The 55,849-nt window shown below is 71.9% G+C and carries 56 protein-coding genes and 1 tRNA gene (2 of these 57 cut by a window edge); 29 read left to right on the forward strand and 28 right to left on the reverse strand.

Annotated elements, in window-relative coordinates; translation table 11 throughout:
• Positions 1-863: the 5' portion of an APC family permease gene (locus QIS96_RS14620; RefSeq protein WP_282542986.1), read on the reverse strand. The gene continues 643 nt to the left of window position 1, outside the view; the window shows 863 of its 1,506 coding nt (coding positions 1-863); its start codon is at positions 861-863; its stop codon lies beyond the left edge, outside the window.
• A 146-nt stretch (positions 864-1,009) separates the two neighbouring features.
• Complete coding sequence (locus tag QIS96_RS14625; protein WP_282542987.1) at positions 1,010-1,699, reverse strand: Clp protease N-terminal domain-containing protein; 690 nt, start codon at positions 1,697-1,699, stop codon at positions 1,010-1,012.
• 69 nt (positions 1,700-1,768) lie between these two features.
• Between QIS96_RS14625 and QIS96_RS14630 the strand changes: the two genes are divergently transcribed.
• Positions 1,769-2,845, forward strand: coding sequence for a DUF6183 family protein (locus tag QIS96_RS14630; RefSeq protein WP_282542988.1), 1,077 nt, complete (start codon positions 1,769-1,771; stop codon positions 2,843-2,845).
• 187 nt (positions 2,846-3,032) lie between these two features.
• On the opposite strand, the gene QIS96_RS14635 is transcribed toward QIS96_RS14630, so the two are convergent.
• Together QIS96_RS14635 and QIS96_RS14640 are read right to left on the reverse strand one after the other, a co-directional pair.
• A complete protein-coding gene (locus tag QIS96_RS14635; RefSeq protein ID WP_282542989.1) occupies positions 3,033-3,575 on the reverse strand; it encodes a DUF6368 family protein in 543 nt (180 codons plus the stop codon).
• Between the two features lie 39 nt (positions 3,576-3,614).
• Positions 3,615-4,142 carry a hypothetical protein gene (locus QIS96_RS14640; protein WP_282542990.1) on the reverse strand — a complete coding sequence of 176 codons (528 nt, stop codon included), beginning with the start codon at positions 4,140-4,142 and terminating at the stop codon, positions 3,615-3,617.
• A gap of 68 nt (positions 4,143-4,210) precedes the next feature.
• On the opposite strand from QIS96_RS14640, the gene QIS96_RS14645 reads away from it, so the two are divergent.
• A tRNA-Ala gene (locus QIS96_RS14645) sits at positions 4,211-4,284 on the forward strand.
• Positions 4,285-4,368: 84 nt separating this feature from the next.
• Positions 4,369-5,415 carry a LacI family DNA-binding transcriptional regulator gene (locus QIS96_RS14650; protein ID WP_282542991.1) on the forward strand — a complete coding sequence of 349 codons (1,047 nt, stop codon included), beginning with the start codon at positions 4,369-4,371 and terminating at the stop codon, positions 5,413-5,415.
• 23 nt (positions 5,416-5,438) lie between these two features.
• Here QIS96_RS14650 and QIS96_RS14655 read toward each other — a convergent pair whose 3' ends face one another.
• The 5 genes from QIS96_RS14655 to QIS96_RS14675 form a co-directional block, all read right to left on the reverse strand.
• Complete coding sequence (locus QIS96_RS14655; protein ID WP_282542992.1) at positions 5,439-6,149, reverse strand: sulfite exporter TauE/SafE family protein; 711 nt, start codon at positions 6,147-6,149, stop codon at positions 5,439-5,441.
• Complete coding sequence (locus tag QIS96_RS14660; protein ID WP_282542993.1) at positions 6,146-7,588, reverse strand: amidohydrolase family protein; 1,443 nt, start codon at positions 7,586-7,588, stop codon at positions 6,146-6,148. The genes QIS96_RS14655 and QIS96_RS14660 overlap by 4 nt, the downstream gene beginning before the upstream one ends.
• On the reverse strand, positions 7,585-9,075 hold the full coding sequence (locus tag QIS96_RS14665) for a uracil-xanthine permease family protein (protein WP_282542994.1): 1,491 nt from the start codon (positions 9,073-9,075) through the stop codon (positions 7,585-7,587). Before QIS96_RS14665 ends, QIS96_RS14660 begins: the two co-directional genes overlap by 4 nt.
• 165 nt (positions 9,076-9,240) lie before the next feature.
• Complete coding sequence (locus QIS96_RS14670) at positions 9,241-9,648, reverse strand: SMI1/KNR4 family protein (protein WP_282542995.1); 408 nt, start codon at positions 9,646-9,648, stop codon at positions 9,241-9,243.
• Between the two features lie 114 nt (positions 9,649-9,762).
• Positions 9,763-10,173 carry a VOC family protein gene (locus QIS96_RS14675; RefSeq protein WP_282542996.1) on the reverse strand — a complete coding sequence of 137 codons (411 nt, stop codon included), beginning with the start codon at positions 10,171-10,173 and terminating at the stop codon, positions 9,763-9,765.
• Positions 10,174-10,443: 270 nt separating this feature from the next.
• Between QIS96_RS14675 and QIS96_RS14680 the strand changes: the two genes are divergently transcribed.
• From QIS96_RS14680 to QIS96_RS14695, 4 genes are all read left to right on the forward strand, one after another.
• Complete coding sequence (locus tag QIS96_RS14680) at positions 10,444-11,001, forward strand: DUF1062 domain-containing protein (protein WP_282542997.1); 558 nt, start codon at positions 10,444-10,446, stop codon at positions 10,999-11,001.
• A 162-nt stretch (positions 11,002-11,163) separates the two neighbouring features.
• Complete coding sequence (locus tag QIS96_RS14685) at positions 11,164-11,841, forward strand: GntR family transcriptional regulator (protein WP_282542998.1); 678 nt, start codon at positions 11,164-11,166, stop codon at positions 11,839-11,841.
• A gap of 88 nt (positions 11,842-11,929) precedes the next feature.
• Positions 11,930-12,556 (forward strand): dihydrofolate reductase family protein, encoded by a 627-nt coding sequence (locus tag QIS96_RS14690; RefSeq protein WP_282542999.1) that lies wholly within the window; start codon positions 11,930-11,932, stop codon positions 12,554-12,556.
• A gap of 208 nt (positions 12,557-12,764) precedes the next feature.
• Complete coding sequence (locus QIS96_RS14695; protein WP_282543049.1) at positions 12,765-13,244, forward strand: hypothetical protein; 480 nt, start codon at positions 12,765-12,767, stop codon at positions 13,242-13,244.
• A gap of 155 nt (positions 13,245-13,399) precedes the next feature.
• Here the strand turns inward: QIS96_RS14695 and QIS96_RS14700 are convergent, their stop codons facing one another.
• A complete protein-coding gene (locus QIS96_RS14700; RefSeq protein ID WP_282543000.1) occupies positions 13,400-14,146 on the reverse strand; it encodes a class I SAM-dependent methyltransferase in 747 nt (248 codons plus the stop codon).
• A gap of 216 nt (positions 14,147-14,362) precedes the next feature.
• Between QIS96_RS14700 and QIS96_RS14705 the strand changes: the two genes are divergently transcribed.
• Positions 14,363-14,956, forward strand: a complete 594-nt coding sequence (locus QIS96_RS14705) for an SUKH-4 family immunity protein (RefSeq protein ID WP_282543001.1) — start codon at positions 14,363-14,365, stop codon at positions 14,954-14,956.
• An 87-nt stretch (positions 14,957-15,043) separates the two neighbouring features.
• Here QIS96_RS14705 and QIS96_RS14710 read toward each other — a convergent pair whose 3' ends face one another.
• Together QIS96_RS14710 and QIS96_RS14715 are read right to left on the reverse strand one after the other, a co-directional pair.
• Positions 15,044-15,808 (reverse strand): SDR family oxidoreductase, encoded by a 765-nt coding sequence (locus tag QIS96_RS14710; RefSeq protein WP_282543002.1) that lies wholly within the window; start codon positions 15,806-15,808, stop codon positions 15,044-15,046.
• Entirely contained in the window at positions 15,805-16,458 is a 654-nt protein-coding gene (locus QIS96_RS14715) for a TetR/AcrR family transcriptional regulator (RefSeq protein ID WP_282543003.1), read from the reverse strand. Before QIS96_RS14715 ends, QIS96_RS14710 begins: the two co-directional genes overlap by 4 nt.
• Before the next feature lie 173 nt (positions 16,459-16,631).
• Between QIS96_RS14715 and QIS96_RS14720 the strand changes: the two genes are divergently transcribed.
• The 9 genes from QIS96_RS14720 (at position 16,632) to QIS96_RS14760 (ending at position 25,370) form a co-directional block, all read left to right on the forward strand.
• Positions 16,632-17,909, forward strand: coding sequence for an ABC transporter substrate-binding protein (locus QIS96_RS14720; protein WP_282543004.1), 1,278 nt, complete (start codon positions 16,632-16,634; stop codon positions 17,907-17,909).
• Positions 17,910-18,161: 252 nt separating this feature from the next.
• Positions 18,162-18,737 (forward strand): dihydrofolate reductase family protein, encoded by a 576-nt coding sequence (locus QIS96_RS14725; RefSeq protein WP_282543005.1) that lies wholly within the window; start codon positions 18,162-18,164, stop codon positions 18,735-18,737.
• An 88-nt stretch (positions 18,738-18,825) separates the two neighbouring features.
• Positions 18,826-19,254 (forward strand): SUKH-3 domain-containing protein, encoded by a 429-nt coding sequence (locus tag QIS96_RS14730; protein ID WP_282543006.1) that lies wholly within the window; start codon positions 18,826-18,828, stop codon positions 19,252-19,254.
• A gap of 284 nt (positions 19,255-19,538) precedes the next feature.
• Positions 19,539-21,200 carry an AMP-binding protein gene (locus tag QIS96_RS14735; RefSeq protein WP_282543007.1) on the forward strand — a complete coding sequence of 554 codons (1,662 nt, stop codon included), beginning with the start codon at positions 19,539-19,541 and terminating at the stop codon, positions 21,198-21,200.
• Positions 21,201-21,341: 141 nt separating this feature from the next.
• Positions 21,342-21,863, forward strand: a complete 522-nt coding sequence (locus QIS96_RS14740; protein WP_282543008.1) for a hypothetical protein — start codon at positions 21,342-21,344, stop codon at positions 21,861-21,863.
• Positions 21,864-22,001: 138 nt separating this feature from the next.
• Complete coding sequence (locus QIS96_RS14745) at positions 22,002-23,057, forward strand: energy-coupling factor ABC transporter permease (RefSeq protein ID WP_282543009.1); 1,056 nt, start codon at positions 22,002-22,004, stop codon at positions 23,055-23,057.
• A 1-nt stretch (position 23,058) separates the two neighbouring features.
• Positions 23,059-23,820 carry a cobalt ECF transporter T component CbiQ gene (cbiQ, locus tag QIS96_RS14750; RefSeq protein ID WP_282543010.1) on the forward strand — a complete coding sequence of 254 codons (762 nt, stop codon included), beginning with the start codon at positions 23,059-23,061 and terminating at the stop codon, positions 23,818-23,820.
• Positions 23,808-24,605, forward strand: coding sequence for an energy-coupling factor ABC transporter ATP-binding protein (locus tag QIS96_RS14755; protein ID WP_408907187.1), 798 nt, complete (start codon positions 23,808-23,810; stop codon positions 24,603-24,605). Before cbiQ ends, QIS96_RS14755 begins: the two co-directional genes overlap by 13 nt.
• A gap of 498 nt (positions 24,606-25,103) precedes the next feature.
• Entirely contained in the window at positions 25,104-25,370 is a 267-nt protein-coding gene (locus QIS96_RS14760; RefSeq protein ID WP_282543012.1) for an ACT domain-containing protein, read from the forward strand.
• Positions 25,371-25,463: 93 nt separating this feature from the next.
• Here the strand turns inward: QIS96_RS14760 and QIS96_RS14765 are convergent, their stop codons facing one another.
• Positions 25,464-26,561 (reverse strand): peptidoglycan-binding domain-containing protein, encoded by a 1,098-nt coding sequence (locus QIS96_RS14765; RefSeq protein ID WP_282543013.1) that lies wholly within the window; start codon positions 26,559-26,561, stop codon positions 25,464-25,466.
• 362 nt (positions 26,562-26,923) lie between these two features.
• Here QIS96_RS14765 and QIS96_RS14770 point away from each other — a divergent pair, with 362 nt between their 5' ends.
• On the forward strand, positions 26,924-27,937 hold the full coding sequence (locus QIS96_RS14770) for a LuxR C-terminal-related transcriptional regulator (RefSeq protein WP_282543014.1): 1,014 nt from the start codon (positions 26,924-26,926) through the stop codon (positions 27,935-27,937).
• Positions 27,938-27,971: 34 nt separating this feature from the next.
• Here QIS96_RS14770 and QIS96_RS14775 read toward each other — a convergent pair whose 3' ends face one another.
• The 5 genes from QIS96_RS14775 to QIS96_RS14795 all read right to left on the reverse strand — a co-directional run bounded on the left by QIS96_RS14775 (position 27,972) and on the right by QIS96_RS14795 (position 33,473).
• Positions 27,972-28,991: an alpha/beta hydrolase gene (locus QIS96_RS14775; protein ID WP_408907188.1), complete on the reverse strand. Its 1,020-nt coding sequence runs from the start codon at positions 28,989-28,991 to the stop codon at positions 27,972-27,974.
• 54 nt (positions 28,992-29,045) lie between these two features.
• Positions 29,046-30,659: a phosphodiester glycosidase family protein gene (locus tag QIS96_RS14780; RefSeq protein ID WP_282543015.1), complete on the reverse strand. Its 1,614-nt coding sequence runs from the start codon at positions 30,657-30,659 to the stop codon at positions 29,046-29,048.
• Between the two features lie 41 nt (positions 30,660-30,700).
• Positions 30,701-31,861, reverse strand: coding sequence for an SGNH/GDSL hydrolase family protein (locus QIS96_RS14785; protein WP_282543016.1), 1,161 nt, complete (start codon positions 31,859-31,861; stop codon positions 30,701-30,703).
• 270 nt (positions 31,862-32,131) lie between these two features.
• Positions 32,132-33,040 carry an immunity 49 family protein gene (locus tag QIS96_RS14790; protein ID WP_282543017.1) on the reverse strand — a complete coding sequence of 303 codons (909 nt, stop codon included), beginning with the start codon at positions 33,038-33,040 and terminating at the stop codon, positions 32,132-32,134.
• Positions 33,041-33,185: 145 nt separating this feature from the next.
• A complete protein-coding gene (locus QIS96_RS14795) occupies positions 33,186-33,473 on the reverse strand; it encodes a DUF4333 domain-containing protein (RefSeq protein ID WP_282543018.1) in 288 nt (95 codons plus the stop codon).
• Between the two features lie 226 nt (positions 33,474-33,699).
• Here QIS96_RS14795 and QIS96_RS14800 point away from each other — a divergent pair, with 226 nt between their 5' ends.
• The 5 genes from QIS96_RS14800 to QIS96_RS14820 all read left to right on the forward strand — a co-directional run bounded on the left by QIS96_RS14800 (position 33,700) and on the right by QIS96_RS14820 (position 40,403).
• Positions 33,700-34,614 carry a LysR family transcriptional regulator gene (locus QIS96_RS14800; protein WP_282543019.1) on the forward strand — a complete coding sequence of 305 codons (915 nt, stop codon included), beginning with the start codon at positions 33,700-33,702 and terminating at the stop codon, positions 34,612-34,614.
• Between the two features lie 175 nt (positions 34,615-34,789).
• Positions 34,790-36,238, forward strand: a complete 1,449-nt coding sequence (locus QIS96_RS14805; RefSeq protein WP_282543020.1) for an MFS transporter — start codon at positions 34,790-34,792, stop codon at positions 36,236-36,238.
• A gap of 10 nt (positions 36,239-36,248) precedes the next feature.
• Positions 36,249-37,964 (forward strand): acyl-CoA dehydrogenase family protein, encoded by a 1,716-nt coding sequence (locus QIS96_RS14810; RefSeq protein WP_282543021.1) that lies wholly within the window; start codon positions 36,249-36,251, stop codon positions 37,962-37,964.
• On the forward strand, positions 37,957-39,180 hold the full coding sequence (locus QIS96_RS14815) for a CaiB/BaiF CoA transferase family protein (RefSeq protein ID WP_282543022.1): 1,224 nt from the start codon (positions 37,957-37,959) through the stop codon (positions 39,178-39,180). Before QIS96_RS14810 ends, QIS96_RS14815 begins: the two co-directional genes overlap by 8 nt.
• A gap of 5 nt (positions 39,181-39,185) precedes the next feature.
• The gene (locus QIS96_RS14820) at positions 39,186-40,403 is read left to right on the forward strand and encodes an acyl-CoA dehydrogenase family protein (protein WP_282543023.1); all 1,218 of its coding nucleotides are present in this window, start codon (positions 39,186-39,188) and stop codon (positions 40,401-40,403) included.
• A gap of 74 nt (positions 40,404-40,477) precedes the next feature.
• On the opposite strand, the gene QIS96_RS14825 is transcribed toward QIS96_RS14820, so the two are convergent.
• The 7 genes from QIS96_RS14825 to QIS96_RS14855 all read right to left on the reverse strand — a co-directional run bounded on the left by QIS96_RS14825 (position 40,478) and on the right by QIS96_RS14855 (position 47,337).
• Entirely contained in the window at positions 40,478-41,794 is a 1,317-nt protein-coding gene (locus QIS96_RS14825; RefSeq protein ID WP_282543024.1) for an MFS transporter, read from the reverse strand.
• 61 nt (positions 41,795-41,855) lie between these two features.
• Positions 41,856-43,043, reverse strand: coding sequence for an acetylornithine deacetylase (gene argE, locus QIS96_RS14830; protein WP_282543025.1), 1,188 nt, complete (start codon positions 43,041-43,043; stop codon positions 41,856-41,858).
• 186 nt (positions 43,044-43,229) lie between these two features.
• Positions 43,230-44,240, reverse strand: coding sequence for a TIGR03571 family LLM class oxidoreductase (locus QIS96_RS14835; protein ID WP_282543026.1), 1,011 nt, complete (start codon positions 44,238-44,240; stop codon positions 43,230-43,232).
• Between the two features lie 154 nt (positions 44,241-44,394).
• Complete coding sequence (locus QIS96_RS14840; RefSeq protein WP_282543027.1) at positions 44,395-45,228, reverse strand: aldo/keto reductase; 834 nt, start codon at positions 45,226-45,228, stop codon at positions 44,395-44,397.
• 14 nt (positions 45,229-45,242) lie between these two features.
• Complete coding sequence (locus tag QIS96_RS14845) at positions 45,243-45,623, reverse strand: nuclear transport factor 2 family protein (protein WP_282543028.1); 381 nt, start codon at positions 45,621-45,623, stop codon at positions 45,243-45,245.
• Complete coding sequence (locus tag QIS96_RS14850) at positions 45,620-46,060, reverse strand: GlcG/HbpS family heme-binding protein (protein ID WP_282543029.1); 441 nt, start codon at positions 46,058-46,060, stop codon at positions 45,620-45,622. Before QIS96_RS14850 ends, QIS96_RS14845 begins: the two co-directional genes overlap by 4 nt.
• A gap of 71 nt (positions 46,061-46,131) precedes the next feature.
• Positions 46,132-47,337: an MFS transporter gene (locus tag QIS96_RS14855; RefSeq protein WP_282543030.1), complete on the reverse strand. Its 1,206-nt coding sequence runs from the start codon at positions 47,335-47,337 to the stop codon at positions 46,132-46,134.
• A gap of 148 nt (positions 47,338-47,485) precedes the next feature.
• Between QIS96_RS14855 and QIS96_RS14860 the strand changes: the two genes are divergently transcribed.
• Together QIS96_RS14860 and QIS96_RS14865 are read left to right on the forward strand one after the other, a co-directional pair.
• Complete coding sequence (locus QIS96_RS14860) at positions 47,486-47,959, forward strand: MarR family winged helix-turn-helix transcriptional regulator (RefSeq protein ID WP_282543031.1); 474 nt, start codon at positions 47,486-47,488, stop codon at positions 47,957-47,959.
• Positions 47,956-48,885: an NADP-dependent oxidoreductase gene (locus QIS96_RS14865; protein WP_282543032.1), complete on the forward strand. Its 930-nt coding sequence runs from the start codon at positions 47,956-47,958 to the stop codon at positions 48,883-48,885. Before QIS96_RS14860 ends, QIS96_RS14865 begins: the two co-directional genes overlap by 4 nt.
• Before the next feature lie 26 nt (positions 48,886-48,911).
• On the opposite strand, the gene QIS96_RS14870 is transcribed toward QIS96_RS14865, so the two are convergent.
• Entirely contained in the window at positions 48,912-49,400 is a 489-nt protein-coding gene (locus QIS96_RS14870; protein ID WP_282543033.1) for a VOC family protein, read from the reverse strand.
• Positions 49,401-49,565: 165 nt separating this feature from the next.
• On the opposite strand from QIS96_RS14870, the gene QIS96_RS14875 reads away from it, so the two are divergent.
• The gene (locus tag QIS96_RS14875) at positions 49,566-50,705 is read left to right on the forward strand and encodes a hypothetical protein (protein ID WP_282543034.1); all 1,140 of its coding nucleotides are present in this window, start codon (positions 49,566-49,568) and stop codon (positions 50,703-50,705) included.
• 136 nt (positions 50,706-50,841) lie between these two features.
• On the opposite strand, the gene QIS96_RS14880 is transcribed toward QIS96_RS14875, so the two are convergent.
• Entirely contained in the window at positions 50,842-52,377 is a 1,536-nt protein-coding gene (locus QIS96_RS14880) for an aminotransferase class I/II-fold pyridoxal phosphate-dependent enzyme (protein WP_282543035.1), read from the reverse strand.
• 169 nt (positions 52,378-52,546) lie between these two features.
• On the opposite strand from QIS96_RS14880, the gene QIS96_RS14885 reads away from it, so the two are divergent.
• The 3 genes from QIS96_RS14885 (at position 52,547) to QIS96_RS14895 (ending at position 55,781) form a co-directional block, all read left to right on the forward strand.
• A complete protein-coding gene (locus QIS96_RS14885; RefSeq protein ID WP_282543036.1) occupies positions 52,547-53,479 on the forward strand; it encodes a LysR family transcriptional regulator in 933 nt (310 codons plus the stop codon).
• 109 nt (positions 53,480-53,588) lie between these two features.
• Positions 53,589-55,100, forward strand: coding sequence for an APC family permease (locus QIS96_RS14890; protein ID WP_282543037.1), 1,512 nt, complete (start codon positions 53,589-53,591; stop codon positions 55,098-55,100).
• Positions 55,101-55,244: 144 nt separating this feature from the next.
• Complete coding sequence (locus QIS96_RS14895) at positions 55,245-55,781, forward strand: VOC family protein (RefSeq protein WP_282543038.1); 537 nt, start codon at positions 55,245-55,247, stop codon at positions 55,779-55,781.
• A gap of 24 nt (positions 55,782-55,805) precedes the next feature.
• On the opposite strand, the gene QIS96_RS14900 is transcribed toward QIS96_RS14895, so the two are convergent.
• Positions 55,806-55,849 carry the 3' portion of a hypothetical protein gene (locus tag QIS96_RS14900; protein WP_282543039.1) on the reverse strand. 802 nt of this gene lie beyond the right edge of the window, so 44 of the gene's 846 nt are visible here — the last part of the coding sequence; its start codon lies off the right edge, out of view; it ends in the stop codon at positions 55,806-55,808.

Here is a 55,849-nt window from a genome sequence, read left to right on the forward strand (position 1 = left end):
AACCGGCCGGCCGGCTGCGCGCCGAGCGCGGCGAGCGACACGAGGATGTAGAGCGCGGTGACCGCGCCGAGCGTCAGCATCAGGGCGAGCGGGATGGTGCGCCGCGGATTGCGCACCTCCTCGCTGGCGGTGGCCACCGTGTCGAAGCCGATGTACGTGAAGAACACTCCGGAGGCGGCGAGGCCCACGCCCGCCATGCCGTGCGGGGCGAAGTCCGCGAAGTTGCCGCTGTCGAAGGCGGTGAACGCGATGGCGGCGAAGAAGATCAGCACACCGACCTTCACGGCCACCATCACCGCGTTGACGGCCGCCGACTCGCGCGTGCCGCGGGCGAGGAGCAGCGAGCACAGCAGCACCACGACGAGCGCCGGCACGTTCACCAGGCCGCCCGCGCCCGGGGGTTGGCTGATCGCGTCCGGCAGCGTGAAGCCGAACAGCGTGCCGGTGACCTCGTTCAGGTACTGCCCCCAGCTCACCGCCACCGTCGACGCGGCCACGCCGTACTCCAGGACGAGACACCAGGCGACGAGGTACGCGGCCCCCTCACCGAGGGAGGCGTACGCGTACGAGTACGTGCTGCCCGCGACCGGCACCGCCCCGGCCAGCTCGACGTAGCAGAGCGCGCCGAGCCCCGCGACGACGGCCGCGAGCACGAACGACAGGATCACGGCGGGACCGGCCTTCGGCACGCCGGTGCCGAGGACGAAGAAGATGCCGGTGCCGATGACGGAGCTGATCCCGATGAGCGTCAACTGGCCGAGGCCCATGGTGCGTTGAAGCCCGCCGGCCTCCTCGGCGTCGACCTCCTCGATCATCGCGTCCAGCGGTTTACGACGGCACAGCTGGCTGGCCCATCGGCCCATGGCTCCTCCTGGAGATCCCCTCGCATCCCCGACTGTCACCAGGGATGCGGGGGATCTTCCGGGAACGCCGGGGGGCCGGACAACGGTGGATCCGCACAATCGGAGCGCCCGTCATTGGCCGATACGACAGTGTGCCGGGCGGGGGATCAGGAAGCGGCCTCGACCGAGGGCGCCTCGAACCCGGCATCGGCCAGCACAGCCGCGGCGATCCCGCGCCCGACCTGAGCCAGCCCGACCAACAGCTCGGCACAGCCGATGAGTTCGCCCCCGTTCTCCCCCGCACGCGCCTCGGCGAGAGCGATGGCCTTACGGGAGTACGGAGTCCAGGCGATCCGCTCGGCGGCCTGCGAGGCCCCCATGCTCAGCCGCGCCCCGACGGCCCGGTGCACGGACTCGGGGGAGACGTTGGCGGCCGCCAACTGCCGGGTCGCGCTGTTCTCCTGAGCGGTGAGCCCCCACAGCAGGTGCTCGGTCCCGATGTAGTTGTTGCGATGCTGCACGGCCGCCCGCTTCACGTGGGCCATCGCCTCGCGCAGGTCCTCCGTCATGGCCTCGGGGCTGTACCGCTTGTGCGGCGCGTGGAACCGCTGCTGCGCGGCCTGCCGGGTCACCCCGAGGGCGGCCCCGATGTCGGTCCACGAGTTGCCGTGCATACGACAGTGCTCGACATAGTCCTCCACCAAGTCGTCCGACAGCGCCTGCAGTTGCCCGGACAGCTGGGCGGCGACGCCGAGCAGCGCCAACCAGTCGGGCTGCTCCTGCCCACCCGGCCGATGCGCACTGTCGCAACGCCGGTCGACTTCCGCGATGAGATCGTCCAGATCTGGAAGCGTCATGAGGCAAGTACGCCTTGACAGTTGGGGATTGTCAAGGGTGGCTTGCGTATTGGGGCGTAGGGTTTCCGCATGACCGGAGTTCCGAACGACGCCACTCTCAAGGTGTACGCGGCAACCGCGCCCGAACGGCTCCACGAGCTGGCCCTGTCCGCGGACAGCCGTGACGCCGTGCGACTGGCCCTCACGCTGGCCCGCCAGGAGTCGCAGGACGCCACCGACTGGGCCGTGCGCCTGGCCGAGGATCTGGCGGCCGATCAGGACCCGGACACCTGGCGGGACCTGGTCCGTCAGCTCGCCTGGCAACTGGTCCAACGCCCGAGTTCGGTCGCACTGAAGCGGCAGTTCGAGGAGCTGACCCCCACCGCCCTGGACGACCCGGCGACCGAGGTGCGGGCCTGCCTGCTGCACGAGATGGCCCTGCGCTGGGGAATCAGCGACGACTCCTGCCGTGCGTACGGGGAACGCCTGGGGCGACTCCAACACCCCTTGGCCTGGCTGCCGTTGCAGACCTTGGCCTTTGAGCACCGCATGCGTCAGAGTGCTTGGAATGACGGCGGGCTGGTGGGCTCGGAAAGCCCCGAGACTCTTCGGGCCGGATATCCGGAACCGCCACCCACCCTCAGCGGCGCCAGGACGGGGCGGGCGGCTCGGCGTGTACCGGACGATGAACGTACGACCGCCGCGATGACCGGGTTCGCTCAACTAGGGGCCGAAGCCGCGTTCTACACCCTGGCCGGCCCTCTCGACCCTGCCGACTTCAACGCTGCACTGCTCTCGGCCCTCGACGCGGAATGTCTCGACGGCGTGACGCCCCAGACGCTCACGGCCGTGCACACCACGGCGGATGACGTCGCCGAGGACCTGTTCACCGCCGCCTTCGGAGGCGGCATGTGGGAACAGGGCCGATGGGGCGCGTACGCGCGACTGGCCACGTGGCGCAGCCTGTACGCACTCATGGATCTCGACCCGGACGTTTCCCACTACGAGGCCGTGCGCATCGCAGCCGACCACCGCTGGCTTCGGTTCGCCGTCCACCGGGAGGCGGACAACGACTGGTTCTTCGGCGACCTCTCGGACACGGCGTTCGCCGTCCTCGACCCCACCCGCACACGCATCGCCGTCATCGCGGCCACGGACACCGACTGAGGTGAACTGCGGTGGCTTGACGCGCCGTTCGGCCGACGAGAGACCTGGGAGTGTGCCCGCTTCCGCACAGCGCGATCCGTAGGGCACCGGCCTCGTGGACGCGTAAGCGGTGGCCCGCCGCGTCCCCCTCGCCGACCACCTGCCACCGCCGCAGCGCTCGGTCCTCGACGCCTGCCTCACCCCGCGGCTACTGCAGAAACCGCAAGCCGGGTGACCGGGTCAACTCCCGGAGGAATCGCGCTGAGCCGAACACGACGGGACACGGTCCGCTCCGCACGGCGACGACGCCCACCAGCCCGGCCGCGCCCGAGATCTGCTCCTCCCGCAGCTCCACACCGGCGACACCACCCACCACGTCCATGACCGCCGCGGTCAGCAGGGCCGTGACCACGTGATCGACGGGACTGCCGCACAGCGCGACGACCTGGACGGCGTGGGTCGGCGTGAAGCCGATGAGGCCCTCAAGGTCCGAATCCTCGGCGTGCTCGGCCTCGAACACCGCCTCGTCGCCGATGCCCGGCCCCATGAACGAGACCACGACGGGCCGAGGCGAGCGCCTGTCCTCGAACTGTTCGGAACCCAGGCTCACGGCGTCGACATGGGCATCGAACTGCCCGTACCCCGTCTCCCGGCACCGCGCCGCACAACGAACCAGCAACTCGCGCACGCGCTGCACCGACGCCGGGGAGGCTCCCTCCACCAACTCGATCACCACCACAGGCCCACTCACGCTGGGAGGATAGCGTCGGCCTCTGCAGCCGATTCGGCCTCAACTCGGCTCAAGCTCCCCGCAGTTCCACCGGCGAGGCAGCTCCGCGTCGCAGAAGACGCAGACGAAATCCCCCTCACGCACGACGTTCAACTGCCCGCAGGACGGGCAGCGCCGGAACACCACCTCGTGGGTGAAACCGGACGGGCGCTCAAGGCCGATGGCGTCCACGGCGGCCGCCACAGCGGGCCACGAGCTCACATCGGGGCAGTAGCCGGTCGACTGATTGCTGACCTCGCTCACCTGCCATCGCCCCGCCGCCACGCGGAAACTCATCTCGCCCGCGCTCAGGACCGCCCCACCGCCCGCGCACACCACGTGCTCGCTCCTGCGCGGCGCAAGGCGCAGCACACCGGTCTCGTCGACGACGTACGTGAACGGCTCGGCGAGTTCGTCGCGCGTCAGCCCCGAGACCCACCCCTCGAAATCCGCCGCAGAGCGCAGCCCGCAACCTTCGCCTCCCGGCCGGACCAGGCCCCGCAACTCGGCCGGCCCGACATACCCGTACCTTCGCCACCGAACGCTCACCCCGCCCAACCTAGCCCCGGGCGGCCGAAGTTGGCGTGCAAGGCCTCAGGTACGATCCCCGAAGGGACGGGGCCCGTAGCGCAGTGGTTGTCGCGCCAACACCGCATGTGGGAGGACGCCGGTTCGAATCCGGTCGGCCCCGTCCCGTCTCTGTTCGCTTCGGTTCACTCGCATCGGCGAAGATGGTCGTGTCCAGCCGTTCCGCCAGCGAGGAGCACGCGCGCAGATGGCCAGTTCCGCCTCCACTCCGAGGCCGCCGACGATCGCCGATGTCGCGCGCGTCGCCGGCGTCTCGCGTACGACGGTCTCGCATGCGCTCAACGGGCTCGGCAAGGTCGACCCGCGGACCCGGGAGCGGATCAAGCAGGTCGCCGCCGACCTCGGGTACCGGCCCAACCTGCGGGCCCAGCGGCTGCGGCGCGGGCAGGCCAAGGCCATCGCGCTCGCCTCGTCCATGCCGTTCGCCGTCGCGGGCGGGCCCTCGCGGCTCGGGTTCTACATGGAGGTCGCGGCCGCCGCAGCGGAGAGCGCCCTGCTGCACGACTACGCGCTCGTGCTCGTGCCGCCCGTGCAGTCCGGCTCCGCGCTGTACTCGGTGGACATCGACGGCGCCATCGTCGTCGAGCCCGACGTCCAGGACGCCGCCGCCGCGCAGCTCCGCGAGCGCGGCCTGCCGTACGTCGCACTCGGCAGGCCGGTCGCGCCCGACGAGGACGCCCCGTACGTCGACCTGCACGGCGGGCTCGTCGCTGAGCTGCTCCTGGACCACCTGCACGAACAGGGCGCGGCGCACCCGGCGTTGATCGTCGGCGCGGGCTCCCGGCACTCGGCCGTCGACGCGCTCGCCGCGTACGAGCGCAGCGCCGCCGAGCACGGCTGGGAGCCGATCGTCGCCAAGGTCCCGGAGTCCGGCGGCGAGCAGGCCGGGTACGAGCAGTGCGCCGCGCTGCTCGCCGAGCACCCCGAGACCGACGCGGTCTGCGCCCTCGTCGACGCCTTCGCCGTCGGCGCCGTCCGCGCGATCAAGGACAGCGGACGCACCGTGCCCGACGACGTCATGGTCGTCACCCGCTACGACGGCCTGCGCGCCCGCACCTGCGAACCGCCCCTGACCGCCGTCGACCTGCACCTCGACCAGGTCGCGGCCGACGCCGTCGAGCTGCTCCTCGGACGGCTCCGCGGCGACGCCGACACCCCGCCCATGGCCGCCGCCCCGCAACCCCGGCTGATCGCCAGGGCGTCGTCGGTACGCGGCACACCCCGGACGACCTGACCCGGTTCCCCCCCCGGGGGGGCTCAGACCCCCACCATCAACACCACCCCCGACACCAGCGCGAAGACAAGGACGAACAGCCGCATCCTGCGCGCGTCAAGGCGGTGATGGATCAGGCGGCTCAACCACGCGCCCACCGCGATCGCAGGCAGCAGCAGCAGCGACGCGCCGAGTTCCGCCGTCTGGGCCTTGCCCGTCGCGAACAGCAGGACCAGGGAAGCGACCTCGCCGACCAGGAAGCACGCGGCTACCGTCGACCGCAGCTCCGCCGGCGGCCGGTGCTGGTACACCAGGGCCAGCGGCGGACCGCCCACCCCGGTCGCCGTCTCCGTCAGCCCGGTGACCGCACCCGCACCGACGTACGCGCCCTTGCCGGGCTTGAACGCGGGCGCGGCCAGGCTCACCACGGCCGCGAGAACCGTCGCCACCCCCACGAACAGGCCGAGACTGCGCTCCGGGATCAGCCAGAGCAGCGCGAGACCCGCCGGGGTCGCGGCGAGCCGGGCCCCGGTGATCCAACCCGCGCCGCGCAGGTCGAGCGAGGCCCGCTCCCGCCACGCGACGTACAGGTTGAGCGGAATCATCGAGGCGAGCACGAAGACCGGGACCAGGCCGGGGTCGACGATCCCGGCCACGGGCGCCACGATCAGCGCGAACCCGAGCCCGCTGCTGCCCTGCACGAACGCGGCGACCGCCACCGTGACGGCGAGCACCGCAAGAGTCACCACAGTCACCGCGCCGAACCCCGCTCTCGTACGCGGGCGGCCCCCCGCGCACGGACCGCCTCCCGCGCGGCCATGGACGTCGGGTGCACCCGCGTGATCCCCGCCCGGTCCACCGCCGACCGCGCAAGCTCGGCGGCCTGCCGCACCAGGGCCGGACCGTCCCAGTCCGTGGGCCGACCGTGCCACATCCGCAGCCGGCCGTCGACGAACACCGCGGTGATCTGGTCCCGGTTGCCGCGCCGCACCAGCTCCCACGGCAGGTCCCAGGAGAACGCCAACTCCGGCGTCTCCACGTCGACGAGCAGGAAGTCCGCCGCAAGACCCGCCGCGACCGTGCCCGTACGCGCACCGAGGCCGACGGCGTCCGCGCCGCCCCGGCTCGCCTGCTCCAGCCACGTCCACCCGGCGCCGCACGAGGAGTCGCCGGTGGTCAGGCCGTACGCGAGCCGCTGCGCGAACTCGGCGGCCTCCGCGAGCCGGAAGCCGTCGCCGCGCGTGCCGTCCGTGCCGAGGCCGAAGCGGATGCCCCGCTCGGCCATGGCGGTGGCGGGCGCGACGGCGTTGCCCTTCCAGGCGCTGGCGACCGGGTTGTAGCTGATCGCCGTGCCGGTGTCGGCGAGCAGCGTCAGCTCGCGCGGCGTGAGCAACGTGGCGTGCGCACCCAGGAGTTGAGGCCCGAGCGCACCGAGCCCGTGCAGATACTCCAGGGGCCGCACCCCGTGCCGTACGAGCGAACGCTCCACCCCGGCCAGATGCTCGTTGACATGGATCTGCACGACGGCCCCGGCCTCCGCGGCCAGCCGCGCCGTGCCCCGCAGCGTCGCCTCGGTGGCGGCCTCCGGGATGGAGACGGCCAGGGAGGCGTGCACCAGCGGGTCGTCGGCGTAGCGCGCGAGATGCTTCTCGGCGGCGGCCAGCGCCGTCGCACTCGACCCCTCGGGCGCGTCCGCGTCGTTGCAGACCAGGCCGAGGACGCAGCGGACACCCGCGTCCCGCGCGGCCGAGGCGACCACCTCGACGTCCACATCGGCCCGCGTACCGGCGTCCGCGACGGTCGTGAACCCGCCGCGCAAAGCCTCGTACGCCGCCAACTTGGCCGCCACGTAAGCCGATTCCTCGTCCAGGGCGCCCTCCAACGGCACCCACACCCGGCGGAAGATCTCCGAGGGCTCCCCGAAGGCGAGCGCGGAGCCGAAGGACTGCGTGAGGTGATGGTGCGCGTCCACGAACCCCGGCATCAACAGCTGCCCGGGAAGCCGTACGGCCTGGAGCTCAGGGTGCGCACGCTCCAACTCCTCGGCGGGGCCCACGACTTGGAACCTGCCGTCGTCGACCAGGACCGCGAGGCCGTCCACGGGACCTTCGGGCAGCAGCACCGCGCCGGGGACGAGGAGGAGCGGGCCGGGGGCGGACAGGAGTGTGCGGTCGGGTCGTTCGGACGTGTTCATCGGTCGCTTTCTGTGCGTACGGCGCCGGTGGCCGGCGCGCTGTTGCTCAGGCGGGCGGCGATGCCCGGCCTGACGTGGTGGAAGAGGACGTTGAGGACGGCCGCGGTGAACGCGCCGACGGCGACGCCGCTCTCGAGCAGGATGCGGACGTTCGGCGGGAAACCCCCGTACACGCCGGGCACGAGGATCGGCAGCAGGCCGAGGGCGAGCGCGACGGCGCAGATGAACGTGGACGTGTGCTTGTCCAGGTCGCTGCGGCCGAGCATCTGGATGCCGAGCACCGTGATCACGGCGAACACGACCATGGCGGTGCCGCCGACGACCGCCGAGGGGATCACGCTGATCGCGCGCGTCACGGGCGCGAGGAAGCCGATGACGATCAGCACCACCCCGGCCGCGGCCGTGACGAAGCGGCTGCGCACGCCCGTGACCCGGACGATGCCGATGTTCTCGCCGCTGGTGACGATCAGCGGCAGGCCGAAGAAACCGCCGAAGAGGGAGGTCAGCGCGTCGCCGCGGACGGTCTTCGGCACATCGGTCCGCTTGTCGATCTCCTTGCCGACGGCCTCGGCGTTGATCACGGTCTGCCCCGTCGCCTCGGCCATCGACGCCAGGCTGTAGAGCATCAGCGGCAGCGCGGCGACCAGGTTGAACTGCGGAGAGCCGAACGGCATCAGCTGCGGCAGGTTCACCAGACCGCCCCCGGCCGCCTGCCCGAAGTCGATCGCACCGGTCGCGGCAGCAAGGGCCGTACCCGCCAACAGGCCCAGCATCACGGCGAGTTGGCGCAGGACGCCGGTGAAGAGCAGATAGAAGACGACGGTGAAGCCGATCGTCGCCATGCCGAGCCCCAGGTTGCCCGGATCGGCGAAACCGGGAGTGCCCGGACGCCCGGTGACGAGGACCGCGCCCACCTTCACCAGATTCACGCCGACGATCACGATCATCGTGCCGATGACCAGGGCCGGGAAGAACCTCAGCAACCGCGAGAACACCGGAAGGACGACGAAGCAGAACAACGCCGTGAGCACGACCGCGCCGGTCGCCGTGGGCAGCCCGTGCTGCTCGGCGATCGCGAGGAACAGGATCAGCGGCGCCCCGCCCGGCAGCATCACGAACGGCAGCCGGGGCCCGAACTTCCAGGGCCCCAGGGACTGGATCAGCGACCCGACGCCGGACAGCACGAAGGCCGCCGAGAGCAGGTCGACGGTGAGCCCGGCGTCCAGCCTGAGCGTCGCGCTCATCAGGAAGATCGCCGAGATGGGCGTGGCCGCCATGACGAGCACGTGCTGCACCCCGAAGAGCAGGATCCGCCCGAGGGGGCGCCGCTCGTCGACGGGATGCGGGGCGGTGGGGGCTGTGGTGGCGCCGGTGGCGGTGGCCGACGGGGGATCGGCCTGCGCGGTGGCGGTAACGGTGTTGGCGGTGGCTTCGGTGGGGGCGGACGGTTGGGCGGGTCCTGGCCCGCTCTGGCGGGGACTGAACACGTTCGGGCTCCGTTCGGGATACGGCACGCTCGGGTTCTTTCAGCCGCGATCCGGCCCTGGGACGGAGAGCCAAATCGATTTGGCCAAATCGATTTGGCTGACAGTATGGGGGAGCGGGGTGGGGGAGAGTCAAGGGGAGGTGGGGTGGTTCCGGCTGGGGGGCGTTCAGGGGGAGGCGGTGCGGGAGAGGTGGTCCCGCAGGTCCCGGGCGACCCAGCGGCGGCTGTCGTCCTCGTGCTCCCACACGAAGACGTCGGGCCGGGCGGGCGTACGCACGAACGCGAACTGGTCACCGCCCCCGTCGTCACCGAAGAAGAGCAGCGGCGTGAACGGCATGTAGAGCTCGGCGAGGGAGCGGTCCGACCAGAAGTGCAGATTGTCCGCCACGATCCGGCTCAGCGGCCAGACGAGGTCCTCCCCGTACGGCCCCTCGATGCCGTCGCTCTCGCGCAACAGGGCGACGAGCTGGCCGGGGAGCGGCCCCCCGAGCCGCCGCTCGGCCTCGGCGGGGTCGGCCGGGGGGACGGGTGCGCGGAACTGGACCTGCGCTAGGCCTGCTGCTGGTCGCCACATGGGGTGAGCGTATGACTTGGCTGGAGGGTGTCCTGGCCCCTCGGAACCCGGACGCCGCCCTTCGGCTCCCGGAACCCGGACGCCGCCCCTAGGCGCAGCCCAACTCGGGGCCGTTCAAGGGAAGTTGATCGCTACAAGTTCCACTTCGAAGCCGTCCTCGTTCTCCAGGTAGGCGGCGTAGTGCTTGCCGCCGCCCGCGTACGGGTGGCGTTCAGGGAAGAGGAGGCGCCAGCCGTGTCGGTGGGCGTCGCGGCTCAGCTGCTCGACCGTTGCGGGGTCTTCGACGTGGAAGGCCAGGTGGTTGAGGCCGGGGCGGCGGCGGTCGTGTGTTTCGGCGGTGAGTGCCGTGGACTCCTCGATGACCAGGTAGGTCGGCCCGAGCTGCCAGCTGCGACCATCGGCCCAGCTCTGGGAGAGGGAGTGGCCGAGCGCCTCCAGGAGCCAGCCGAGGGAGTCGATCGCGCGTCGCAGGTCGGGCACCCACAGTTCGATGTGGTGCAGCGTGCCGTGTGCGGGTCGGTTCATGCAGGTGCCCTCCTGGCCGGGGTTCGAGGTTTCGGTCCACTGCGCGCCGACGGCGAAGGTACGCCGGAGGGCTCCACGAGGGGGAGGGGGTGAAAACCGGTGGAGCGGCGCTGCGCAGCCCAACTAGCCTTTGCCGGAACCGAGTTGTCCAGGTGAGGGCGTGCCGTTGAACACCCTGTGAGACCTCCCGAGCGCTGATCTGTCGCGCGTCGCGCATGTGCGCCGCGCTCCTTTCTGCTGCGGATTTCTCACTGGAACCGGTGTACTCCTGTGCTCAACACCTGGGTCGTCATGCCCACCCGCCTGCCGCTCGTCCGCCGACGCTGCCACGCCTGCGCGTCCGAACGCTTCCGCGCGAACGGCAAGTTCCGCGTCAACGCCAACCACAAGCGCATCGACGCCTGGCTCCTCGCGCTCTGCACCGCCTGCGGGGCCACGGCGAAGCTCACGCTCCTGGAGCGGATGAACATACGCTCCGTACGCTCCGTACGCCCCGACCTCCTCGACCGGATGCACGCCAACGACCCTGCCCTGGCAGCCGAGTTGCTCCAGGATCCGGCCGTACGGCGGCGCAACCGCATCGCCCTCGACTGGGACGGCGCCTGGCGGCTCGACACCGGAGGTTCGGAGCGCCTGGACGGAGAGGGCGCGGACGTCTCGGTGCGGTTCGCGGCGCGGATCCCGCTTCGGCCGGTGCGGCTGATCGCCGAAGGGTGCCGGCTCTCACGGGCGGAGGTCGAGCGGCTGCTCGCGGAGGGCGCACTCGTCTCGCCGGTCCGGCTGAGCGGCAGAACCTCCAGTGACTTCAGGTTCACGCTGAAGCCCTGAGCCCTGAGCCCTGAGCCCTGAGCCCCGAGCCCCGACCCGCCCCCGACTTCGGCCCTCAGCCCGGCCCCGTACAGCCGAGGCCCCCGGCCCCGTACGGCCGAGGCCCTGCCGTATGCATCATGGGGCATGATGTATATAACGCGGAGCCGCTCGGAGGTGCCCATGGCTCGAGTCCCGGAATCACAGCGCGTGCGGGACGCGCTGGAGAACGCCGTCGTCGACGGACGCTACCGCCCCGGCGAGCGGCTCGACCCGGTCGAGCTGGAGCGGGAGTTCGGCTGTTCGCGCACGCCGGTGCGGGAGGCGCTCCAGGCCCTGCAGCGCTCCGGGCTCGTCCAGATCCGCCCCAAGCAGGGCACGTACGTGACCGAGCTGAGCGTCGCCGAACTGGCGGAGCGCTTCGAGGTGATGGCCGAGCTGGAGGGGATGGCGGCGCGGCTCTCCGCGCGCCGCATCGAGCGTCGGACCCTCGACGAGCTGGAGGAGGCCCTCGTCGAGTGCGAGACGCACGCGCGGGCCGGCGACGCGGACCGCTACTACTACGCCAACGCCCGCTTCCACGACCTCGTCTACGGTGCGTGCGGCAACGAGTACCTGCGGCAGCAGGCGCACGCGCTCCAGCGGGCCCTGCAGCCCTACCGGCGGCTGCAGCTGCGCGTGCCGGACCGGATGCGGCGCTCCCTCGCCGAGCATCGCGCCATCGCCGCGGCCATCACCGACGGCGACGGCGAGGCCGCCGAGAACGCCGCGCGCGACCATGTCCTCGTCCAGGTCAAGGAGTTCAGCAACCTCGTACGGGCCTGGAACCAGGTACGGGAGCCGGTCGAGCAGAGCGGTTGAGGTGCGGCGGCCCGGCCCGGCGAGGACAATGGGCTGCGGCGGCCGGTGACCAGCCGGGACGCGGTCGGGGCGCAGTCGGGGTGATGTCATGCGGGCACGCACAGCCACGGTGAAGTGCAACGTCAACCTCACGATCACCGTCGACGGCTACTCGGCCGGGACCGACCAGACCGAGGACCGCCCCTTCGGGCACGACGGCGGCGACGGCACGGGCGACCGGCTGCACGCCTGGATGTTCGACACCCCGGAAGAGAACCGCGCCGAGATCGAGGAGCTCGCCGCCCCCTCGGCGTTCATCATGGGGCGCAACATGTTCGGGCCGGTCCGCGGCGACTGGGACCGGCCGTGGAACGGCTGGTGGGGCGACGATCCGCCGTTCCACGGACCGGTGTTCGTCCTCACCCACCACGCGCGCGAACCGCAGCCCATGCGGGGCGGTACCACGTACCACTTCGTCACCGACGGAATCGAGTCGGCCCTGGCGCAGGCCCGTGAGGCGGCCGAAGGCGGCGACGTCGGCGTCCTCGGCGGCGCGACCACCGCCAACCAGTACCTCGCCGCAGGCCTCGTCGACGAACTGCGCCTGCACATCGTGCCGTTCACGCTCGGCGCCGGCACGCGGCTGTTCGACGGCGTCCCGCCGCTCAGGCTTGAACAGCTCACGTCCAGGGCGGCGACCGGCGTCACCCACGTCACGTACCGCGTCCTGCCTTGACCGGTTGTCGCCGGAACCCGCGCCCGCGGCCGGTGAATCCGGCTCATTCGCCGGACCGTCGTCGGTGCGGCGGCCTACCGTGAGCACACGTCGCGTCTTCCACGCCTACCGCGGTTCCCCGAGGAGGAATGCTGTGCCCTCGTCCTCTCCGTCGCCCTCTCCCTGTGACCCGAAGACCGCCCCCGCGGGCGACGTGGGCACGGCGCTGATGCTGATCGACTCCCGGCTCAAACAGATCCACGGCGGCCGGACCGAGCCCGACGCCGAACAGCAGGTCCTCACCGAGCAGTTCGCCGCATCCATCGGCCGCGGCGGAGTCGACGACCTCCTCGACGGGGCCTGCACGCTCATCTACATGTACATGCAGTGGCTGAGCAGGGTCTACGAGGAGCACGACGAGGACGTCATCGAGGCCGTGGTGCCCAACATCGTGGCCGGCATGCGGATGATGCCGAGGAGCGTCCGCCCCGAGGCCATCCCCACCATGGCCGGCCTGCTCGTCGCCGCAGGCACGGGCCTGAGCCCGAGCCTGTGGCGCAAGCAGTACGGGTACTGGACCAAGGAGGAGATGAACCCCCTCGAAGCGACGGCGTTCCTGCTCGCCGAGCACATCAACCGCATCACCGAGGACCCCGACTTCGCCACCCGCCTGATCGGCGCTGCGCTGACCGGAGCGGAGGAGGGCTGACGCCCGACGCCCACGCAGGTGGGCCCGACAGGGCGGGGCCAGGCCGGGCAGTCAACGTCAGGCCCGACAGGGCTCGGTCAGCCCCGACAGGGCTCGGTCAGCCCCGACAGGGCTCGGTCAGCCGGGCAGTCAACGCCAGGCCCGGCAGGGATACGTCAGGCCCGGCAGCGGAACATCTCCAGCGGCGGGTTGGCGAGCAGCTCGGCCCAGAACTCCTCGCCGTACTCGCGGATTCCCGCCTCGGAGATCTGCAGCGGAACCCACTCCACCGCACCGAACCCGGCCGCCTTCAGGCACTGCTCGTACACGTCCCGGCGCGGCGTCGCCACCTCGATGGTGATCGGCTCCGGGTCGAGAAGCGCCGTGACCCGGGACCGAATCCCCGTCTCGACCACCTCGCCGGTCGCCTCGCAGCGGAAGCCGTACTTGTCCAGGGGCGTCGAGTCGAAGCGGTAGTCGGGCTTCTGCGCGAGGACGAAGAACTCGCCGCCCGGCACCAGGCTCCGGTGGATGTTGCGGCACATCCGCTCCATCTCCGCGATGTCCGCGGCATAGTTGAGGCACTGCACGCCGAGCGCGACATCGAACTGCCGCTCCAGCGGCCGAAGTTCGGACACGTTGCCGACCTCGTACCGCACACCGAGCGGCTCGCGCTCCTCGATGCCGCGAGCGGCGGCGATCATCTCGACGGAGATGTCCACGCCGAACACGTCCGCGGCGCCGCGCCGCTTGAACTCCCTGCTGTAGAAGCCGGTGCCGCAGGCCAGGTCGAGCACCGACCTGCCGCTGACGTCCCCCACCATGCCCAGGAAGCTCGGCACCTCCCCGTAACGCATCAGCGGCAGGGACTTGAACCCCTCGAATGCCTCACCGATCTTGTCGTACTGATGCTGCACGCTCACGTACTGCCCCTCTGCGGTCGGTCCTGTGGTGCGGTGCGCCCGAGTCTGCTTCGCCGAGGTCCGGAGGCTGTACTGGCAGATGACACAAATAAGTTGAGGGGTCTGCCTCGTATCACCCAGCCAGCGTTTTCGGGCGAGCGTCCGTCGCCGGACCGGCGTTGTCAGTGCCATGCGCTTGACTGGCACTGAGCGCACACACCTACGCAGGGGGACGCAGTGGAGACGGACAACGGCGGTACGACCGTGCCGGAGACGCCGGACGCCGCATGGCTGGAGGAGCGGTTCGGCGAGGGCTCGCTCTGGCGACCTCAAGAGGCCGATCTGCCGGCCGAGTTGACGGACCGGAAGTCCCGGGAGTTCCTGCTCACGGTCGGCTTTCCCGCGGTCCGGCTCGACGTGGTGGGGATCGACACGACAAGCCTCAGGGACGAGGGCGCCCTGGAGCCGTTCGACGCCGACGAGCTCTACGGCAATCGCCGCCCTGACGACGACACCCCGCCCGAGAACTTCAGCTTCTTCCTGGCCGCCCGCTCCGACCAGCACCTGATGCTCGACGATCACGGCGGCATCACCCACTACGACCCCAACGGCTGGGACCACGCGAGAGGTTGGAAGGGCCCTGCCGCCGCCTCGCTCCCGTCCCTCGCGGCGCTCCTCGGCCTGATAGCGGAGTCGGCCGACTCCCTGGACCGCTCGACGGAAGAAGGCCGACGGAGCGCCGCGATCGCCGACTTGCAGGAACGCATGATCGCGCACGACGTGGACGTGGACTCCGATTTCTGGAACGAGGTGTTCGAGCATCTGGAGTGACGTCGTGGGGTGACGCCTTGGGGGTGTCGGCAACCGACGAGAGCCCGGCCTCCCTGAAGGAGACCGGGCTCCGGGCGGGGCGCGGAACTACTGGCCCATCACGTACTTCACGGTCGGGCCGGTCGTCCAGCCGCCGTCGACCGCCAGCTCGGCGCCCGTGACGTACGACGACGCGTCCGAAAGGAGGTACACCACCGCGTCCGCGATCTCCGGGGCCTCGCCGACCCGGCCCATCGGGGTGTTCGGGTAGTTGCCCTCGCCCTGCTGGATGCCGACCTGTGCGGTCATCGGGGTGTAAGTCATGCCCGGGTGGACCGAGTTGACCCGGATCCGCGAGGTGCCCAGCTCGACCGCGCCGATCTTGCTGAGGCCGCGGACGGCCCACTTCGACGCACCGTACGAGGAGGTCATGGCGAGACCCATCAGGCCCGCCGCCGAGGAGATGTTGACGATGGAGCCGCCGCCGCTCTCCTTCATGCCGGGGATCACGGTCTTCATGCCGATGAAGACACCGGTCAGGTTGATGTCGATGACCTGGCGGAAGTGCTCCACCGTCTCGCTCTCGAGCGGCTGACCGGTCGAGATCCCCGCGTTGTTCACCAGGCCGTCGATCCGGCCGAACTCGGCCACGGCGTACTCGGCGGCCCGCTGCCAGTCGTCCTCCGACGTCACGTCGAGGCGGACGAAGCGGGCCCGGTCGCCCAGCTCCTTCACGAGCTCCTGGCCGTCGGCCTCCAGGAGGTCGGCGACGACCACATTGGCGCCGCCGGCGACGGCCTTGCGGGCCACCTCGGCACCGATGCCGCGGGCGCCGCCGGTGATGACCACCGTCTTGTTGCTGAGATCGCTCATGAGGAGCTCCAAGGAAATTCACGGAGGGATTCGAAACTACGGGCCGCGAGGGCGCCGGGGCCCTGCCGGCCGTCGGCCGGTTCGTCGGTGGCGGCCCAGCACTCGACGGACACCCGGATCGCCGTACTGGCCACGGCGGCCGCGAGACGCAGCCCCCGCGAGGGCGGCTCCCCCTCGGCGCGAGACACCCCGGAGCGCTCGGCGAGCACATCGAGGAGAGCCGTCTCCGCGGCGAAGCACGCGTCGTTCCACACGGAACGGAGCGCGGGAGCGTCCTCAGCCATCCGCAGCAAGGCGCGCACCCACTCCAGGGACTCGGCGTTCGCGACGCTCTCGGCGTGACTCCCGGCGGCCGGGTCGAGCGCGTCGTCGGCCGCCTTGATCAGCACGTCGGCGACGGACAGACCGTCCGGCGCCGCACGCACGGCGGCGACCCAGCGCTGCGTCCCCGCGGCGAAGAGCGGGGCGACGGACTCCTCTTTCGTGGCGAAGTAGCGGAAGAACGTACGCGGGGAGACGCCCGCCTCGCGGGCGATGTCCTCGGCGCGCGTCGCGCGCAGTCCGTGCTCCACGAAGAGCGCGGCCGCGGTGTGGGCGATGTCCCTACGCGTGGCGGCCTTGCGCCGCTCGGTCAGTGAGCTCCCGGGCATGTATGCATGGTATGCCCGTGTGGCACAATCTGCCACCGACGTGTTCCGGGGCGGCGCGCAGCAGCGGCGAGCGCCTCCGTAGGCCCGAGTTGCCTCCGTACGCCCATGACGCCTCCGTAGGACGAGACGCCTCCGTGGGCCCCGGTGACTCCAGCGATCCAGGTGAACGAACGATGGGACGGCAAGACCAAGTGCGGCGACGGCGTTTCCTCCACCAGACGGCCTCCCTCGCCTCGGGAGCGGCACTAGGCCTCGCCGGCTGCGGCGCCGGCGAGACCAGGACACCCCTGCGCTTGATGGTGGCCAGCTATGACAAGAGCGTCGGCGCCTCCATCGGCGACCAGTGGGCCGGCGTCGTCAAGGCCTTCGAGAAGAAGCACCCGAGCATCCAGGTCACCGTCGAGCATGTGCCGTTCGAGAAGCTGGACGCGACTCTCGCCCGCCGGGTCAGGGACGGCAAGGCCCCCGACATCGCGCAGTCCAACCTCTTCGCGAGCTACGCGGCGAACGACCTCCTGTACGCCGCGTCGGACATCTTCGACATCGCCACCGAGTCCGACTTCACGCTGTCCCTCGCACAGGCCGGCAAGGTCCACCGCGTCCAGTACGGCATCCCCCTGATGGCGAGCACCCCGCGCCTCTTCTACAACACGGCCCTCTTCGAGAAGGCCGGCGTCGACAGCCCGCCCCGCACCTGGGCCGAGCTGCGCGCCGCGGCTCAGGCCCTGCAGAGCAGCGGCGTCCCGACCCCGTACGGGCTGCAGTTCGGCCCCGAGGCCGCCGAGGACGAGCTCTACTCCTGGCTCCTGGCGGGCGAGGGCGACTACACGACGTCCAGCGGCTACGACTTCTACTCCGACCCGAACGTCGCGACCCTGACCTGGCTCCGGGACGAGCTGGTCGGTCCGGGCCTCGCGGGCGCGGACCCGGCGAAGCTGAGCCGCACGGCCGCCTACGAGCAGTTCCTCGGCGGGCGCATCGGCATGATGCTCGCCCACCCGGTGCTCATGGACGCGGCCGACGGCCTGAAGGTCCCGTACGCCCACGCCGCCTTCCCCGCCCGGCGCGGCGGCGCGGCCGTGCCCGTCGGCATCAACGACTGGCTGCTCGCCTTCCGGCAGAACGGCCGCCGCGCGGCCTGCGCCGCCTTCCTCGGCTTCGTCTACGGCAAGGAGTCCGAGGCCAGTTACGGCGGCGGGGGCGCGGCCGCGCTCCCGGTCACCGAGACCGGTGCCGAGGCCGTGGCCGCGAAGGGCGACCGCCTCAACAAGTTCATCGGCCAGCTGCCGCGCGCACGGTTCCAGCCGACGTCCATGCGGTCCTGGTCCACGGTCCGCCGCGAGATACGCACGGAGATCGGCCGCGCGGTGCGCCGCGACGGAGACCCGGACGCGATCCTGCGCTCCCTCCAGGCCGGCGCCACCCGCAGCGAGGCCCAGGCCAGGTCCTGAGCGGGCGGGGGCGCTCCCGGCACGCATACGTACGGCGAGGACGGGACGCGCTTCGACTGATATACGCGGGACCTCAGGGGGTACGCGGGGGCAGGCGGGACCAGAGCGGCTCGTCCCTCCCGGTGACCCGCGCAGGCAGCCGTCGACCGGCGGAGCGATGAGTTCGAGGCGCGCACCGGGTCTAAAGGTGTGACGCGACGCACCGCACGCCGATCGCCCCCACGCCGATCGCCCGCACCCGAGGAGAGCGCCATGACCGCCACCTACACCTTCGACGTGTTCTCCAGCCTCGACGGCTACGGAGCCGCAGGCGGCGACTGGACCGGCTACTGGGGCAAACAGGGCCCCGAGCTGCTCGAACACCGCCTCTCGCTGTACGACGAGGAGCAGCGCATGGTCCTCGGGGCCAACACGTACCGCCTCTTCGCGCAGATGCTGGCCGAGAGCACCGAGGACTCCGACGTACGCGACCCCTGGGTCACGCGGATGCGGAACCTGCCGGCGACGGTGGTGTCGTCGACGCTGCAGGGCCCCCTCGACTGGCCGGACGCGACCGTCGAGAGCGGGGACGCCCTGGACGTCGTCGCGCGGCTCAAGAAGGAGTCCGACGTGCCGCTGCGCTCGCACGGCAGCCTGTCGATGAACCGTGCGCTGATGGGCTCAGGCCTGGTCGACCGCCTGCAGGTGACCCTGTTCCCCGTCATCACGGGCCGGACCGGTCTCGACCCGATCTTCGCGGGCGCGGCCGACTTCGACCTGGAACTGATCGAGCAGCGGACCCTCGACGGAAACATCCAGGAACTCATCTATCTGCCCAGGCTCCACTGACCCGCCGACGGAACGCGGGGACCGAACGGACTGAACTGCGTGGGGCATCAGCGGGCCTTGAGGTCGCCCCGTGTCACCCTGCGCGGATGTGGTCGCCGGCCAACGGGGCGTGCTCGACCTGCACTTCGAGACGCTCCTGCCGGTGCAGGATACGGACCAGCAGCTCCTGATCTTCCGCGCGGCCAACGACGAGATGCACGCCGCCGCCGATGCATTCCTCCAGGAATTCGGTGGGTTGACCGTGAACATCGCCGGCCCCGGAGTCGACCGCGCCCGCGAACCCTTCGCTCTCGACCCGGAGTTGGCGCTGGGGGAGGGCGACCGGTTCGCGGAGTGGGGTGACCTGCTCGGCAGGCGGCTCTTCCCGGTCGGCGAGCTCGACCACGGCCGGTACTTCCTCGGCGTCGACGAACGCCGTGAGCTCTACCTCGTGGAGACCTGGCTCGCCGGGTTCGGCTCCCTGCCCGAGGCTCTGGACAACCTCATCCTCGGCGTGGCGCCCCACAGGATCGGGTGACGGGGCCGACGCCATCAGGCCCGTTCCCCGCGGGAGTTGGAGGGCCGGGGGCCCGGTGTCCGCCCCGAGGGAAGTGCAGGTCAAAGGCAGGGAACGCAGAGGAAAAGACGAGGTCAAGCGTGTGGGCTTGGCTTGTTCTGAGGTGTGGGCGGGTGCAGCGGAGCGTTAGCCTGGGTAATTAGTCGCCTTGGGCAATTAATGCACCGGGCGACCACTGACCGACCGAGCACCACCCATCGGCGCGCACAGGGACGAGCGCGCCGGTGATGTCAGGAGGACAGCTCATGCCCGCCGAGGCATCCGCAGCCATAACCACCCCCACTGTCACCCCCACCTCCACCATCCACACCCCCAGCCCCTCCGCTCCCTCAACTCCCCGGGAAAACCGGACGACTTCGGTCCAGGGGGACAGGGGCCCCTTCCGCACTCACATCGAAGACACCCTCGACGCGCTGCGCTCCGACCCGGACCGCGAGGTCCTGGTCCACGGCGACCAACGCCTGACGGCTGGTCAATTCCATTCCCTGGTACACCGCATGGCCCACGCGCTGGTCGCCAGAGGCGTGGCGCGCGGCACCACCGTCACCCTGCTCAGCGGCAACCTGCCCGAGACCGTCACCGCCCGCTACGCCGCCAACCTCGCGGGCTGCCGCGTCAACCACCTCTACAACAAGCTCTCCGCCGAGGTGCAGACGGCGATCGTCGAGGACGTCGAGACCCAGGTGCTGATCGTCGACCCGCGCTACGCCGACCGCGCCGCGGAGATCACCGCCGCCACCCCCGTACCGCACGTTCTCCTGCTGGGCGAGAGCAAGCGCGAGATCGGGGCCGACCTCCTCGCGCTCGCCGCCGCGCAGCCCGCCGAGCCGTTCACCGCCCGCGCCCGCCCCGACGACGTCTGCACCATCCGGCACACCGGCGGTACGACGGGCCACCCCAAGGGCATCGTCACCACCTTCGAACAGGCCGACCGGATGGCCCGGACGGCGAGCGCGGTCCGTCCGGCGGGGGAGGAGCAGGCGCGGCAGCTCGCGTGCACGACCCTCGCGCACGGCGCGGGCATGCTGGCCGACGTCGTCATCCGGGCGGGCGGCGCCGTCGTCCTGCACGACGACTTCGACGCGGGCGAGGTCCTCGCCGCCATCGAGCGCGAACGCATCACCCGCCTGTTCCTGCTGCCCCCGCTGCTCTACGAGCTCCTCGACCACCCGGACTCCGCGCACCGCGACCTCAGCAGCCTGCGCGGACTGACCTACGGCGGCTGCCAGGCCTCGCCCGCCCGGATCGCGGACGCCGTCCGCCGACTCGGGCCGGTGCTCGTGCAGTTCTACGGGCAGAATGAGGCCGGCGGGATCAGCGTCCTCGCCGCCGACGACCACGACCCGGACCGGCCCGAGCGGCTGCGCTCCGCGGGCAAGGTGCTGCCCGGCGTCGAGGTCGAGGTCCTCGACAGCGACGGCAAGGACCTGCCGTACGGCGAGCTCGGCGAGATCTGCGTACGCTCCGACGGCACCATGACCGGCTACTGGAAGCAGCCCGAACTCACCGCCGAAGTGCTGCGCGACGGCTGGCTGCACACCGGCGACATCGGCTTCCTCGACGCCGAGGGCTACCTCACCGTCGTCGACCGGCTCAAGGACATGATCGTGGTCGTCGGCGGACACGTGTACACCACCGAGCTGGAGGACCTGCTCAACTCCCACCCGAAGGTGCGGCAGAGCGCCGTCTTCGGCGTACGCGACGCCGACCGCATGGAACGGGTGCACGCCGCGGTCGTCCCCGTATCGGGCGTGGAGGTGGCGGCGGAGGAACTGCGCGCCGCCGTACGCGAACAGCGCGGCGCGATGTACGAGCCGGCGCACATCGCCTTCCTGGACGCCCTGCCCCTCACGGACGCGGGCAAGCCCGACAAGAAGCTGCTGCGGCAGCGCGCTGAACAGCCGTAACAACGGCGGGAGTTGGGGTGAGAGGCGGGCGGGGAGTGCCGGCGGCGGTCGCTGGACTCCCTGTTCGCCGGGCCGCGTACCCATGGCGCCTGAGTACCGGTACTCAGGCGGGACGCCCGGCGGGCCGCCTAGCTTCCCTCCATGCATACAGACCACGTCGCCCGCGGCCCGCAGGTCCGCGTCGGCATCACCGCGGTGGCCTCCGCACTGCCGGCGGCCGAGGTGTCCTCGTACGACCTCCAGGAACAGGTCACCGCGGCTGCCGGGCTCCGGCTGCCGGCCCGCATGCTGCAGCGGGCCACCGGCATCGACACCCGTCGCGTGGCGGGCCGTCGAGAACCTCACGGAGGCCTGCCTCGCGGCGGCCGACTGGGCGCCGGGGGCCTACAACATCGCCGACCCCACTCCGTACGACCGCGACGCGCGATCCGTACCGTCCTGCGGGCCCACGGCGTCCGCGCACGCATCCGCCACCTTCCGCTCCCCGCCGCGCGCACGGCGGGCCGCGCGGCGGAGACCCTGGCCCGGCTGCGCCCCCGCACCGAGCCGGTGCTCACCTGCTACGCGGTGGCCCAGCTGGCACACCCCGTCGTCCTGGACGTGACCAAGGCCGAGGCGCAGGGGTGGACGGCGGTGCGCGAACTCGCCGAGTACGCCCGCTGAGGCCGAGTACGCCCGCTAAATCCGTCGGCCCGCTCTTGCGAAGCACTTGCAACAAGGCACTATCATCGAGCGGCTGTCCCCCGAAGACGGCCGTCCCCGAGGGCGGCTGTCCCCGAAGGCCGAGAGCGGAGCCTCCCGATGCACGTACCCGACGGATTCATCAACGCCCCCGTCTCCGCGGTCACCGGAGTCGTCGCCGCCGGCGCCGTCGGGCTCTCGCTGCGCGGGGCGCGCAAGGAACTCGACGAGCGCACCGCGCCGCTCGCCGGCCTCGTCGCGGCCTTCGTCTTCGCCGTGCAGATGCTGAACTTCCCGGTCGCCGCGGGCACCAGCGGCCACCTGCTCGGGGGCGCGCTCGCGGCGATCCTCGTCGGCCCGTACACCGGGGTGCTCTGCATCTCCGTCGTGCTGCTGATGCAGGGCGTGCTCTTCGCCGACGGCGGCCTCACCGCCCTCGGCGTGAACATCACCAACATGGGCGTCGTCACCGTCGTCGTCGCCTACGCGCTCTTCCGCGGCCTGGTCAAGGTGCTGCCGAAGAAGCGCCGCTCCGTGACCGTCGCCTCCTTCGTCGCCGCGCTGGTCTCCGTGCCCGCGGCCGCCGCCGCCTTCACCGGCATGTACGCCCTCGGCGGCACCACGTACGTCCCGACCGGCACCGTCCTCACCGCAATGGTCGGCGTGCACACCCTCATCGGCCTCGGCGAGGCCGCCATCACCGCGGCCACCGTCGGCGCCGTCATCGCCGTCCGCCCCGACCTCGTGTACGGCGCGCGCGGCCTCACCGCACCGCTCAAGCTCCGCGTCGGCGGCGAGCTCGTGGACGCCGCCCCGGCCACGTCGCCCGGTCGTGCGCGCTCCCCGCGCAAGGTCTGGATCACCGGACTCGTCGCCTCCGTCGTCCTCGCGGGCTTCGTCAGCTTCTACGCCTCCGCGAGCCCCGACGGCCTGGAGAAGGTCGCCGCCGACCACGGCATGGACAAGAAGGCCGAGGAGCACGCCGCCGCGAACTCCCCGCTCGCCGACTACGGCGTCCAGGACATCGCCGACGGACGCCTCTCCGGCGGCCTCGCCGGAGTGATCGGCGTCGCCGCCACCGTCGCCGCCGGGACCGGGGTCTTCTGGGTGGTGCGGCGCCGCCGTACCGCCGATGCCGACGCGGCCGCGTCCGCGCGGGCCGAGGAGACGGTCTGACATGGGCGCCGGACACGCCCACCGGCTCTACCGGCGCGGGGACTCACCCGTGCACGCACTGCCGCCGCACTGCAAGCTCGCCGCCGTGCTCTGCTTCGTCCTCGTCGTGGTCGCCACCCCCCGCGAGGCCATGTGGGCCTTCGCCCTGTACGCGGCGCTCCTCGCCACCGTCGCGTACGCGGCCCGCGTACCGGCCGGATTCCTGCTGAAGCGGCTGCTCATCGAGGTGCCGTTCGTGGCGTTCGCCGTGCTGCTCCCGTTCGTCGCACACGGCGAGCAGACCCAAGTCCTCGGCCTCTCGCTGAGCGTCGACGGCCTCTGGGGCGCCTGGAACGTCCTCGCCAAGGGCACCCTCGGCGTCGCCGCCTCCGTCCTGCTCGCCGCCACCACCGAGCTGCGCGAACTCCTCCTCGGCCTGCAGCGCCTCAAGCTCCCGCCGCTCCTCGTCCAGATCGCGTCCTTCATGATCCGGTACGGGGACGTCATCGCCGACGAGATGCGCCGCATGCGGATCGCCCGCGAGTCCCGCGGCTTCGAGGCCCGCGGCGTCCGGCACTGGGGCGTCCTCGCCAAATCGGCGGGCGCGCTCTTCATCCGCTCCTACGAACGCGGCGAGCGGGTCCACCTGGCCATGGTCAGCCGCGGCTACGCCGGGTCCATGCCCGTCATCGACGAGGTGACGGCCTCCCGCGCGCAGTGGTCGTACGCCCTGACGCTTCCGCTGTCCGCCCTGGCGGTCTGTCTCCTGGGATGGTTCCTGTGACTCCACCTGCTCCCGCACCCGAGGCCGCCTCGGCCGAGGCCCCGTCCCTGGAGGTCGCCGGGCTCGCCTACGCCTACCCCGACGGGCACCAGGCCCTGTTCGGCGTCGACTTCCGCATCGGCCGCGGCGAGCGGGTCGCCCTGCTCGGGCCGAACGGCGCCGGCAAGACCACGCTCGTCCTGCACCTCAACGGCATCCTCACGGCCGGCGCCGGCACGGTCTCCGTCGCCGGGCTCCCCGTCGGCAAACGGCACCTGGCCGAGGTGCGGCGCCGCGTCGGGATCGTCTTCCAGGACCCGGACGACCAGCTCTTCATGCCGACGGTGCGCGAGGACGTGGCGTTCGGCCCGGCGGCGGCGGGCCTGCGCGGCGCCGAGCTCGAAGCCCGCGTACGCGAGGCCCTGGAGCAGGTCGGCATGGCGGAGTTCGCGGACCGGCCCCCGCACCACCTGTCGTTCGGACAGCGCCGCCGCGTCGCCGTCGCCACGGTCCTCGCCATGGGCCCGGAGATCCTGGTCCTCGACGAGCCGTCGTCCAACCTCGACCCGGCCTCGCGCCGCGAACTCGCCGACATCCTGCGGTCGTTGGACGTGACGGTCCTGATGGTCACGCACGACCTGCCGTACGCCCTCGAACTGTGCCCCCGCTCCCTGGTGCTGAGCGAAGGCGCCATCGCCGCGGACGGGCCGACCCGCGACATCCTCGCCGACGAGAACCTGATGCGGGCCCACCGCCTGGAACTGCCCTTCGGCTTCGACCCGCGCACGGTGGCGGCGGGCGCCTGACCGCGGACGCCCTGGCCGGCCTGGAAGCGGCCCTGGCGGAACTGGCCACGCCGGGCCGGGTGTTCGTGGCCGCCGGACGGTTCAGCGAGCCGGACCCCGACTTGCCGGAACTCGCGGCCCGGATCCGCGCCCTGCCGACGACGACGTCGCATGCGGTGTCGTGCACGGTCTGACCCCGCTGCTCGACAGCGTGCTCGCGGGGACGGACGGCGTGCACTTCGCGCTGGCGCTGCAGCTCGCCGACGACTGAGCCCGTGTTCGGATGCTGAGACCGAAGCGTCCGAAACGGCTCGTGCCCTGTAAGGTCCGATCCATGCTTCGCCAGCTGATTATTAGCGGCAGCGTGCCTGCACCGGGCGGCCCGGAGGAGAACCCTCCCGGCTAGCCCACCGCACGCACGCAGACCTCTCGCACCCGCGAGGGGTCTTTTTGTTTGCGCCACCAGCGCCCCGCCCGACACCCCGGCTCACCAAGCCCCTCCGACAGGAGCACCCGGTCATGGTTCACGAGACTCTCCCCGCGTACGACTCCGACGCCGACCCCGACTGCACGCTCACCGTCACCCTGCACAACGAACCCTCCGCCCTGCGCCGCGTCCTTGCCTCACTCGGCACCATCCCGGTCACCGAGCTGTCGTACGCGGCCCCGACGCACACCCACGCGACCGCCCGCATCACCGTGCCCCGCACCAACGCCACCCGCGCCCGCAACAAGCTGAACCGCATGGTCGACGTGCTCGCCGTCGTACCGCTGGAGCCGCGCTGACGCCCCGGAACGCCCCGGGAACCGTCAGGGAACGCGGACGAGGTGGCCCCCGCCGAGGCCACCTCGTCCACTACAACCGTGTGCCGGCACGCATCACTTGATGCAGACCGAAGCCCCCCAGCTACTGGCGAAGGAGGCCAGCTGGCCGCGGGTCACCCAGACCAGCTTGTTGTGCTTGCTGCTGGAGTCGGCGACCTGGTACTTGCCGGACTTCGAGCTGTAGTCGAGCAGCGCGATCCAGTGCAGCGTGGAACCGGTCGAGCGGCCGTTCCACCTGGCACACACCGCGAGGTCGCCGCCGAGCATCGACACACCGCCGGACCGGACCGCCGAGAGCGCGCCGTCGAACCCACCGGTCCTCGCCTGGTCCACACCGAGCCGCTTGAACCCGGCGACCACGCCGACCTCGTCGCGGATCTGGCCCGTGCCGCGGGTGTTGTTGGTCATGCCGAGCACCGTGCGGCGCGCGTAGTTGATGGCGTCACCGCGGTGGGCGACGTCGGTCCACTTGCCGGGCGTGCGGCCCATCCGCAGCTGCAGCGCGACGAACGCCGCGGGCCCGCAGTCGTACGCCCACGTCGAGAGGCCGCTGCCGGACTGCGCCACCAGGACCGCCTTGCCCTTCTGGAAGCCGGTGCCCGGCTTCCGCGGCGGGCTGAACATGTATGTCCAGGTGGTGTAGTCGACGGTGCCCGATTCCGTCAGCTTGCGCTTGGCCTGGTACTTCTCGACGCTCTCCTTGGTCAGCGGACCGAAGTCGCCGTCCACGGCCATCTCGTAGCCGAGCTTGACGAGCAGGGTCTGGGCGGCGCGGACGGTGCTGCGGTTGTCCCAGCCCCGCTTCGCCGCGACCTTGCCGCTGTCGAGCATCTTCTTCATGGTGAGCGGGCCGGCCCAGCCGTCCTTCACCAGACCGCGGGCGCCCTGGAACTTGGCGACCGACTTCTCCGTCAGCGGCCCGTAGTCGCCGTCCGCCGTGGTCTTGTACCCGTACGCGGTCAACAGGTACTGCAGCGCCGTGACGTTGGAGCCCGACGAGCCGGAGTTGATGTCGACCTTGCGCGGCGAGGGAGCGGCCGCGGCCGCACCGCCGGACACCGTCTCACCGAACGCCTGCGTACCGGCGACGCCGAGCGCGGCGACGCCCGCACCGGCGGCGATGGACCTGAGAAGAGTTCGTCTGCTGGGCATGGAGGAGCCTTCCTCGCGTGGGGGGGGCAGGGGGTACCGAGACGCGGCAGCGTCTTTCACCGGGACTGTGAGTCGGTCGACCGGGCCGTGCCCGCAGCGGTGCGCACCGCTGCGGCGGAGACCTCGTGGTGCGGCCCTCGGGAACCCTGTGGTGCGGTCCTCGCGGCGTCGACCTGCCGTTGACCTTAATGACCGAAACCCCGTCGTGGCGCTACGACTTCGGCCGATTCTCCGGCGGGCGCGGACTAGGTCTTCGGCCTAGCAACCCGTCAGGAAAGGCGCGATTCCCCCACGTCACCTCGGTGTCCGGGATATCGTCGGTGGCCCACTGCGGCCGCGACGTCAGCCACCGGAGGATCGCCTTGGAGTCGGTACTGCCAGAGACGGTCAGAGGCGCGTTACGCCTGGCCGACCGCCAGTTGCGGCTGCTGCCACCCGACGACGTCAGCGGCATGTGCGCCGTGGTGCGCAGGGCCGCGACCGCGATCGGGCCCGCCGAGACGTTCTACGTGGGCCTCTACCAGGGCGACAACACGCTCGTACTGCCCTACATCTTCAGCGACGGCGAGCAACTCAGCGCCGACACCTCCCGGTTCGGCACGGCCGGGGTCTCGCACTGGATCCGCGCCCACGCCAAGCCGTACCGCTACACGTACGACGACGGCCGCCGCTGCCACGCGGGCGCGCCCATGGGCGACGGCATACCCAGCCGCGACGCCGTCGCGGTGCCGATGTTCGGACCCGACGCCGTCACGGTCATCGGCATGCTGAACACGCAGTCGCCGCGACCGAACGTCTTCGACGACACCTTCGTCGTCGCGTTGGAATGGCTGGCCCAGGCGCTCGCCCTGTCGCTCGACGAGGGCGCCAGGTCCTCGGCGCGGGAACGCCTCTACCGGGACTTCCCCGAACTGGACCGCAGGCGGCTCGACTCCCCGATCGACATGCTGCACACCGCGACCGACTGCCTGGAGGAGGTGGCCGGCTCGGTGGACACCCTGCAGTCGCGGGTGGCGCTCCTCGAAGTCGACGAATTACGCCTGGAGTTGGGCCGGATCAAGGACCAGTGCCGGCTCGTGGGCGCCGAACTGGCGATGATGGCCCTGAAGACCTCCGCCCCGGCCCCGACGCCGCCCGACCGCGAGTATCCCGAGACGCTGACCACGCGCGAGCGGGAGATCGCCGACCTGATCGCGCACGAGGCGATGACGAACGCCATGATCGGCCGGCGCCTCTACATCTCGGAGAAGACCGTCAAGGCCCACGTCAGCAGCATCCTGCGCAAGCTGGGCATCCGGCAGCGCTCCGAACTGGTGTGGTTCCTCGGCGGGAAGGCCGCCGACCGGCCAGGCGCGGGCAGCGGCAGCCGCAACTGACAGCGGGCGTAAGGGAGTTGACCGGGCCTCGCCCTCAACCCCGGACGCCCAGCGCCCGCAGCAGCATCGGCAGGGACGCGTGGAGTTCGCGCTGCCAGTACGGCCAGGTGTGCGTGCCGGGCCCGTAGAAGTGCGTCGTCACCTCGCGCGCCCCCACCCGCTCCAACGCCGCCGCGAGGGCGTGGTTCTGGCGGTCGAAGTCGGCCTCGACCGCACTCGCCGCGTCCGGCGGGTCGAGCGGGCCCGCCGTGCCGTCCCCGGACGACAGATACACCGGCAGGTTCCGGAGCCGCTCGACCAGGTGGTACGGGTCGTGGTCCCGCCACACCCCGCGCTGCTCGACGGGGTCGCCCCACACCCGCAGCGGATCGTTGCCCTGACCGGCGAAATAGCCCATGATCCGGGCCGCCGAAGCCTCGTCGAGCAGCGGATGCACCGACCCCGAGTACGACGCCGCCGCCCGGAACATCCCCGGATGCCGTGCCGCGTAGAGCAGCGCACCCTGACCGCCCATCGACAGGCCCGCCACGACCCGGTCGGCGCTCGCGCCCCAGTCCCGCTCCAGGAGCGGCCGCAACTCCTCGGTGTGGAACGTCTCCCACGCGGGGTCGCCGCCCCGGCCGTAGTTCCACCAGTCGCTGTACCAGCCGTTCCAGCCGGCCTCCGGCATGACGACGAGGACGTCGCGCAGGCTGTCGATCGACGCGACGTCCGTCCGCCCGGTCCACGCCGTGTAGTCGCCGCAGCAGCCGTGCAGCAGCCACAGCGTGGGCCAGCTCCCGCCGCGGTCGCCGGGCTCCCACCCGTCGGGGGTCAACAGCCGTACACCCACCGCACGCCCGCCGAGCGACGGCGAACGCACCGTCAAGTCGACCTGGCGCTCGGCGACTTGAGTGACGGCGACGACCTCCGCGCCCGATGCCGTACGGGACGTGGCGAGCGCCGGTGCGGCCGGCGTCAGCGTGAGGAGGAGCGCCAGGACGAGCAGCGTACGGAACCTGCGGGCGACGGTTGCCGCGCGTAGCGGGAGTGGGGTTCTCGGGACGGAGGTCACTGCGGCTCCTTCGGGTGGACGGCTCGCGGACGTTTCCGTAACGCACCGGCCGGCTCAGTCGCGGCGCGGCCTGATCAACAGCGCGTCCCCGACCGGCCGTTCACCGGCGGCGTCGGACGGATCGGTGAGCACGTCGCCGTGCACGACCATGGTGGTCGAGCCGCCGCCGTCGAGGTTGACCGCGTCGCGCAGCCCCAGCGCGCGGGCGACGGCCGCGCTCTCCGGGATGCTCAGCCCGAGCGCGTCCGTGTCGCGCCCCTCGGCGGTGACGAGGACGGTCCGCCCGGCGTCGTCGGTCCCGGCCAGGGTGCGGGGACTGCGCTTGTGCATCCAGCCGTAGTAGAAGCTCGGGTTGCCCTCCTGCACCATGCCGTCGGCGGCCGGAGTGACGTACGGCCGCCCGTCCCGGACGAGTTCGGGCCCGCCGTTCACGACGCTCGTCGACGGCGACAGGGGCAGCTCCCTTCCCTGCGCGTCCCTGAGGCTCGCCTCGACGCGCAGCCGCTCGCCGACCCGGGCGAGGCGGGCGAGCCGGTCGGCCTGCTCGCCGGTGGCCTGCACCGTACTGCCGCCCTCCGGGAGCACCCCGCCGCGCGGCGCGCGGACCTCAAGGACCCGCCCGCGCGCGTCGAGGACGGCCTCCGTGCCCTCGCCCTCCGGTGTCCGCGGGCCGAACCCGTCGGTGAACGCGACGAGTTCGTCCGGGTCCTGGCAGGTCACATCGTGCAGGGGCCGTGCCGTGGGGGTGTCGTCGGCGGTGCCGCCGCAGTTCCTGACCAGGCCCGGTACCCGGTTGACGCCGTCCAACGCCAGGGCGGCGTCGGGCCCGACGAGCCTGCCTCGCCAGACGGTCCGCACCACCCGGCTCCCGCCGTCCGCCTCGGTCACCAGGGCGGGGCGCCCGGCCACCGGCTCGCTCAGCACGCGCCCGCCGTAGACCCCCGTGCCCGCCGGGTCGCCCGGTGCGCCCGCACGCGGATCGAGGACGAAGAAACCGGCGTTGACCGCCGCGAACGCGCCGCCCGCGGCCGCCAGTTCACTGGTCCGCTCCCGCCGCTCCAGGTCGGGCCCGTACGACGCGTCGAGGCTGCCGCGGAACCTGCGCGGGTCGACGGTGAGCACATCGACCCGCCACGGGCCGCGATCCCCGGCCTCCCCGTCCCAGCCGGTGTAGAGGGTCGAACCCGCGTGGCCCGCGCCGGTGAGGCGGGTGCGCTCCGCGTCGGCGGCGGAGCGCACCGCGAACGAACCCACGCGGACCCGCCAGCCGAGCGCGCCGCCCGCGAAGTCGGCGACCGCCGGGGTGACCACCTCTTCCGCGCGGGCGTCGAAGCCGTCCCGCCGCAGCTCGCCCGCCAACTCGTCGGCGCTCGCCCGGTCCTTGAGCGCGGTCGGCGGCGCGTCCGGGTCGGGCGAGGTCTCGCCGCCCGGGACGGCCACCTCGACCGTCCACGGGAGCGCCGGGGCGTCCGCGCCGCGCACGATCCGGGTGAGCGTGACACCCGGCTGCAGCGTCGTCGTGGTCCGCGTCTCGGACAGGCCGGGCGGGCCGAGCGGCAGCTCCGGGGCCGGTTCCGCCCGCGCCCCGGCGGCGGCAGGGGCCTGCAGCACGCCCGCCGAGGCGACCAGGGACAGCACCACGCCCGCGCCGAACAGTCTGACCTTCACACGCACCCCCTGACGTACCGGACGGATGTTCCGCGCCGTGTTCACAGCAGCCGCCGCAGCACCTGCGTGTACGCGTCGGCGTACCGCGCCATGCCCAGATCGCTGGGATGGGAGCCGTCGGTCGTCGCCTCGTCGTCGTCGCCGAGCAGGCCCTCGCCCTCCAGGTAGGACAGCCCCTTCACTCCGGACGTGCGCAGCCTGCGATACGCCTCGCGGTACGCGGCCCGGCTGCCCTCGTGCCGTGCGCGCAACGCCCCGACCAGCCAGGCGTTGGCGTACGTCCGGTCCTCGACCATCACGATCGGTGTGTCGGGCCGGGCCTCGCGGAGCCGCCGGATCAGCGGCTCGGCACGCTCGGCCACCAGGTCGGGCGTCATGTTCGGCAGACAGTCGACCACGTACACCGAGGGGTCGAGCTCGGCGAGCAGATCGCCGACCTCCGGCTCCATGAACGCGTTGCCGGAGAAGCCCAGGTTCACGGTCGGCACGTCGAGGCGGCGTCCGAGGACCGCGGGGAAGGCCATGCCCGGACGTGAGGCGCAGGCGCCCTGCGCGATGGACGAGCCGTAGAAGACGACGGGTCTTCGGGTCCGCGGCGCCACCGGCCGGAACGCCGCCCCCGCCTCGACGCCGATCTCCAGCGACTCGACGCCGTTGTACAGCGGCAGATACGCCGTGTACTGCCGCATCCCCGGATCCGCCCCGTTCAGCAGCCGCTCCGTCACCGACGTCGACGCCGGTTTGGTCACTCCGGCCCAGCGCAGCCGGCCCGCCGCGTCCTGCGCGTACAGGTCGATCCCGCTGACTCCGGTGGCCGGCATGTGCGGCAGGGCCAGGCGCGAGGAGCGGAGTACGTAACGGGCGTGCACGGACGGGGAGTCGGTGGCGAAGCGCACCTGCATCCCCGCCGCATTGCGGCTGAGCTCCCACACCACCGGCCGTACGGTCTGCTCCGCGCGGGCGGGCAGCCGGTCGTAGAACCGCGCCGTGTCGGACCAGCCCTTGCCCTCGACGCCCCACTCGGCCACGTCCCACCAGGCGACGCCGTTCTCGGTGCGGGGCCCGGCCCGGGTGACGGGTGCGGCCGAGGCGACGGGCGCGGCCGCGGCGGCGACGCCGAGCCCGGGGCGGAACGCCAGCGCGCCCGCCCCCAGCGCGGCCAGACCGAGCACCTGCTTCCGGTTGAGCCCCTGCTGAGCCAAGGCGTGCTCCCTTCCCGCGGTACGTCCCCGCGGTACGTCAGGCCGGCGCATGTGTCCGCACGCGTGGGGGAGCGAGAACCGGACCAGGCAACGGTGCGGGTGGTAGAGACCACTCGTCAAGAGACGTGCGGGAGGCGGCTTCGTGAACGAACGCGACCCCGATGGGCGTCAAGTCCCCTGCGGTGAGCGGGAGTTGATCGCGCACGGAGCTGCTCGCCGGCCCGTTCGCCGACGCCCGGAGCGGGGGCGCCGGTGGGGAGTCACGGCTGCTCAGGAAGCCCGCGGGGTGCCCAGGAACCGGGGCGGCAGATAGCCGGACCGGACGGCGAGGTCCCAGCCGTGCACCTGGACCGCGAGGGCTGCCAGGGCGAGCGCGCCGACCGGAAGCAGCGACCTGGGCGCTGGGTCGGGCCCCACGCTCTCCCGGTGCTGTACGAGCCGGGCCGCGAGCGCCTGCTCGAACGCGTCCTGGTCGTCGTCGAGGAGCACCCGCAGCAGCTGCCGGTCCGGGCTCAGCGGCCCCGCCGCGTCCAACTGCCCGGCCGCGGCCCGGCGTTCGTCGGCGGTGGGCTCGCGCAGCGGCTCGCGGGGCCAGCCTGCGGGGCCGTCGCCGGTCGTCGGCGCGAGGTAGCGGCGCAGCGCGTCCATCTCCGCGAGGCCCGCGGGCTCCGAGCGCGACTCCATCGCGGAGTACGGCACGCCGTCCCGGATCTCGTCGGCGAAGTCGTCCAGGAGCGGGCCGATCACCCGCCGCCAGTCCCGGATCAGGCCGCTGACCAGGCACAGCGCGAAGGCGTCCACCCAGGTCTCGGTGGTGGTCGGCCGGCTCACCGCGAGGTCGCCGAACTCGACCTCCTCGTCGTCCGTGCTGATGTCCGAGCCGATGAGGGGCAGGCGGATCTCCTGGTCCCCGTCGGGGTGGCAGCCGACGCAGAGGATGCCCCAGGCGCACTCCGCGGCGGTCTCCAGGACCGAGTGCCACGGCCCGGTCGGCGTCCCGTCGTCCTGGACGCCCGCGCCCACGTTGTCGAGGAGCGCGTCCCGCAGTCCGGCGACGCTCCGCAGGGACGGGCCGCCGTAGCGCCACTCGTACCAGCGGTCGAGGGTCCGGTCCTTGATGCCGTCCGAGGCCACGGTCAGGAGCCGCTCGTCGACGTTGTGGCGTGGTACTTCCAGCACTGCCGTCCTCCGTGATCGTTCCGGTGTGACAGCAAGCTATCAACGGCCTCGGACAGTGCCGTGCCGACCGCCGACCGCCAACTGCCCGTGGGGCGTGGCGAGTCGACGGCCGGCCGCGCGCTCAGCTCTTGAGGGTGTCGTGAGCTCAGCTCTTGGGGGTGTCGTCGACCTTGAAGTCCATGTCGACCTTGCCGCCCTCGACGGACTTCGCGGTGACCGTCAGGCCGTACGTCTGCCCGTCCGCGGTCAGTTCGCAGCGCACCGTCTCACCGGCCTCGGCCTTCAGGCCCTTGTCGCAGGTGACGTCGTCGGGCTCCCGGCCGACCTGCTTGCCGAGCGCCTCCGAGGCCTTCTTCGCGACCTCTTCCTTGCTCACCTCGCCGGTACTGCCGATGCTGCAGCCCGACGTGAGCAGCACTGCGAGGGCTCCCACCGCCGCCCCCGTAACCATCCGGCTCCGTATCGCCTGCCGCACTGTGCTTCGCTCCCTCGGTCAGTGTTCATGACATGTTCTGCGGCTGGGAACCTACCATCCAGATGATCACGCGCCGCCGCCGAGCAGGCGCGGGACCGGGGGTGGGGGCGGGGTCGGGACCAGGACCGGGACCAGGGCCGGGAGCGGGAAGGGGTCTCGTGCGGGTCCCCGTATCGTCGTGGCTGTGGAGCTGAGACACCTCACCGGATTCGTGGCCGTCGCCGAGGAACTGCATTTCGGGCGGGCGGCCGAGCGGCTGCACATCGCGCAGTCACCGCTCAGCCAGCAGATCAAACTCCTGGAACGCGACCTCGGGGTCAGGCTCTTCGACCGCACCACCCGCACGGTCCGGCTCACCCCCGCAGGGCAGGCCCTCCTGGAGCCGGCCCGGCGGCTGCTCGCCGACGCGTCCGCCGTGCGCCGCACCGTACGGGCGGCGCACCTCGGCGAGATCGGCCGCGTCACCCTCGGCTTCGCGGGCGCCAGCAGCTACTCGGCGCTGCCGCTCCTCACCCGCGCCGTGACCTCCCAACTGCCCGGCATCGAGCTGGTGTTGGAGGGGCAGACGTACACCGGTGAGGCGCTGCGCCGGGTCACCGACGGCAGCCTCGACCTCGGCTTCGTGGCCCTCCCGGTGCGGCGCGGCATCACCGCCCGCGTCGTCCGCATGGAGCGCCTCGTCCTCGCCCTGCCCGACAGCCACCGGCTCGCCGCCCATGCGGAGGTGCCGGTGCGGGAGCTCGCGGGCGAGCCCATCGTGACGTTCCCGCTCTCCCGCGAGTCCGCTGTACGGGACGCGATGGTGCAGGCCTGCCACGACGCCGGGTTCGCGCCGCGCATCGCCCAGGAGGCGCCCGACTCGTACAACATGCTGGCCCTCGTGGGCGCGGGCGTGGGCGTGGCCGTCGTCGTGGAGTCGGCCCGCAACATCCACCTGGAGCATGTGGTGTTCCGGCCGCTCGCCGGCGAGGAGGTCCCGGTCCTGCCGATCGCCCTCGGCTGGCGCACGGGCAATCCGTCGGCCGCACTGCACGCGGTGCTGCGGGTGGCGGAGGAGGTCCTGCCGACACCGGAGGACGCGCCAAGGCCGGACGCCTGAGCGACACCGGCCGGACAGGAATTGCGCTGCATCACGTCTCAATCCGCCCTGCTATTGGTCTTGGACAGCACCTAATGGCTCGGTGCAGAGTGATCCGCGTCTCGCGACGGAGCGAGGGCGGGCCGCTCCTGTCGCCCTCCGGAGCGGGCACTGCCGCTACGAGAGGACGCTCGTCATGCAGCAAGACCCCCAGGCCGAGGCGAAGCCGGAAGCACGACCCGAAGCTCAATCCGAAGCGAAGCTCGACGCACACCCCGAAGCGAAGCTCGACGCACACCCCGAAGCGAAGCCCGACGCACACCCCGACGCACAGCCCGCGGCTCAGGCGCGGGACGCCCGGCGGGCCGGCGTCACCGCGTTCGTCGGCACCACCATCGAGTGGTTCGACTTCTACATCTACGGCTCGGCGTCCGCGCTGGTCCTCGGCAAGGTCTTCTTCGCCGACGCCTCACCCGCCGTCGGCACCCTCGCCGCCTTCGCCACCTTCTGGGTCGGCTTCCTCGCCCGCCCCCTCGGCGGCCTGATCTTCGGGCACTTCGGCGACAAATACGGCCGCAAGAAGGCCCTCGTCACCACGCTCACGATGATGGGCGCCGCCACCTTCTGCGTGGGCCTGCTGCCCGGCTACGCGCAGATAGGCGCCGCGGCCCCGATCCTGCTCGTGCTGCTCCGCATGATCCAGGGCGTGGCCATGGGCGGCGAGTGGGGCGGGGCGGTCCTCATCGCCACCGAGTACGCCCCGCCCAAGCGCAAGCTGCTCTACGGCGCCTTCGCCCAGCAGGGCTCGCCGGTCGGCAACCTGCTCGCCACGCTCGCGTTCCTCGGCATCGCCCAACTCCCGGACGCGGCCTTCGAGTCGTGGGGCTGGCGGGTACCGTTCCTGTTCTCGGCGGTGCTGGTCGGGATCGGTCTCTTCATCCGCCTCAGGCTGGCCGAGACACCGGAGATGCAGACGGCTCTCGCCCGCAACAAGCCCGTCAAGCTGCCCATCAAGACGGTGCTCACCCGCTACCCGCTGCTCGTGTTCCTCGGCGTCATCGCGGGCACCGCCGGTGTCGCCATCACCTATGTGAAGACGACGTTCGCCCTGTCCTGGGCCACCTCCGACCTCGACTTCGACCGCTCGACGTTCCTCACCGTCATCTCGCTCGCCCTCGTCGTGCAGGTGATCGTGCAGCCCTTCGGCGCGGTCCTCGCCAGCAAATGGCCCGTGCGCAAGGCCGTGCTGTGGATGCTGCTGCCCGAATTCGTGCTGCTGCCGCTGATGTTCGTGCTCGTGGCCACCGGCGACTTCTGGCTCGCCGTGCTCGGCATGGGCCTCGCCACGTTCCCGCACGCCATGTACTACGCCGCCCTCGCCGGCATCCTCGCCCGGGTCTACCCGGTGGAGGTCCGCTACACCGGCATGTCCCTCTCGTACCAGCTGTGCACGACGCTGTTCGCCGGGACCGCGCCGATCGTCTCGCAGTGGCTCCTCTCCACCTCCGGATCGATCTGGCCCGTCGTCGGCCTGGGCCTGGGCTACACCGCGCTCACGCTCGCCGGCGTGCTGCCCCTGCTGGCCCGCACCGGGGGCGACAACGTCCTCGCGCCCGCCAACTCCCGTACGACACAACCCGCCTGAGGTGTCCCACGTGAACTTCGCCGACCGCGATCCCGCCCTGCGGCCGCTCCTCGACCGCGTTCTGTCCGCCGACGACCGTGCCCGTGTCGAACCCCACCTCGACGAACTCGGGGCCCTCGCCGCCGGGGAGCTCGACCGGCAGGCCGCGCTCGCCGACGCCAACCCGCCCCGCCTCGTCCCGTACGCCCCCGACGGGGCCCGTATCGACGAGATCGCCTTCCACCCGGCCCACGACAAGGCCGCCGCCCTCGCCTACGAGCGCTTCGGCCTCGCCGCGATGTCGCACCGGCCCGGCGTCCTCGGCTGGCCCACCAAGGTCCCGCACACCGTCAAGTACGCGCTGTCCTACCTCTATGTGCAGTCCGAGTTCGGTATGGCCTGCCCGCTGTCCATGACGGACTCCGCCGCCCGCATCCTGCGCCTGTTCGACCCCGAGCGGTACGTGGAGGAGATCGCCGCCCTCTCCTCCACCGATCCCGAACTCCGGGCCACCGGCGCGATGTTCATGACGGAGAAGCAGGGCGGCACGGACGTCGGCCTGACCGAGACCGTCGCCACCGACCAGGGCGACCACTGGACCCTCACCGGCAAGAAGTGGTTCGCCTCCAACCCGAGCGCCGACGTGATCCTCACCCTCGCCCGTGTCCCCGGCCAGGGCGAAGGCACCCGCGGCCTCGGCATGTTCCTCGTGCCCCGGCTGCGCCCGGACGGGACCCGCAACGCGATCCGCGTCGACCGCCTCAAGGACAAGCTGGGCTCGCGCTCCATCGCCAGCGGCGAGGTCACCCTCGAAGAGGCGTACGCGACGCCCGTCGGTCAACTCGCCGACGGATTCCGGCAGATGGCCGAGATGCTCAACGTCTCCCGCCTCTCCAACGCCATGCGCGCCACCGCCCTGATGCGCCGCGCCGTACGCGAGTCCGTCGACCACACCCGCGCACGCCACGTCTTCGGCAAGCCCCTCTTCGACCAGCCGCTGATGCGGGCCACGCTGCTGCCCATGGTCCTCGACACCGAGGCCGCCCTGCACCTGGTGATCGAGGCCGCGGCCAGGCTGAGCGCCGCCGACGAAGGCGACGCCGAGGCCCGTGCGATCGTCCGCGTCCTCACCCCGCTCGCCAAGCACACCCTGTGCAAACGCGCCCGCACCGTCACCGGCGAGGCCATGGAGATCCGCGGCGGCAACGGCTACATCGAGGACTGGGTCAACCCCCGCCTCGTCCGCGACGCCCACCTCGGCTCCATCTGGGAGGGCTCATCGAACGTCATCGCCCTCGACGTACTGCGCTGCATGCGCCGGCAGAACGCGCACCACACCCTCGCCGCCGCCTACGGGAGCCGGTCCGAGACGAAGAGCCGCTGGGAGGCCCTCCGCGCCAAGGGCGACGCACTCCTCCAACTCCCGCCGGACGAACAGGAGATGAGGATCGGCCGGTACGCGGACGACCTGAGCCGCGCCGTCATGGCGACCCTCCTGCACGACCAGGCCGACCACGAGACACACACCACGGGCGACGGCCGGGCCCTGCTCGTCGCCCGCAGCTACAGCGCCCTGCTCGACGACCCGGACCCGGCCGCGCTGCCCCGCACCGCCCTCCGGGACGACTTCGCCGCACTCGCCGACGGCGGTCCCGTCCCGCCCGACACCCTTCAGGAGTCCGACACCCTTCAGGAGTCCGACACCCCCCACGGGGCCCACACCCTTCAGGAGTCCGACCATGCCTGAGCAGACACCGGCGGCCCCCCTAAAGGGCATGAAGGTCATCGACCTGTCCAAGATCCTCGCCGGGCCGTACGTCACCATGTCCCTCGCCGACCTCGGCGCGGACGTCGTCAAGGTCGAGCACCCCGACGGCGGCGACCCCACCCGCACCTGGGGACCGCCCTTCAACGGCCCCGACGCCACCTACTACCTGGCCGCCAACCGCAACAAACGCTCCGTCACCCTCGACCTCAAGTCCGAGGCCGGGCAGGAGGCCGTGCACCGGATGCTCTCCGACGCCGACGTCATGGTGGAGAACTTCCGCCCGGGATCGTCGCTGGCCCGCATCTTCGACTACGAGGAACTCAGCGCCCGTTACCCCCGCCTCGTCCTCCTGCACATCTCCGCCTTCGGCGACACAGGACCCCTGCGCGACGAGCCCGGCTACGACATGGTGGCGCAGGCGAGCGCCGGCCTCATGTCCCTCACCGGCGAACCCGATGGCCCGCCCGTCAAGGCCGGCTACGCCATGGGCGACCTCGGCGCCGCCCTCTTCGGCCTGATCGGCGTCACCTCGGCCCTTGTGGAACGCGAGCGCACGGGCCACGGCCAGTACGTCACCACCTCGCTGTACGAGTCCCAGCTCGCCCTGCACATCAACTGGGCCACCGGCTACTTCGCCACCGGCGAACGCCCCTCCCGGCTCGGCTCCGGGCACCCCAGCCTCGTCCCGTACCAGGCCTACCCGGCCGCCGACGGGCACTTCGTCATCGCCGTCGGCAACGACGCCCTCTTCCGTCGCCTGGCCACGGCGCTCGGCCATCCGCAGTGGGCGGACGACGACCGCTTCGCGACCAACCGCGCCCGCGTCACGCACCGCAACGCCCTCAACGCCAAACTGGAAGCCGTCCTCGTGGACGAACCCGTCGCTCACTGGGTGGAGTTGCTCAAACCCCTCGGCGTCCCCGTCGCCGCCATCCGCACCCTCGACGAGGTCTACGACTGCCCCCAGACCGCCGCCCTCGACATGGTGCAGAAGGTCGACCACCCCGATGTGGGCCCGCTCCAGCAGGTCGCCTTCCCCGTCACCTTCCGCGGCACGCGCCCGCCGGTGCGCACCGCCCCGCCCACCCTCGGCCAGCACAGCCGCGCCGTACTCGCCGAACTCGGATACGGGCAGGCCGACATCGACCGGCTGCTGAGCCGACCGGCCGCACCGAACTCACCGCAAGGAGCCTGACACCGATGCCGTTCCCCGCCCTCGACGCCGCCGACCCGCTGCACCTCGAAGCCCTCCTCACCGACGAGGAGCGCGCCGTCCGCGACACCGTCCGCCAGTACCTCGACGACAAGGTCGAACCGCACATCGCCGACTGGTTCGAGTCCGGCGAACTCCCGAACCTCCCCGAACTCGCCCGAGAATTCGGCAAGTTGGGCCTCCTCGGCATGCACCTGGAGGGCTACGGCTGCGCCGGCATGTCGGCCCGCGCGTACGGCGTCGCCTGCCGCGAACTGGAGGCCACCGACTCAGGCCTGCGGTCCTTCGTCTCCGTGCAGGGCTCCCTCGCCATGTTCGCGATCCACCGCTTCGGCTCCGAGGAGCAGAAGCAGGAGTGGCTGCCGCGCATGGCCGCGGGCGAGGCCATCGGCTGCTTCGGCCTCACCGAGCCGGACCACGGCTCCGACCCGTCCTCGATGACGACCCGCGCCCGCCGCGACGGTGGGGGCACCTCCCGCTCGAGCGGAGCCGAGAGTGGGGGAGACTGGATCCTCGACGGCCGCAAGATGTGGATCACCAACGGCTCGGTCGCGGCCGTCGCGGTCGTCTGGGCCCGGACCGAGGACGGCGTACGCGGGTTCGTCGTCCCCACCGACACCCCGGGCTTCTCCGCGCCGCTCATCAAGCACAAGATGTCGCTGCGCGCCTCGGTCACGAGCGAACTCGTCCTGGACGGCGTACGCCTCCCCGCCTCCGCGCAACTCCCCGCGGCCCGCGGCGTCGGCGCACCCCTGACCTGCCTGAACGAGGCCCGCTACGGCATCGTGTGGGGCGTGACCGGCGCGGCCCGCTCGGCGTGGCGGGCGGCACGTGAATACGCCCTGCAGCGTGAGCAGTTCGGCAAGCCCATCGCGGCGTTCCAGCTCACCCAGCAGAAGCTGGTCGACATGGCCCTCGAACTCCACAAGGCCACCCTGACCGCCCTGCACCTGTCGGCCCTCAAGGACTCGGACGCCGGCGTGCACCCCGCGCAGATCAGCTTCGGCAAGCTCAACAACGTCCGCGAGGCCATCGACATCTGCCGCACCGCCCGTACGATCCTCGGCGCGAACGGCATCTCCCTCGAATACCCGGTCATCCGGCACGCCAACAACCTGGAGTCCGTCCTCACGTACGAGGGCACGACGGAGATGCACACCCTCGCCCTCGGCCAGGCTCTCACGGGCCACGCCGCCTTCAGGTAGATCCCCGGAATGGCCAACGGCCGGTGCGGCAGCGGCAGTTCGCGACGCCACCGCACCGGCCGTCGGCCGTCAGGTCAGCGCACACCCTCCTGCCGCCGCACGAACCACAGCCCGGCCAGGGAGACGACCGCGACGCCCATGTAGTACAGGCTCGGCGAGTCGAGCGACCCGGTGCGGTCGATGAGCCACGTGAGCACCAGCGGCGCGATGCCGCCGAGCAGCGTCACCCCGAGGTTGTACGCCGCGGAGACCGCGGTCGTCCGCACCTCGCCCGGATACAGCGACGTCAACAGCGCGGGCAGCGGCGCGAAGTAGAACGCCATGACGACGCCGAGCACCGCGATGACCAGGACGAGCATGGGCACCGTCGGCGAGCTGGTCAGCGCCCTGAACAGCGGCCACGCGAGGGCCAGCGCGGCGACGGCCGCCCACGTCATCACCCGGGCGGGACCCACCCGGTCCGCCAGCTTGCCGACCAGCGGAACCCCGACGAGCGTCACGAGACCGGCGACCGCACCCCCGAGATACGCGGCGTCGGCCGGCACCCCGAGGCTCTTCACCGCGAACGTCGGCATGTAGAGGATCAGGTAGACGGAGATCGTCGCGACGCCGACGCACGCCGCGCCCGCGAGCACCCGGCCCAGGTGCCGGGTCAGCGTGGACCGCACCGGCGCGTGCTCCCGCGGCCCCCGGCTGAACTCCTCGGTCTCGGAGAGCCGCGCCCGGATGTACAGGCCGACCGGGCCGACGAGGATGCCGACGACGAACGGGACCCGCCAGCCCCAGGCGTACAGATCCTCCTCGGACAGGTACTTGAACAGGACGTAGCCGAAGGCCGAGGCGAGGAACATCGACGCCCCCTGGCTGGCCACCTGCCAGGACGAGTAGTAGACCTTGCGGTGCGGGGCCGTCTCGATGAGGAACGTCGTCGCCGTGCCGAACTCCGCACCCGCCGAGAAGCCCTGGACGAGCCGCGACAGCAGGATGATCAGGCCCGCCCACGCCCCGATCGAGGCGTGCGTCGGGGCGGCCGCCATCAGCACCGTCCCGGCCATCATCAGCAGCAGCGTCAGGGTGAGTGCCTTCTTGCGGCCGTGCCGGTCGCCGTAGCCGCCGATGAGCAGCCCGCCGAGGGGCCGCACCAGATACGAGATCGCGAACGTCGCGAACGTCAGGATGAGGCCGAGACCGGCGTCGCCCCCGGGGAAGAAGTTCTTCGCGATGACGACCGCGAACGACGCGTACACGATGATGTCGAACCACTCGAGGGCCGCGCCGATCGAGCTGCTGATCACCGCCTTGCGGGCGGCCGCGACACGTTCCGGGGAAACGGCCGCCGCGGCGCCGTCGACAGGCGGGTCGGAGGGTGTGCCGACAGGTCGGGTGTTCATGGTGGGTGGGGCCCCCTTCTCTTCAGTGGCGCCGGGACGGACGCCGTCCGAACCGGGCTGCTCAGGAACGCAGATCGTCGATGAGGCGGTCCAGGAACGCCTCGCACCGCGCGATCTGGTCGAGCTCGACGAACTCGTCCGGCGCGTGCGCCTGCGCGATGTCGCCGGGCCCGCACACCACCGTCGGGATGCCGGCCTCGTGGAACAGCCCCGCCTCGGTGCCGTACGTGACCTTCCCCGGGCTCGCCTCGCCGCCCCAGCGCGTGGCCAGGTCCATGACCTCGGCGTCAAGGGCGGTGTCGAGCCCCGGGGCCTTCGCGCCGACCGACACCTCGATGCGCGCCTGCGGGTTCTCCTCCCGCATCAGCGCCTCGATACGCCGCACCTCCGCGCGGAACATCTCGACCGTCTCGTCCACGTCGACGCCCGCGACCGCACGGAACTCGAAGCTCAGGGAGCACTCCGCCGGGACGGTGTTCACGGCGATACCGCCGGAGATCTCGTTGACCGTCGCCGTCGTGAACGGCACCTCGTAGAACTCGTCGAACGGCCCCTCCGCGCGCTGCCGTTCGGCGAAGGCGCGGACGAACCGCACGAGCTGCGCCGCGTACTCGATCGCGTTGACGCCCTGCGGCGTGAGCGAGGAATGCGCGGCCACACCGTGGAACGCGACCCGGAGCAGAGTGATGGACTTGTGGCCGCGGATGACCCGCATGCTCGTCGGCTCCCCGACCACGCACGCGCGCGGGCGCAGTCCACGCCGCCCGATCTCGTCGACCAGGGACGGGGCCCCGGCGCAGCCGATCTCCTCGTCGTACGAGAACGCCAGATGCACGGGCTCGCTCAGGGGCGCGCCGGTGAGCTGCGGCAGCTTCGCGACGATCGCGCCGACGAAGGACTTCATGTCGCAGGCGCCCCGGCCGTACAGGCGGCCGTCGCGGACCTCGGGGCGGAACGGCTCGCTGCTCCACGGCTGCCCGTCGACGGGCACGACGTCGGTGTGGCCGGACAGGACGACGCCCCCGGTGACCGACCCGTCGGCGGCGGGGACCGTGGCGAGCAGGTTGGCCTTCGTGCCCTCGGCGTTGGGCACGAGCACCGGCTCGATCCCGTGGGCCCGTATCTCCTCGGCGACGAGCTCGATGAGCGGCAGGTTGCTGTCGCGGCTCGTGGTGTCGATGCCCATGAGACGGGTGATCCAGCCCATGGTCACGTCGGACGGGATCAGGGCGGTGCTGTCGGCCGGCATGGTCTGCCTCCAAGAGGGGACGGGTCGTACGCATTCTGCTGAGGGCAGTTGATCACCACCAGGCGCAGGCGTCCAACAATCGCCCGAAACGCGGACATGGCCCAGCAGTCCCCGCGATGAGGGCCTGTTGAGCCACGTGGTCCCGTTCGTCCCGCCGCTACGCGCGCTTCACTCCGTACGCGCGCTTCACTCTCCGTACGAGGGGAAGTGCGGCAGGACCGTCTCGGCGAGTTCCTGGAGCACCTCGTCCACCGGCCGGTCGCCGGGCCGCAGGTTGAACGAGACGTGTGCGACGCCGAGTTCGCCCATCGCCCGCAGATGCTCCACGAGCGCCTTGCCGCCGGTGCGCAGGCCGAGCCGGATCGCGCTCGCGGGGGTGGCGGGGTCCTCGGTGAGGTCGAGCTGCATGGGCGTGAGGTACGGCTTCGGCGCGGCGACCGTCAGCTCCTGCCACTCCCGCGTCTTGAGCTTCAACGCCCCCAGCGGGCGGGGGTAGTTGAGGGAGGCGTCGGCGTTCTCGGATATCCACTCGGCGGACTGCTGGGCGTGCCCGGCGATCGCGATCGGCACGGTGCCGCCGGTCGGCTTGGGCAGCACGTCCAGGCGGCGCCCGGCGTCGAGGCCGAGCTCCGGCAGGCTCATGCCCGCGCCCCCGGACCGCGCGGCCCAGGCCTCGCGCAGCGTCTCCACTCCCGTACGGAAGGCGGCCCCGCGGGCGTGGAAGTCCTCGCCGAACAGTGGGTACTCGACGGGCCTGTCCCCGCTGGCCAGGCCGAGGACGAAGCGGCCGCCGGACAGGACGTCGACGGTCGCGGCGGCCTTGGCGACGAGCAACGGCTGCCGCAGCGGCAGCACGACGGCCGCGGTGCCGAGCACGGCCCGCTCGGTGACGGCGGCGAGATGCCCGAGGTGCGTGAACGTCTCGAAGACGGAGCCGGCGTCCCCGAAGTGCTCGGGGTCGTACAGCGGCACGTCCCGCACCCACAGGCCCGCGAAGCCCAACTGGTCGGCGAGTCGGGCGAGTTCGGCGTGGCGGGCCAGGTCGGCTACGCCGAAGGGGCGGCCCGCGTACGGGTCGGCGGCGAGTGCGCGAAGGCGGGTGCTGCCCCAGTCGTTGTCGAGGGGCAGTTCGAGGCCCAGGGTCGGCAGGCCCGCGGGGTTCACGAGCCGGTCGAGGGCGGTGGGGGAGTGGGACATCACAGGCACGGCTTTCGCTGATCGGTACGTCGGAGTGCGCGGGCGGACAGTGGGCGGGCGGACATGAACGGGCCCGCGCGGGTGGGACCTGCCATCCCGCCCGCGCGGGCCGGGGGAGCCCGTCGGGAGCGGCTGAACCACCGCCCCGGCCGGGTCAGTTGAACTGGTCCGGGTGCGGGCCGGTGCGCAGGTCGCGGTCGAGACCGGCGACCGCGGCCATCTCGTCGTCGGAGAGGGCGAAGTCGAAGACGTCGAGGTTCTGCCGGATGCGCTCGGGCGTCACCGACTTGGGGATGACGATGTTGCCGAGCTGCAGATGCCAGCGCAGGACGACCTGGGCCGGGGACTTGCCGTGCCGGTCGGCGACGGTCGTGACGGCCTCGTCCTTCAGGACGGCACCCTGGGCGAGCGGGCTCCACGCCTCGGTGGCGATGCCCAACTCGGCGTGCACAGCGCGCAGTTCGCTCTGCTGGAGGCCCGGGTGCAGCTCGACCTGGTTGACGGCCGGGACGAGCTCGGCGCCGTCGATCAGGCGCTTCAGGTGGTCGGGCTGGAAGTTGGAGACGCCCGCGGTGCGGACCCGGCCGTCGGCGACCAGCTTCTCGATGGCCCTCCAGGTCTCCTTGTACAGGTCACGGGCCGGGGTGGGCCAGTGGATCAGGTACATGTCGACGTGGTCGAGGCCCAGCTTGGCCAGGCTGTCGTCGAAGGCGCGGAGCGTGGAGTCGTAGCCCTGGTCGGCGTTCCACAGCTTGGTGGTGATGAACAGGTCCTCGCGGGCCACCCCGGACTCGGCGAGGGCCTTGCCGACGCCGGCCTCGTTGCCGTAGATCGCGGCGGTGTCGATGGAGCGGTAGCCCGCCTCCAGGGCGGAGGCGACGGCCGCGGTGGTCTCCGCGTCGGGGACCTGGAAGACGCCGAAGCCGAGCTGCGGGATCTCGACGCCGTTGTTGAGGGTGACGGTGGGAACGCTGGTGTTCGGTGCCATGGTTGCGTGACCTTTCAGACGGTACGGGTCGTACGGGGGGTCGTGTCGGGGGTCGTGCGGGTGGTCAGGGTGTAGCGGACGGTCTGGGCGCTGATGAGCCCGTCGCGGAAGACGAACGTGTCGACGCCGTCGGTGACCTCGTGGGTGTCGGTGGCGGCGCTCCACTGCAGGAACAGCACGTCCCCGGCGAACATCGGCGTCAACTGCCAGTCGGCGTCCGGCAGATCGGCGAGCAGCCGCCCGATGCCCTGCCGTACTCCCGCACGCCCCGTGAGGGTGCCCTCGGGGGTGAGGAACACGGCGTCCTCGGTGTAGTTCTCGCTGATCAGGGCGAGGTCGCGGGTGCCGAGCCGGTCGCCGTGGTCGGCGAAGACCTCCTGCGGGGTGCGGCTCATCGGACGGACTCGGCCAGCTCGGCGAGCGCGGCGGCGGAGAAGCCGTGGTCCTGCTCGGGGGCGCCGCCGCCGACGCCGATCGCGCCGATCAGCCGGCCGTCGCGGTGGACGGGGCTGCCGCCCGCGATGAAGAGCAGCGGCCTGTCGAGAGCGGTGGGCAGGGAGTGGAACGGCCCGTCGGGCTTGACCAGGTCGACCAGGTCGGCGGTGGGGGAGTTCAACTGCAGTGCGGTGTAGGCCTTGCGGGTGCTGGTCTCGCCGGAGATCAGCACGGCCTGCTCGTCGCGGCGGAAGGCGAGCAGGTGGCCGCCCGAGTCGAGGACGGTGACGCTGACGGCGACCCCGGAGGCCGTGGCGGCGCGGCGGGCCGAGTCGATCAGAAGCTCGGCATCGGCGGTGGTCAGCGGGGCGACGGCGGTGGCGGTGGCGGTGCTCATGAGGGGTTCCTTCGAGGGAGGGGTGTTTCGGGGGGAGGGGTTGATTCAGGGAGAGGGGGCGAGGTCTGCGGTCAGACCGTCGCCGGTGCGGGCTCGGCCGCAGCGGACCCGGCGACGACCCGGCTCGCCCTACGGGTGCGGCGGTCCAGGTGGGCCGCCAGGAAGGCGAGCAGCAGCGCCGTGCCGGAGAGGATCGCGCCGACCCAGTTCGGGGCGGTGAAGCCGAGGCCCGCGGCGATGACGACGCCGCCGAGCCAGGCCGCGAGGGCGTTGCCGAGGTTGAACGCGCCGATGTTGGCGGCGGAGGCCAGGGTGGGGGCGGCCGAGGCCTGGTCGAGTACCCACTTCTGCAGCGGCGGCACGGTCGCGAAGCCGAGGGCGCCGATCAGGGACAGGGTGATCGCGGCGAGGACCTTGTTGTGCGCGGTCGCCGTGAACAGGAGCAGGGCGGCGGTGAGGGCGGCCAGGGCGGTGAACAGCATCGGCATCAGGGCACGGTCGGCGAACTTCCCGCCGAGCAGGTTGCCGAGGAACATGCCGACGCCGAACAGGACGAGCAGCCAGGTCACGGCGCCCTCGGTGTAGCCGGCGACCTCGGTCATCATCGGCGTGATGTAGGTGATCGCGGCGAACACACCGCCGTAGCCGAGGACGGTCATCGCCATGGCGAGCCAGACCTGCACGTTCTTGAACGCGGCGAACTCGCCGCGGACGCTCACCGACTCGGGCCGGCCGGTCTCGGGGACGAGCTTGGCGACGCCGAGCAGTCCGATCACGCCGAGCGCGGCGACTAGGGCGAACGTGACGCGCCAGCCGGCGGCCTGGCCGACGTACGTGCCGCCGGGGACGCCGACGATGTTGGCCACGGTCAGTCCCATGAACATCAGGGAGATCGCGGAGGCCTTCTTCTGCGGGGCGACCAGGTCGGCGGCGACGACGGAGCCGATGCCGAAGAACGCGCCGTGCGCGAGGGAGGCGACGATCCGGCCGGTCAGCATGAGGCCGAAGCTGGGGGCGGCGGCGGAGAGGGCGTTGCCGGCGATGAACAGGCCCATGAGGAACATGAGCATCTTCTTGCGGGAGACCCGGGTGCCGAGCACGGTCAGCAGCGGGGCGCCGATGACGACGCCGAGCGCGTAACCGGAGACCAGCCAGCCGGCCGTCGGGATGGTGACGCCGAAGTCTCCTGCGACCTGGGGCAGCACGCCCATGATCACGAATTCGGTGGTGCCGATCCCGAAGGCCCCGATGGCGAGGGCCAGGAGCGCGAGAGGCATGGGGGAGTACCTTCCAGGTGATTGCGCATGGTGGTTACGTTGCAAGACAATAATTGCAAGCGCGGGATAAATGCAAGTGGCGCTAACCCTGGCATGCATTAGCCCTCGTGTGCAACTATTGAGGGGTCGGCCCGACGAAGGAGCCCCCATGACCGCAACCGCCCCCGCACTCACCGCCCTGGCCCACGGCTGGTGCGCCCTCTCGCTGCTGCACGGCCGGATCGAGTCTCACCTGGAGCACGCCCTCCAGGCCGGACACGGTCTGAGCGTGCGCGAGTACTCCCTGCTCGACGTGCTCAGCCGCCAGCACGACGGCGAAGGCGGCCACCTGCAGATGAAGCAGGTCGCCGACTCCGTCGTCCTCAGCCAGAGCGCCACCACCCGACTCGTCACCCGCCTCGAGGACCGCGGGCTGCTCGCCCGCTACCTGTGCCCCACCGACCGGCGGGGCATCTACACCAACGTCTCCGCCGAGGGCCTGAGGCTCCTCGAAGAGGCCCGCCCCACCAACGAGGCCGCCCTGCGCGAAGCCCTCGCCGAAGCCGCCGAGGACCCGCAGCTCGCCCCGCTCGTCCACACGGTCGAGGCCACCCGCACCCCGCCGGCGGTGACCGCAGCATGAAGGCCGTCACCCTGAACGCGTACGGCGGACCGGACGACCTCCGGTACACCGAACTGCCGGACCCGAAGGTCGCGCCCGGCGAGGTCCTGATCCGCGTCCGCGCCGCCGGGGTCAACCCGGTCGACTGGAAGCACGCCGAGGGCCGCCTCGATCCGCTCATGCACACCGGCTTCCCGCTGGTCCCCGGCTGGGACGTCGCCGGAGTCGTCGAACGCGTCGGCTTCGACGTGGAGGAGTACGCACCGGGCGACGAGGTCTTCGGCTACGTCCGCAAGGACACCGTCAAGCACGGCGCGTACGCCCAGCTGGTCTCCGCGCACGTCCGCATGCTCGCCCGCAAGCCCGCCGCCCTCGGCTGGGAGCAGGCCGCGGCGGTGCCTCTCGCGGGCCTCACCGCGTACCAGGCGATCAAGCGGGTCGGCGTGCGCGCGGGCGACACCGTCCTCGTGCACGCCGCCGCGGGCGGGGTCGGCTCCCTCGGCGTGCAGATCGCCAGGTCCCTCGGCGCGCGTGTCATCGGCACGGCGAGCCCCCGCAACCACGCGTTCGTACGGGAGCTGGGCGCGGAACCCGTCGCCTACGGCCCCGGCCTCACCGACCGCGTGCACCGCCTGGCGCCCGAAGGCGTCGACGCCGCACTCGACTTCGCCGGCGGGGACGCCGTGGACACCTCGCTGCGACTCCTTCGCCGACCGGAGCGCCTCGCGTCCATCGTCGACTCCGGCGCGGCGGACAAGGGCGGCCACTACGTGTGGGTGCGCCCCGACACCGCCGACCTCACGGCCCTCGCCGAACTGGCCGACCGGGGCGGACTCGCCGTGCACGTCGAGCGGACCTTCCCGCTCGCCGAGGCCGCCGAGGCCTGGCGCCTCAACGCCGCGGGCCACACCCGCGGCAAGCTCGTCCTGACCGTCGACCAGGACTGAGGTGCGCAACACCGGCTGCCGCGGCCCTAGTTGGCGAACCCGCCCTTGGGTTCGATGATCTCCAGGTTGGTGCCGTCCGGGTCGTTGAAGTACGCGACCTTGGTGCCGAGCGCGGCCTCCGGGGTGACCTCGCCCGCGAGGAACGTGTAGTCGTCGCCGAGGAAGTCGTAACCGGCCTCCTTCATGCGCTCGTACACCGCGTCGAAGTCGTCGACCTTGAAGCACAGATGCATCGAGCCGGGCCGGTTCGCCTTGCCGTCGGTGCGCTCGCCCACCGGCTCCGTGAACTGGATCAGGTCGATGCCGAGCCCGTCGATGTTGATCGTCGCGTACCGCAGCTTCGCGACCGGCAGCCCCTGCGAACGGCCGAACGGCCCGCTGCTCATGGTGCCCTCGGCGACGGGCTCCCGCCCGGTCAGGGCCGTGTAGAACGCGACCGAGGCGTCCAGGTCGGAGACCGAGATCCCGACGTGGGCGCCTCGCGTGAGGTGCATCGGCGTGTCAGCGACAGTCATGAAGCGAGTCCTCTCGAATACGGCGAAATGCCCAGCGAAACAGGCGCAATCACGGCAATTCTCCCGAACCTCCCGGTTCGCGCATCCCGTCACATCGGGCCCCGGCTCTCCGGGAGCGCGTGCACCTGCGGGAACTTCCGCCCCGGGCCCCGCGTCGTACGGGGCATGATCGAACCCACGGACGGCGCGGGCGCCGCCGAACCGGCCGAGACCGCCTCCTCGACTGCGTGCGGCGACTGCTCGCAGCGGGCCTGCCCGCGCAACATCGCAGGCCTCGCACGCGTGGGCATGGACCGGCTGGAGCCCGGCTCCGCCGCCGACGTGCCGGCGCGCCTCTCCGAGGACGCCCAGGACGCGCTCGACAGCCTCAACTCCGTCCTGGAGGGATACGGGTTCGACGCCTACAACGAGATCGCGAACGCCGGCTCGGAACTCCACTACCTGAAAGGTGACGCGGACCGTGCGGGCGGCGTACTGGTCGCGACGGCGGCGTCCTCGTACGCGCTGTCCGGGGTCGTACGCGAGCGATGGGTCCTCGACGACCTGATCGAGACCTTGGAGAAGGTCCCGCTCGACGCCCTCGACCACCCCTGCGCGCACGGCGACGACGGGCACCCCAGGCTGCCCGGCATCCTCGACGACGACGATCCGGACAGCCCCGCCGTCGCCGACGACACCCTCACGCTCGGCGTGCACCTGGGCGACGCCGACGGCCGCGCCCTCCTGCAACAGGCCGGGGTCGACCTCGCCCTCTGGCTGTGCCCCCGGTTCACCGCGGCCACCGCCCGCGACACCCTCCGCGAACTGCGCGACGGGCGCGAGGAGTTGTTCGGTCACCGGGAGACCCAGCACCTCGACGCGGAACTCCTGCACGCCGACGGGACCCTCGCCATCGAGCCGTTCACCGCACTGTTCGACAGGCGGGACGCGCCGGCCCGCGAACTCCAGGGCATCTGGGCCGCCCGACGGCACGCGCACGCCGCGGACGACCGCGAGCGCACCGTCCTCGTCCTGACCGCCGCAGCGGCCTTGCGCATCACGCACCCCGGCCCGGCCATCGCCCTCGCCCGCGACATCCGGACGCTGCTGCGCACCGTCGCCGAAACCCCACACCCGGACACCTGCGCCCACGACGACCACCCCGCCCTGGAACGGCTCGACGGCGCGGCCCTACGACACCTCCACGCCCCGGACACCGTCCCGGCCCCGCACCCCGACGCGGAGACGTTCGGCTGCCCGGCCCACCTGGCCGCACTCGCCGAAGACGGCGTGCGCGACGTGGACGGGTGGTGCGAGGAGGAGTAGGCCCACCGGGAAGGGGTGACTCACGGTCTCGGCAGGTCGCCAACTCGCCTACGGCAACGGGGAGTTCACCGAGCCGGAGTCCGCGCGCCGCACCCCGGGGCGCAGCTCGCGGACGCCTGCTGCGCACACCTCGGCGTCACTCCGTACCCGCCGCCGCACCTGCGTCGTCCACGACGCGCAGCTGGGACACCGTCGCGTCGTGGGCGCCGCGCACATGGCCGTACGGCGCTGACGCCGTGCGCTGCAGGAAGTCGACGACCTCGGCCGTGATGACCTCGCCGGGCAGCACGTTGGGGATGCCCGGCGGGTAGGCGGCCAAGGTGTCCGCGGAGACCTGGCCCACCGCCTCGGCCGCGGGCAGCAGGCGCGCGGGCCGCAGGAACGCCTCGCGGGCCGAGAGCCGGGCGGGGCCGGGGGAGGGCAGCCGGAGCGAGGGCCGCGGCGCGTCCTCGTCGGCGAGCGGCGCGGGCAGGCAGTGCAGGGCCTCCACGAACCGCGCCGTGTCCGGCAGCGAGCCCGCGCCGACCACCGCGACGATCGCCGCGTCCGTGGCCACCTCGACCATGATCTGGTGGTCCCGGTAGAGCAGCCGCCGCGCCTCGTGGCCGGGGATGCCGCCGCTGCGGGTGTCGACGGCGATCCGCAGCGGGTCGGCGGCTGCGATGTCCCCGAAGCGGCCGAAGGAGTCGCTGACGAGGCGGTAACGCCCGAGCCGCCGCACGGCCTCCCGCACCCGCTCCGCCGCGTCGATCGACGCACCCAACTGTTCGCCGCCCTGGGCGAGTTGGGCGCGCGCCAGGTCGAGCGAGGCGAGCAGCAGGGCGCTGGCACTCGTCGACTGGACGAGCCGGAACGCCCGGTCGACGAGCGGTTCGAGACGGTCGGCGAACGGCCCGTGCCCGAGGTGCAGCATCGCCGACTGGGTGAGGCTGCCGCCCAGTTTGTGCGTACTGGAGGTGACCAGGTCCGCCCCCTGGGACAGGGCGTTGGCGGGCAACGACGGATGGAAGCCGAAGTGCGCGCCCCAGGCCTCGTCCACGATCAGCGGCACCCCCGCGGCATGAGCGACGTCCGCCAGGGCCCGTACGTCGGCGACCGCACCGAAATAGCTCGGCGACACCACGTACGCCGCCGCGGGACGCGGGCAGCGGGCCAGGGCCTCGGCGAGCGCGGCGGCGTCGACACCGTGCGCGATGCCCTGGTCGGCGTCGACCGACGGCTGCACGAACGCCGCGTCGAGGCCGGAGAGCACCAGGCCGTCGATGACGCTCGAGTGGACGCTCCGCTGCACCACCAGCGTGTCACCGCCGAGCGCAGGGGTGACGAGCGAGGCGATCTGGTTGCCCTGCGAGGCGCCGTTGGTCAGGAACCAGGTGCGTCGCGCACCCCACGCCTCGGCGGCGAGCCGCTCGGCCTGCGCAAGCGGCGCCGACGCACCCAGATCGATGCCGTCCAGCAGCGGCGGGAAATCGAGGGAGAGCGCGGCCGGGCCGAGCAGTTCGGCCAGCGGGCCGAATCGGGGTGCGTCCGCGGCGTGTCCGGGCACGTTGAGCCGCAGCCAGCCGCGCCCTGCGTGCGCACGCAAGGCCTCGGCGTACGGGGCGGACAGCTGCCGTTCAAGGGAAGGCGCGGGAGAGGGGGCCGGTGCGAGTGCGGTGGATCTGGTGTTCACGCAGGTGAGCGTGGCAGGCTGCCGCCCATAGAGGAACCCGTCACTTTCCTGCACCTCTCCATACGCCGTCTATAACTCCGCGACTCCCTGCACGCGCCGCCCCGGAAACCCCCAACCGCACCTCCCCGCAAAGCCCCAACCGCACTCCCCGGAAAGACCCCCGCCCCGCATGCTCGAACTCCGCCAACTGCACGCCCTCAGAGCCATAGCCCGCGAGGGCTCGCTCGCCGCCGCGGCACGCTCCCTGCACTACAGCCAGCCCACCATCACCCACCACCTGTCGGTCCTCGAAGCCCACTTCGACGCCGAACTGGTACGCCGAGGGCCGCGCGGCGCCGTCCTGACCGAACTCGGCACCGCCCTCCTGCCGCACGCCGAAGCAGTCCTCGAACGACTGCAGTCCGCCGAACGCGAAGTGCGGGACCTCGCCGAACGCGGCACGCACACCCTGCACATCGGCACCTTCCCCACCGCCGGCGCACTGCTCCTGCCGCCCGCCGTGAAGTCCCTGCGCACCGGCGGCGTGAACGTCTCCCTCACCGAGGGCGAACTCCCCGTACTCCTCAAGGGGTTGAGGGCCAGGGAACTGGACGCGGCCCTCGTCTTCTCGCAGCCCGGCGACCGCCTGGACCTCGACGACGACTTCGACGTGCACCCGCTCCTCCACGACCCGCTGCTCCTCACCCTGCCGCTCGACCACCCCTGCGCCCAGCAGGACCTCGTGCCCCTCGACGCGTTGCGCGACGAGGACTGGATCGGCGCGGCCGACCCCGGCGACCCCTGCGACCGACTCCTTTCCTGGGCCTGCGCCAAGGCGGACTTCGAGCCCGTGCACACCCTGCGGACCGACGACTACGCCATGGTGCAGGGCTTCGTCGCCGCAGGCGCCGGCGTCGCGGTCGTGCCCCGCCTCGCCCTCGGCACCCCGCGCGACGACATCGCCGTACGCCCGCTGGAGGGCGCGCCGTTGGCCCGGGAGATCAGCGTCGCCGTACTGCGCAGCACCGCCGCACCGAGCATCCGCGACCTGGTGGCCGCCCTCACCCGGCAGGCACTACAGATCGAACAGCGGTGGCGACAACCCGTCGATCTGTCCAACTGACCTGCACCCACTTGTACTTCTCCGCGGTTGTCCGCCACCGGGCCCATCCCGAAAGATCCCCGGCACCCGAAACCGACGACCGTCCGCCGGGACCCTCAGGAGAAGAGCCATGGGCCGCATCTCAAACCAGCTGTGTCGCCGTAAACCACTCACCACGATGATCGCCGAGAGCAACGACCCGCCCCCTCACTCCGACCCCGGCAGCAGTGCGGACGCGGGCGGAGGAACACTCCAACGCACCATGGGACTCGGCCAGTTGACGCTCCTCGGCATCAGCTCCGTGGTCGGCACCGGCATCTTCTTCGTCCTCGGCACCACCGTCCCCGACGCCGGCCCGAGCGTGATCCTGTCCTTCGTCGTCGCCGCCGCCGTGGCCGGACTCGCGGCGCTCTGCTACGTGGAACTCGCCGGCACCGTCCCCGTCGCCGGCAGTACCTACTCGTACACGTACGCCTCACTCGGCGAGGGCGCCGCCTACCTCGTCGCCTGGTGCCTGATCCTCGAGTACGGCGTCGCCGTGTCGACGGTCGCCGTCAGCTGGGGCCAATACCTCAACGAACTGTCCTCCTCCCTCTTCGGGTTCGCCCTGCCCGACGCGATCAGCCAGGCCCCGGGCGCCGGCGGCTACGTCAACATTCCCGCCCTCGTCGTCGTCCTGCTCTGCTCGCTGCTCCTCGCCCGCGGCACCCGCGAGTCCGCCACCGTCAACGCGGTCATGGTGTGCGTGAAGATCGGCGTCCTGCTCCTCTTCGTCGCCGTCGCCCTGACCGCCTTCCGCACCGAGAACTTCAGCGACTTCGCACCCCACGGCATCGGCGGCATCGGCATCGCCGCGTCCGGCGTCTTCTTCTCGTACGTCGGCTTCGACACCGTCGCCACCGCCAGCGAGGAAGTCCGCAACCCGCGCCGCACCATCCCCCTCGCCCTGCTGCTCACCCTCGCCACCGTCACCGCGCTCTACATCCTCGTCGCGGTCGCGGCCGTCGGAGCCCAGCCGACCGAGAAGTTCGGCCAGCAGGCCGACGCGGGCGAAGCGGTCCTCGCGCAGATCCTGCGGGACGTCACCGGCGCCGGCTGGCCCGCCATGCTGCTCGCCGCCGGCGCGGTCGTCTCCATCTTCAGCGTCGTCCTGGTGACGCTCTTCGGCCAGACCCGCATCCTCTTCTCCATGGCGCGCGATGGCCTGGTGCCGCAGGTCTTCCGACGCGTGGACCGCGAACGGCACACCCCCGTGCACAACACGTGGATCGTCGGCGCCTGCGTCGGCGGCCTCGCGGCGCTCGTACCGCTCCAGTACCTCGCCGACCTGACGAGCATGGGCACCCTCGTCGCGTTCGTCGCCGTGGCCGCGGCGGTCGTCGTGCTGCGCCGCATCGCCCCGGACGCACCCCGGCCCTTCAAGGTCCCGCTCTACCCCGTCGTACCGATCCTGTCCGCGGTCTCCTGCCTGTACCTCGCATACCTGCTGCCCGGCATCACCTGGACCCTCTTCGGCTGCTGGCTGCTCCTGGCCGCCGCCCTCTACCTGGCCTTCGGCCGCCGCAACTCGGCCCTCCAGCACGCTGAACAGCCCGCAGAACAGGGGAAGTCGGAGCAGAAGGAACCCGCGCGGCACGCCTAACGGGACGCTCGGGCCGCCCCGGCCAACCACGCCGGGGCGGCCCGAGCCGAACACCATGATCACGGCAACCGTCGACACCCTCCGGCCGGTGCTGAATACTCGGCACGACCGCACACCACCTCGTGAACGGACCCGAAGCCGACCATGCCGATCCACCGGCTGAACCACGCCGTGCTCTTCGTCTCCGACCTGGCGCGCAGCACGTCCTTCTACTGCGACGTCCTGGGCTTCCGGCCGCTGCCCGAGGCCTTCCCCGGAGCCGCGTTCCTGCAGGCGGCGAGCTCCGCCAACGACCACGACCTGGGCCTCTTCCAGTCCAAGGAGACGACACCCGGCGGCAGCCACCGAACCGGCGGGGTGGGCCTCTACCACCTGGCCTGGGAGGTCGACACCCTCGCCGAACTCCGCCGCATCCAGGGCGCCCTCACCGAGGCGGGCGCGCTGACCGGGGCGAGCAACCACGGCTCCACCAAAGCGCTGTACGCGCGCGACCCGGACGACCTGGACTTCGAGGTGTGCTGGCTGGTCCCGGACTCGGCGGTGGTCGCGGAACTCACGGCCATGACCTCCCCCACCCGCCCCCTCGACCTCGACGCCGAGATCGCCGCGTACGGCGCGAACACCCCTGGCGGCCCGCGCACGGACCCGACGGTCTGGCAGCACCTGGCGGGACCGGCCTGAGACGCGCCGCACGGACCCGGTGACCTACAGCCGATCTGCCGTTCGCCGTCCGCCGACACCGATGGCGA

This window comes from Streptomyces cavernicola, from assembly GCF_029968035.1.
Taxonomy (GTDB): domain Bacteria; phylum Actinomycetota; class Actinomycetes; order Streptomycetales; family Streptomycetaceae; genus Streptomyces; species Streptomyces cavernicola.

Excerpts from the sequence above, each read along its gene's own strand:
- QIS96_RS14675 (WP_282542996.1), bottom strand. The coding sequence starts at position 10,173 with ATGAACCGACCCGCACACGGCACGCTGCACCACATCGAACTGTGGGTG.
- QIS96_RS14850 (WP_282543029.1), bottom strand. The coding sequence starts at position 46,060 with ATGAGCACCGCCACCGCCACCGCCGTCGCCCCGCTGACCACCGCCGAT.
- QIS96_RS14765 (WP_282543013.1), bottom strand. The coding sequence starts at position 26,561 with ATGCCCAGCAGACGAACTCTTCTCAGGTCCATCGCCGCCGGTGCGGGC.
- QIS96_RS14745 (WP_282543009.1), top strand. The coding sequence starts at position 22,002 with ATGCACGTACCCGACGGATTCATCAACGCCCCCGTCTCCGCGGTCACC.
- QIS96_RS14820 (WP_282543023.1), top strand. The coding sequence starts at position 39,186 with ATGCCGTTCCCCGCCCTCGACGCCGCCGACCCGCTGCACCTCGAAGCC.
- QIS96_RS14755 (WP_408907187.1), top strand. The coding sequence starts at position 23,808 with ATGGTTCCTGTGACTCCACCTGCTCCCGCACCCGAGGCCGCCTCGGCC.
- QIS96_RS14715 (WP_282543003.1), bottom strand. The coding sequence starts at position 16,458 with ATGCCCGGGAGCTCACTGACCGAGCGGCGCAAGGCCGCCACGCGTAGG.
- cbiQ (WP_282543010.1), top strand. The coding sequence starts at position 23,059 with ATGGGCGCCGGACACGCCCACCGGCTCTACCGGCGCGGGGACTCACCC.
- QIS96_RS14860 (WP_282543031.1), top strand. The coding sequence starts at position 47,486 with ATGACCGCAACCGCCCCCGCACTCACCGCCCTGGCCCACGGCTGGTGC.
- QIS96_RS14875 (WP_282543034.1), top strand. The coding sequence starts at position 49,566 with ATGATCGAACCCACGGACGGCGCGGGCGCCGCCGAACCGGCCGAGACC.
- QIS96_RS14625 (WP_282542987.1), bottom strand. The coding sequence starts at position 1,699 with ATGACGCTTCCAGATCTGGACGATCTCATCGCGGAAGTCGACCGGCGT.
- QIS96_RS14720 (WP_282543004.1), top strand. The coding sequence starts at position 16,632 with ATGGGACGGCAAGACCAAGTGCGGCGACGGCGTTTCCTCCACCAGACG.
- QIS96_RS14760 (WP_282543012.1), top strand. The coding sequence starts at position 25,104 with ATGGTTCACGAGACTCTCCCCGCGTACGACTCCGACGCCGACCCCGAC.
- QIS96_RS14660 (WP_282542993.1), bottom strand. The coding sequence starts at position 7,588 with ATGAACACGTCCGAACGACCCGACCGCACACTCCTGTCCGCCCCCGGC.
- QIS96_RS14845 (WP_282543028.1), bottom strand. The coding sequence starts at position 45,623 with ATGAGCCGCACCCCGCAGGAGGTCTTCGCCGACCACGGCGACCGGCTC.
- QIS96_RS14725 (WP_282543005.1), top strand. The coding sequence starts at position 18,162 with ATGACCGCCACCTACACCTTCGACGTGTTCTCCAGCCTCGACGGCTAC.
- QIS96_RS14815 (WP_282543022.1), top strand. The coding sequence starts at position 37,957 with ATGCCTGAGCAGACACCGGCGGCCCCCCTAAAGGGCATGAAGGTCATC.
- QIS96_RS14895 (WP_282543038.1), top strand. The coding sequence starts at position 55,245 with ATGCCGATCCACCGGCTGAACCACGCCGTGCTCTTCGTCTCCGACCTG.
- QIS96_RS14690 (WP_282542999.1), top strand. The coding sequence starts at position 11,930 with ATGCGGGCACGCACAGCCACGGTGAAGTGCAACGTCAACCTCACGATC.
- QIS96_RS14835 (WP_282543026.1), bottom strand. The coding sequence starts at position 44,240 with ATGTCCCACTCCCCCACCGCCCTCGACCGGCTCGTGAACCCCGCGGGC.
- QIS96_RS14870 (WP_282543033.1), bottom strand. The coding sequence starts at position 49,400 with ATGACTGTCGCTGACACGCCGATGCACCTCACGCGAGGCGCCCACGTC.
- QIS96_RS14630 (WP_282542988.1), top strand. The coding sequence starts at position 1,769 with ATGACCGGAGTTCCGAACGACGCCACTCTCAAGGTGTACGCGGCAACC.
- QIS96_RS14890 (WP_282543037.1), top strand. The coding sequence starts at position 53,589 with ATGGGCCGCATCTCAAACCAGCTGTGTCGCCGTAAACCACTCACCACG.
- QIS96_RS14685 (WP_282542998.1), top strand. The coding sequence starts at position 11,164 with ATGGCTCGAGTCCCGGAATCACAGCGCGTGCGGGACGCGCTGGAGAAC.
- QIS96_RS14670 (WP_282542995.1), bottom strand. The coding sequence starts at position 9,648 with ATGTGGCGACCAGCAGCAGGCCTAGCGCAGGTCCAGTTCCGCGCACCC.
- QIS96_RS14740 (WP_282543008.1), top strand. The coding sequence starts at position 21,342 with ATGCATACAGACCACGTCGCCCGCGGCCCGCAGGTCCGCGTCGGCATC.
- QIS96_RS14695 (WP_282543049.1), top strand. The coding sequence starts at position 12,765 with ATGCTGATCGACTCCCGGCTCAAACAGATCCACGGCGGCCGGACCGAG.
- QIS96_RS14650 (WP_282542991.1), top strand. The coding sequence starts at position 4,369 with ATGGCCAGTTCCGCCTCCACTCCGAGGCCGCCGACGATCGCCGATGTC.
- QIS96_RS14840 (WP_282543027.1), bottom strand. The coding sequence starts at position 45,228 with ATGGCACCGAACACCAGCGTTCCCACCGTCACCCTCAACAACGGCGTC.
- argE (WP_282543025.1), bottom strand. The coding sequence starts at position 43,043 with ATGCCGGCCGACAGCACCGCCCTGATCCCGTCCGACGTGACCATGGGC.
- QIS96_RS14735 (WP_282543007.1), top strand. The coding sequence starts at position 19,539 with ATGCCCGCCGAGGCATCCGCAGCCATAACCACCCCCACTGTCACCCCC.
- QIS96_RS14805 (WP_282543020.1), top strand. The coding sequence starts at position 34,790 with ATGCAGCAAGACCCCCAGGCCGAGGCGAAGCCGGAAGCACGACCCGAA.
- QIS96_RS14825 (WP_282543024.1), bottom strand. The coding sequence starts at position 41,794 with ATGAACACCCGACCTGTCGGCACACCCTCCGACCCGCCTGTCGACGGC.
- QIS96_RS14865 (WP_282543032.1), top strand. The coding sequence starts at position 47,956 with ATGAAGGCCGTCACCCTGAACGCGTACGGCGGACCGGACGACCTCCGG.
- QIS96_RS14710 (WP_282543002.1), bottom strand. The coding sequence starts at position 15,808 with ATGAGCGATCTCAGCAACAAGACGGTGGTCATCACCGGCGGCGCCCGC.
- QIS96_RS14885 (WP_282543036.1), top strand. The coding sequence starts at position 52,547 with ATGCTCGAACTCCGCCAACTGCACGCCCTCAGAGCCATAGCCCGCGAG.
- QIS96_RS14855 (WP_282543030.1), bottom strand. The coding sequence starts at position 47,337 with ATGCCTCTCGCGCTCCTGGCCCTCGCCATCGGGGCCTTCGGGATCGGC.